Source organism: Paenibacillus sp. J22P277 (assembly GCF_059383675.1).
In genome coordinates, this window is sequence record NZ_JBXENS010000005.1 from 57,672 (window position 1) to 115,342 (window position 57,671).

A 57,671-nucleotide genomic window follows, 5' to 3' on the forward strand; every position below is an offset into this window, starting at 1 on the left:
AAGCTCGGGGCGCACGACATCGAGAAGGATTATTTGCCTTGGAAATGGCAGCTCGGCGTGACGCCGCAAGGCCGCATGGTCGCGCTGCCGATCGATACCGGGCCGACCGCGCTGTTTTATCGGGCCGACCTGTTCGAGCAGGCGGGACTGCCGTCCGATCCCGAGGAAGTCCATAAGCTGATGGGCACCTGGGACGCTTATCTCGCCGCCGGCAAGAAGCTGCAGGACGCACTCGGCGACGGCGTCAAGCTGACGGACAATATCGGCACGATTTATACGCAGGTGAACGCGCAGAGCGAGAATATCTATTTCGACAAGGACGATGCGTTCATCGGGGACGATCCGTCCTCTTCGATGAAGCGGGCATGGGATCTCGCGGTCAAGGCTTCCGGTATGGGCTTGCTTGCGAACGCGAACAACGGAACGCCGGAATGGAGCGCCGCCATGAATACCGGCAAGATCGCCTCGTTCGTCGGCGCCGTCTGGAACAAGGAGATCCTCCAGCAGGCCGCTCCCGATACGGCAGGCAAATGGCGCGTCGCCCGGGCCCCGGGAGGAGACGGCAACAACGGCGGCTCGTTCCTGGCGATCATGGGTACCAGCAAGCATCCGAACGAAGCGTTCCAGCTGATCGAATGGCTGCAAAATCCGGAGAACCAAGTGAAGAGCTTCGCCGACGTCAATCTGTTTCCTTCCGCCAAGACGGCGCTGGATGCGCCGGCGTTGCGACGGAAGGAGGACTTCTTCGGCGGCCAGGCGACGGGCGAGATCTTCACGGCATCGGCGCTGCAAGTGAAGCCGTCCTACTTCGGACCGCGGTACGTGAACGTGAACGGGATCGTGAACCGTCAGCTGCAGTCGGTCTCGACCCAAGGCAAGGATCCGGACCAAGCCTGGCGCGATACCTTGGCGCGCATCGACAAGGAACTGCTCCGATAGCGGGACGGCATCGCGCGCGCAGGTCGGAATGAATGAACGAACGAGGAGGTTGCGCCCATGAATCGCAGGTTGACCACTGAAATCTGGAAGCATCGCAAGGCTTATGCGGCCATCTCGCCTTTTTTCATCGTGTTTGCGATATTCGGTTTGTTTCCGATCGCGTTCTCGATGTATTTATCCTTTCAGAAATGGGACGGCATCGGCGACATGACGTTCAACGGGCTGAACAATTACCGCTTCATGCTCGGCGATCCCGAATTCTGGCATGCGGTGGGCAACACGCTGCTCATCTGGATCTATTCCACGATTCCGATGCTCTTCTTGGCCCTCGTGCTGGCGTTTCTGCTGAACGCGTCGTTCGTCAAATGCCGAACCTTCTTCCGGATCGGGTATTTCTTGCCGAACGTCACGTCGCTCGTGGCGGTCGCCATCGTGTTCAGCACGCTGTTCTCGAGCAATTACGGCCTGCTCAACTACGTGCTCAACCTCTTCGGTCTGCAGTCCGTCGAATTTCTGCAGAAGACGTGGGGCATCCAGTTCGCCATCTCGCTCATGATCGTCTGGCGCTGGGTCGGCTATAACGCCATCATCTATCTCGCGGGGCTGCAGAGCATTCCGGCCGTCCTGTACGAAGCCGCGCGCATGGACGGCGCGACGGGCGCGCAGGCGTTCTTCCGGATCACGGTGCCGATTCTGCGCCCGATCATCCTGTTTACCGTTATCACGTCCACGATCGGCGGCATGCAGATCTTCACGGAACCGCAGGTGCTCGTCGGCAACGACGGGGGGCCGGGCGGCGGAGGATTGACCATCGTGCTCTACTTGTACCGGGAAGCCTTCATTAACAATTACTTCGGTTACGGCGCGGCCGTCGGCTGGGGAATGTTCGTGCTGATCGCGCTGTTCTCCTTGGTGAACTGGCGATTGGTCAAAGGCAGCCCGAATTGAAGCCGTTCGAAGCGAAACCACGAGAGGAGTGTGCCCGATGGCGACAAGCAAATGGAAATCGGCGGTATTGCATGCGGTATTGATTGCGGGGTTCCTGCTGTCGATCTTCCCCTTTTATTGGCTCACGGTCATGGCCACGCGCAAGACGGGGGAGATCTACAGCTACCCGCCCAAATTAGGGTTCGGCACGCAGCTCCTGGGCAATATCGAGCGCGTCTTCTCCACGATCGATTTTTTCGGGGCGTTCGGCAACTCGCTGCTCGTGTCCGGCTCCGTCGCGCTGCTCGTGCTGTTCTTCGACTCGCTGGCCGGCGTGACGTTCGCGAAGTACGAATTTCCGGGGAAGAAGTGGCTGTTCGTGCTGCTGCTGGCCACGATGATGGCGCCGGCGCAGCTGTCGCTCGTGCCCTCCTTCGTCATCATGGCGAAATTCGGCTGGGTCGGCTCGTTCAAGGCGCTCATTATTCCGGGCATGGTCAATGCCTTCGGGATCTTCTGGATCCGCCAATATGCCGAGGAATCCATTCCGAACGAGTTGATCGAGGCCGGCCGAATCGACGGCTGCGGGTTCTTTCGCATCTATTGGAGCCTCATGCTGCCGATTCTGCGGCCGGCGCTTTCCTTCCTCGGGGCGTTCACGTTCATCGGGGTATGGAACGATTACCTGTGGCCGCTCATTATTTTGAACAACGAACGGAAATTCACGCTGCAGGTCGCCTTGTCGTCCTTGAACGGCATCTATGTGACGGATTACGCCATGGTCATCGCGGGGACGCTGCTGGCGGTTCTGCCGCTCGTGATCTTGTTCCTCTTCGTCAGCCGGCAGTTTATCTCGGACATCGCGGCCGGCGCGATCAAGAGCTGAAGCAACGGCGCCGGGAAGCGGCTCGTCTTTTTTTGAAGTAACCGGCAGGATAGTTTGCTCAAGCCGCGAATATGTCGACTAAGAAGCAGTCCGATACACCTGATTGCGGGCAGGAATCACGAGTAACCAACAATGATCAAGGAAGGTGAATTGGACCATGCAGAAAGCCATCGTTGTCTATTATGCCGGCAAGAAAAATAATCTCGACGAATTAAATGCGCTGCTAGAAGCCGGCTGGAAAGTAATCAATCAAAGTTCGATGGGTGGAGAATGCGGTTCCGCCGTGTATTCCTTAGTCATTTTAGAGCAGGCAGACATCCGCGAACATCAGTAAGCGCCGCGGAATGGAAGCTATGGATGAACGAGGTGTGGAAGAAGCTGCCTTCTGCCAAAAGGGGATTGGTTCACGAGATCGGCTGGAATCATTGGATGAACGACGGCCTTTTCGCCAATCGGCTGAATTTGGCGGATACGCTCAATGTGCTGCTAAAGCAACAAGCCTGGCGGTTGTCGATGCAAACCCGATTGTACGGAGGTAACCCCGCGCATGGAGCGCTGTCGGGGGCCTGACGCGGAAGACGATAACTATGGAAAGAGTCGCCTGCGGGCGGCTCTTTTGCCGTTATATTCACTTTACGGGTTGGCGGAGAGGGCGTCCGTTATGCTCGTTCCATCCGCGGTCAATCGATACAGACCGAATATAACAGGATTAACTTGCACTAATCCTAGGCCGACCAAATCTTTAAGCGACTGATTAATGCGGGATAGGTTTCCCCATTCTTTGGGAAGACGCTCCGATAGCTGAAGGGGTGACAGCCACTCCGTGGTTAATGCCAGTAACAGGGTTTGTTGATTTGTTGTCAAGCTCATGCTTGCTTCCTCCCGTCGGTGGTAGGTTGAATCGTAATCACATCGTCGAACCGCATTATTTCAGCACGAATCGCTCGCCGGGGGCTAGTATGTGATACCTATTGTCCGCACGGGTGATATACGGAGAAAGCTCGTTCGGATCACCATTGAAAGGCGGCATCTCAGGCTCGTGATAGGTTCCGTAGTGGTGCGTGATTATAGCTGCATGCTCCAGGCGGTTCGCTAGTTTAACGGCATTCTCCTTGCCGAAATGATAGGGATCGTCCGATACGTCGAGCAGCAGGACGTCGACCTCGCTCATTTGCATATGCTCGTCAAGCAGTCGGGTGTCCCCGGTGCACCATATCTTCCCGTCCGGGGTGCCGATGAGGAAGCCGCAGCAGTCCTCCGGACCGTAAGGATTCTGGCTTGGCCAAGCATGATCGGCTCGCGTCAGCGTGATTTCAATCGTCCCTATTCGGAACCGCTCGCCGATACGGAAGGCCCGGGCCTGACGTGAAGGAACTCCTAGCCGTTCCAGTTCTTGCACGACAATAGCCGGCCCCCCGTACATTCCCCCCGTCTTGATCAAAGCCGAAGCCGTGACCGGAGCCAAGTGATCATCATCCAAATGCGTGTAGAGAATCGCATCTAATCGCGGGACGTCTGCCGCCAAGATCGGTAACGGCACCAACAATCGATGTCCGATTTCGCAAATCTCGTCGGAGCCGGCTTGCATGGAAATAACGGGATCGATCATAAGCAAGGTTCCGCGGGAATTGATTAGGAATCCTGCGCTTGAGAGCCACCAAATGGACGTGTTGTCCGAGGATTCGAAATCCTCGGCCGTAATCGGCTTTGTATGCGGCGCTCGGACTTGGATAGCGGATGTCTCTTTCGCCATGAATAATTTCAGCTCCTTTGCGAGATAGGCTGACTGAAGCACGTCTCAATCTTACTCCGCCTTGTGCGCATCGCACAAGCAGCGGCAGGAGCGGGAGCGACGGCGGGCGCGCGTTAAGCCGGCTATCCGGTTGGCAGATCCCGATAAGAGGACACCAGCCTAAAGCGCGTATTTCCAAATCAACCAACTGATCAGAGCGGAAGCCCAAGAAGCGAAACCGAATGCCAGGACGATCTTATTCTCGCTCCAGCCGTACTTCAAACTGAAATGGTAATGAAGCGGAGCCATTTTAAATAGGCGCAATTTCGTGCGCTTGTAGAACCAGACTTGCAGGATGACCGAACATTGTTCGGCCAGATACACGGAAAAGAGAATCGGGATCAATACTTCGATCTTCTCGATGACCGCCAAAATGGAAAGCGAACCTCCGATGGCCAGCGATCCGGTATCTCCCATGAATGCCCTGGCGGGATAAATATTATAGAAAAACAAGCCGAGCAGGCAACCGATCATGACGAGCGAGAAGAGTTGCACTTCCGGCTTGTCCGATATGAGAAAGAAGAAAAAATAAGTCGGAATGGCGGCATTGATCAATAGACCGTCCAAACCATCCGTGAAATTGATCGCGTTCGCCGAGCCGACTACAAAAAGCAACATGATCGCTACGTACGCATAAACGGGCAAATGCAGCTGATAGCCATTGAACAGCGATATCTCGCTCGTCAGCGAAAACGAACGGAGCAAGGCGATGAGCAGGATACCCGTAAATGCGAATTGAAACACCAGTTTTGTCCGTCCGGAGATGCCCGACGGGTCCTGTCGCGTTGCCTTTTTGAAATCGTCCATAAAGCCGACCGAACCGAATAAGAGAAACGAGGCGCATAAAAAAATCATCCAGGGCGCAGGTTGAAACCGCAGGGAAGTCGCGACGCCGGTCAGCAAAACGAGTCCCGCCATCAAAGGCGTCCCTTTCTTGGCTTGATGGTCGGGGGGCAGCTCCGAGCGAATGGGCTGGGTTAGCTTCAGGTAACGCAGCCCGCGAATGAGCAGGGGGGTAAGAAACGCCACAAGCAAAAAAGAAAGACCGGCTATTCCGAATATATCGAGCATTGCGCAAATCTCCTTTCCCAATCACAACATGAAAAAACCTGCAAGATTCGGTTAAGCCAGTATCATGACTTTACCTAAAGTTTTTCGTCCGTAAAAGTGAAGGTTTGCCTGCCTTTTTTTCATATTTTCGGTAAAACTCCCTAAACGAACGGACATAAGCGCGCATCGTTCAACGACGATTCGGCTGCCCTTGGGAGGTATTCCGATCGCGATGATCGAAGTGGTTGTTGGATATGTCTATCGTACATGGAGGAAGAGGTGACGCGATGCGAAAACTTGCAACATGCTTAACGATTGTCGGCCTATGCCTCGCAATCATTGTTTCCTATGTATTTTATCGTCAACTAACCTACGATTTTCGCTACACGCAAGGCACGCCCTTCGATTCGCCTATCGAGTCGCCGAACGGGGCGTACAGCGCCCAGGCCTTTTATCGCAATTATGGCGGCGCGGCCGGCGGGGTGATGCTGTTCGTCAATATCACGGACCATCAACACGATGATGCCGTACGCACGGTTTATTACGAACGCACGCGACATACGCCGACGATCACCTGGCAGGATAATCGCCTGTTGGCGATCAAGAATCCTGCGGACTACGGAAATTACGATGCCGTATTGAACGTGACAACCGACGTGTACGACGCGACCGGGAGAGCCTGCCGTGCTTATAAAATCAAGAAAAACTACAATTGCGTAACCAAGAGTCGCGAATAAATAGTTGGTTAGAGGGGTTCCCGTAAAGGAAGGGGATACCTTGAAGCCTTTCTCCGGGCGCCTATATGAATTTCTGCGACCGGATCGACACGCGAAATTATTTGAGCCAGGATCGTCATGTCATCATCGCCAAGGCAGGGAATGCGGCAATCGCTCAGGCCGTGTTGAACTACCGGTTTATTCCGATGCCGGAATGGCCTGAAGAGGCGGTAGAGTAAGGAGAGAACATGATCCCGTCGGGGGGAAGCGCCGCCTCGAAGGAGAACGTTCGAATAAGTCAAGAAGATAAGCGACGCTCGGAGGAGGCGCAAGGCGATGGACCATGCGAAGCAAACAAGGATACGAGAGCTTCAAAACAAGCTGCATGCCGGGTTGGACGGAGGCATCCTGCATCTCTTGAACGGCCAGGCCATGCAGGCGGCGTTCGGCGCGAACGGGCTCATGCGGGAAGGCGACGACTATGCGCCTTTCAACGAGGCGATGTGCTCCGGCGAGGCGGCCGAACCTATTTTCGGCGAGGCGTTTAACCGGTTGCGCGCCGAAGGGCACGGAGTATCGCCGCAGGAATACGCGCGTATTACCCTGACGCCGCTAAAACCGCTGATCGAGCACCGGCATTCCGGCATCGCGTTATGGTTCGGCGACGACATGTTCTGCCAGATGAATTTGCTCACCGCGCTGGCGTATTTAAATCAAACGGGTTATGAAGGAAAGCTGTTCTTCCATATGGCGAAAGAGGCGGAAAATCGGGACGAAATCGAAGCCGTCGATATTCCTCCCGCCGACTATCGTGCCGTCTACGGGCAGGTCCTGATCGAACGCCGCTTCCCTGCGGGGACGCCCCTGATGCCGGCCATGGCCCGGGGCATCGGGCTCTTCCTCGAATACCGCAAGCCCGAGAATGAAATTACCGCCTTCATCCGGGAGAATCAATCGAAATCCCGGGACGAGCTGTTAAAGCGGCTGTTCGGCGCATTTTCCCATTATGGCCTGGGCGACGTGCAGTATTTGGCCATCATGGAGGCCATGAAAGCCTGAGGCTGCGCTTCAGCGGGCAAGGCAGGCAAGCCCGGCAAGCAGTAGGAGCAAGCCATGCGGGCAAGCCGGGCGAGCAGCTAGATAGGCAAGCCAATGCAAAAACCGGACCCGCCATGGCGAGTCCGGTTTTTGCGTGCCGACTTAAGAGCATGCGCGCGATAAAGGGTTAGAACCCCTGTACGGGATGGGGGACGTAAGCTTCTTCGAGCTCGCGGATTTCCTCCGGCGAGAGGGCAAGCGCCACCGCCGCGGCCGCATCGTCCAGATGCTGGGGCTTCGTCGCGCCGATAATCGGCGAAGTCACGACGGATTTGCCGAGCAGCCAGGCCAGGGCGACTTGGGCTTGGTTCACGCCCCGCGCGGCCGCGATCCGGGCGACGCGTTCCACGATCGCGCGATTGGAATCGACGGCGGACGCGTACAGCGTTTTGCCGAAGAGGTCGGTCTCGGACCGCTCGCTGATCTCGTCCCAGCTCCGGGTCAAGCGGCCGCGGGCCAGCGGACTCCAAGGAATGACGCCGACGCCGATCTCCTCGCATAACGGCAGCATCTCCCGTTCTTCCTCCCGGTAGAGCAGGTTCAAGTGATTCTGCATGCTGACGAATTTGGTCCAGCCATGCTTCTCGGCCGTATATTGCGCCTTTAGGAACTGCCATGCAAACATGGAGGAAGCGCCGATATAACGGGCTTTGCCGGATTTGACGACCTCATGCAGCGCTTCCATCGTTTCCTCGATCGGCGTTTTCGGGTCCCAGCGGTGAATCTGGTACAGATCGACGTAATCGGTGCCGAGCCGGCGCAGACTGTCGTCCACCTCGCTCAGGATCGCTTTGCGGGACAAGCCCGCGCCGTTCGGTCCCGGACGCATGCGCCCGTGCACTTTGGTCGCGATCACGACCTCTTCCCGACGGGCAAAATCCGCGAGCGCGCGGCCGACGATCTCCTCGCTTGTCCCGTCCGAGTAGACGTTCGCGGTATCGAAGAAGTTGATGCCGAGCTCCAAGGCCTTGCGGATGAACGGACGGCTCTTCTCTTCGTCCAGCGTCCAGGTATGCGATCCTCGCGTCGGAATGCCGTAGCTCATGCAGCCCAGGCAAATTCTGGATACTTCCAGGCCGGTTTGGCCCAATCGCGTATACTCCATTTCTCGATTCCTCCCTTGTTTCGGCTGTTAGTGGCAACATCAGGGCGACTCCTTCTATCATAACGGATTCGGCGGGCGGATGCCTAATGACGATCAGCCTAATTTGTTCGGCGCTCGCCCCGCGCGGGCAGGAGCGGACAGGGAACGCGCCGAATCTGAAGAATTGAACGCCATTCGACCGCCGGAGGAGATGGGCAAGTGAAGGAGAAGGTCATCCAGGCTTACGAGAAGCTGGCAAAGGATTACGAGCTGCACGTAGACGCGCGAAGCGGGCATAACGCGTATTACGAACGGCCGGCCATGATCAAGCTGCTGCCGGCGGACATGGAGGGGCTGACGGTGCTGGACGCCGGCTGCGCGGCAGGGTGGTATACGGAGCAATTCGCGAAGCGGGGCGCGCAAACGATCGCGATCGACATCAGTCCCGCGATGGTCGAAGCCTGCAAACGGCGCGTCGGCGGCAAGGCGAACGTCCTCGCGTGCGATCTCGCGGAGTCCCTTCCGTTCGAACGGGCGTCGTTCGACTTGATCGTAAGCTCCTTGACCCTGCATTACCTCGCGGATTGGGGACCCGTCTTTCGCGAATTCAGGCGGATCTTGAAGCCGGGGGGCGGCTTGATTTTTTCCGTGCATCATCCCTTCATGGATTATCGGCATTTTGATCGGCCGGATTACTTCGCCCATGAGCTGCTGACGGAAACATGGAACAAGCAGGAGTCCGGTCCGGTGGAGGTCAGCTTCTACCGAAGATCGCTGCAAGACATATTGAACGCCACCGCGGAGCGGTTCACGATCGAGCGCGTCGTCGAGCCGCAGCCGGCCGCCGAGTTCAAGGATGCGCCGGGAGCGGCGGCATGGTACGCCAAATGGTTCGACCGACTTGCCACGCAGCCGCATTTTCTGATCCGAAGACGACGTTGAATAGGGCATAACGAGAACGGAAGGAGAGAGGGAAATGGAGAACATCAAGGCGGTATTGTTCGACCTGGACAACACGATTTTGGATCGCACGCGGATGTTCGGCGGGTTCGCGGCGCAATTTTTCGATACGTATTTCGGGCATGTCGCGGACCGGCGGGCGATGCTCGAGCGCGTCGTCGAGCTCGACCAGGACGGCTACAAGCCGCGGGAGACGCTGTTTGCCGAGCTGCTCGAGGAGCTGCCATGGGAGCGGAAGCCCGCGCCGGGCGAGCTGGCGGAGTTCTACCCCGGGGCATACCTGCGCCACGCGGTGCTGATGGAGGGAGCGAGGGAGGTACTGGCGCATGCGCGGGCGAAATACCGGACCGGCCTTATCACGAACGGCAGGACGGCGGTCCAATACGGCAAAATCGACCTGCTGGGCATCCGGGGCGAGTTCGATCTGATCCTCGTCTCCGAGGAAGCGGGCATCAAGAAGCCGGACCCCCGGATCTTCGAACTGGCGGCGGGCAAGCTGGGGCTGCGCGCGGAGGAATGCCTGTTCGTCGGGGATCATCCCGTGAACGATATCGAGGGAGCGGGGCGGATCGGCATGCCGACCGTCTGGATGCGGGCGAACCATCCGTGGCCGGAGGGCAGCGAAGCGAAGCCGCTGCATACCATTACGGCACTGAGCGAGCTGCTCGCGTTGCTGTAGCGCGAACGGAAAAAGGGCTCGGGCAGATCATGCTGCCTTGAGCCCTTTTAATATGTTCCCGCTTTGCCGATCCCGCGCTACGGCGTCACTCTAAGCGAATCGAGCAGCATGTAAGGTGCCCGATTTCTTCACGGCCTTGAGCGTGTGGGTTCCGCTGGACAAGCCCGTCGCTTTATAGACGACCTGATTGGCCAACCGCGTCGGGCTCGACGTGTTCACCGTCGTCTGCAGCACGTTATCCAGGTAAATGTCGACGTTGCCTTGGCCGGCTTCCTTCCCCGTGATCAATTCCGCGCCCGTGCCGGCGAAGGAGAACTGGAAATAGTCGTTGTTCGTCTGGGTGAAATGCACGTCGTTGTTATAATCCCCGAAGCCCCGGTTCCGGCAACCCGCGCGCCGGTGCGGGCAGCGCCGTACCGGCGTCCGCAGGCAAGCGCGGAAATCGGACGAACAGGGAGATATTTCCCTTGCATTGGGAACGCACATTCGGTATATAATAAGAACATACGAACATATATTCGTGTATCGAGGGAGGGTTCATAGATGTCGAGGCATATTTTCCTGATCGACGGACAGTCCTTCTACGCTTCCGTGGAGAAGGCCGCTCATCCGGAGTACAGCGATAAACCGGTTGCCGTCGGCGACCCTTCCAGAATGAACGGCATCGTGCTCGCGGCATGCCCTATCGCCAAGAAGCGCGGCGTCACGACGGCGTCGCGCGTCGGGGAGGCGCTGGCGAGATGTCCGGACCTCGTCGTCATCCGGCCGCGGATGGGGACGTACATTCAAGTCTCCTTATTGATTACCCGCATCTTCGAATCCTACACGGAGCTCGTGGAGCCGTACAGCATCGACGAGCAGTTTCTGGACGTGACGGGTTCCCTGGCTTACTTCGGCGAGTCCCCGCAGGAGCTGGCCGCGCGCATTCAGATGCACGTGAAGCACTCGACGGGCGTCTGGTCGCGGGTCGGCATCGGGCCGACGAAGATTCTCGCCAAGATGGCGACCGACAACTACGCGAAGAAGACCGACGAGGGCGTCTTCGAGCTTTCTTACGACAAATTGGAGTCCACGCTCTGGGAACTTCCCGTGCATCAGATGTTCATGGTCGCCTCCGCCATGACCCGGCATTTCACCCGCATGGGCTTGTCGAGCATCGGCGACATCGCCCGCATGGACTTCGGCGAATTCAAGCGGCGCATGCGGCGCGAGATGGGCAAGCAGAGCGACATCCAGGCCGGCTACTACTGGCAGACCGCGCGGGGCATCGATCCGAGTCCCGTGGAGCCCGGCATCCGGCATCAGCTCAAGTCCGTCAGCCATGGCAAGGCGTTGCGCTGGAATCTGTACCGCGAGCTGAAGGACATCGAGGTCGTGCTGCTGGAGCTGGTCGTGGAGGTGTGCCAGCGCACGCGGCGCAACCGGTTCATGGGCTCGGTCGTGTCGGTGTCCGCGGCGGAAACCGACGGCGTCCGTTCCTGCTGGTTCAGCCGGCAGACGACTCTGCCGCAGCCGACGTCCTTGACCCACGAGGTGGCGGCGGCCGCGCTCAAGCTGTTCAGGGAGCATTGGAACGGATTGCCGATCAGCCGGCTCAGCATTGCCTTGGGGCAATTGTCGGACGACAGCGTCATTCAGCTGACGCTGTTCGAGGACCGTTCCCGCGCTTACAGCAAGGAGCGGGCCATCGACGCCATCAAGGAGCGCTACGGAAGCACGGCCATCATGCGCGCCTCGTCGCTGCTGGAATCCGGCGTGGCGCGGGAAAGGGCGGAGCAAATTGGAGGACACTACAAATGAGCAAGCTGGACGGCAATGAACGCTGGAAATCCAAAATGTTATTGACCGAGCACGTGGAGCGGTACGACGAGCATCATGCGGAAGGGGGCGCGCAGAGCGCCGCGGCCGCTGCGCATGCGCGCCCGCCAAAGGGCAACCTCATTACGACGGAGGAGCGGGCGATGCTGCGCGACTACATCCTGCTGCCGCATATCGTGAAGATCGTGGAGCGGAGCATTGCCGACGTGGAGAACACGACGACGGTGCTGAAGCGCGCGTTTCTGATGGCGGGACAGAAGATTCTGGATCGGGTCGCGCAGGATCTGCACGGGCTGCGGCGGGACCTGAAACAGCGGAATATCCGGATCCTGAACGAGGAGCAGTCGGATCTGGTCGTGTACCACCGCTACTACTGCCGGGGCTACGAGGACCGATTCGGCATGACGCGCGACGTGATGCGTTCCGAGATCAGCATGAAGCTGGCTCGGTACACGTCGGAGCTGGCGGTGCTGCTCAAGGAAGGCACGATGAGGCCGAAGTGAACGGATACGGACTGGCAACGGGAGACGGGGGAAGGAAAAGGCGTAAGCAAACGACGGAACCGCGCATGGAAACAACGGGATGAAGCAAGAACCAACGGAATGGCGCAAGGAAACAACGGAACCGCGCAAGGAAACAACGGAACGGGGCACGGAAAGCCAACGGAAGGCCAAACGAGTGCAAGACCAAAAACGAGCAAGGCCCGTCCGCGGGTTTACAGCGACTATTATTTGCGTGTAGAATAAAGGCAACAATCATTCATACCGCGTTACTGGAGGAGCCTGTCACTGACGGGCTCTTTTTGTCTTTTTTTGGGCACGCCAAGCAAGGGGCAGCCGTAAAACCAACAAGGGAGGGCGTTATGGAACAACAAGCCATTTGGGCCATCGGAATTTTTCTGGCCGCATACGCACTTATGATTTCGGAGAAGATCAACCGGACGATCGTGGCGATGATCGGCGGACTGCTCGTCATCGCGCTCGGCATCGTGGATCAAGAGACGGCGCTGCAGCACATTGATTTCAACACGTTGGGCCTCTTGATCGGCATGATGATCATCGTCTCGGTCACGGCCGATACGGGCGTGTTCGCGTTCGCGGCGGCATGGACCGCGAAGCGGGCGAAGGGCGAGCCCGTCCGCATCTTGGTCGCGCTTGCGCTGATCACGGCGGTCGCCTCGGCTTTCCTGGACAACGTGACGACGATACTGCTGATGGTCCCTGTCACGTTCAGCATCACGAGGCGGCTAGGCCTCTCTCCGATTCCGTTCCTGGTCACGCAAGTCATCGCCTCCAATGTCGGCGGCACGGCCACGCTGATCGGCGACCCGCCCAACATCATGATCGGCAGCGCGGTGAAGGAGCTGACGTTCGGCGCGTTCATCGTTAATCTGGCCCCGATTGCGGCGATCATCATGGCGGTCTACGTACCGCTGTTCGTCCTGCTCTACCGCAAGCAGATCCGGACGACGCCGGAACGGAAGAGAAGTCTCATGGAGCTGGACCCGTCCGGGCTGATCACCGACGTTCGGCTGCTGGTCAAGAGCCTGAGCGTCATGGGGCTGACGATCCTGGCTTTCTTCCTGCACCAGGCGCTGCACCTGGAATCCGCGGCCGTCGCGCTCGCGGGCGCGTTCGTCCTGCTGCTGCTGGCGGGCGAGCATCGCATGGAAGAGGCGTTCAAGAAAGTGGAATGGCCGACGATTTTTTTCTTCGCCGGGTTGTTCGTGCTCGTGTCGGGGCTGGTCGAGACCGGAGTCATGGCCGAGCTCGCCGCCAAGGCGATCGACCTCACGGGCGGAAACGTCGCGGCGGCTTCCATGCTGATCCTGTGGCTCAGCGCGATCGCCTCCGCGTTCTTGGACAACATTCCGTTCGTGGCCACGATGATTCCGCTGATCCAAGAGATGGGCGCGCGCGGCGTCGATCATATGGAGCCGCTGTGGTGGAGTCTCGCGCTCGGCGCCTGCCTGGGCGGCAACGGCACCTTGATCGGAGCGAGCGCCAATCTGGTCGCGGCCGGGCTGGCGGCGAAGGAAGGCCATCCGATCCGGTTCGTCGCTTACATGAAGGTCGCGTTCCCGCTCATGCTCCTGTCGGTCGCGCTGGCCAGCGGGTATATCTACGTACGGTACCTCCTTTGAAGCGAAAGGGCTTTTTTCACTCATTTGGAAGAAAATGAAACTTTACGGTGCTTTCGGCGTCGAATAGACGAGGGGGGATGTACATGTGCAAGGCGATTGCGGCCGTGCTTCTGGCGGCGGTCCTGCTGACGGGCTGCCGGTCATCGGACGCAGGCGATACGAAAGCCGCCGCCGCTGCCGGATTTCCGAAGCCGACGATACCGTATACGTCGGAGCAGGCGGTCGAGAACGGCGACGTCGTGAACGTGCATGGCCGTTACGTCAATCTGAAGCGTTGGAAGACGTTCATGAACCATGTCCAGTCGGCCAAGCCCGGGTACGCGCAGGTCCGGGTTACCGCGTTTACGATCGAAGGAGGCCCGATCGTAAGCGAACTGACCTACGACGGGAAGCAGATCCGCTTCACGTACGATAACGCCATGGACGCGTACGGCAGCGACTTGGGCAGGCCGAGCTCGCTATGCACCGGCATCGGGAAGAAACCGGGATTCGACGGCGCCGACAATTACGTGTTGACGGGCTGCGACGGCGAGGCCGGCCAATATTTTCGATTCCCGGTCGTTCCGCAGAAATAAGATTGAACCGGACGCCGCCGCCATGTAAGATGAAGCACATACCGCAGCAAGAGGAAAGGCGCAACTCATGTGGACATATACCCTGCATCTGGTACGTGATTTATCCCCCGGCGTGAAACGGTTCATCGCGACGGAAAGCTTGTTCGGCATCGCGGCGGGCATCTTCGGCCTCATCCTGAACCTGCATCTCTTGGACCTCGGCTTCTCCAAAGGCGACATCGGCCGGATCACGTCGCTGGGCGCGCTCACGATGGGATTGATGAGCCTTCCGGCAGGCTTCGTCGTCAGGCGGGTCGGACGCAAGCCGATGCTCGTAACGGGCATGCTGCTGGCGTTCCTGGCGCTCGCGCTGTTCGGCTTTGCCACGACCTTGGCCGCGGTCACCGCGGCCCAGCTGATCTGGTCGCTCGGCATCGCGGCGGTCGTCAACTCCGAGATTCAGCTCATCTTCCAATACTGCCGCACCAAGAAGGAAGAGACGAGCGCTTATTCGCTGCTGTTCGCCATGTTCACGCTCTTTACCGGCGTCGGCACGTGGCTCGGCGGTTATCTGCCGGATTGGCTGCCGGGGCACACCACCATCTATCAATACGCCTTCTTCGTTGCAGGCGGCTGCCTGGCGCTGTCCGGTATACTGCGCGGCGTGCTGCTGCCTTCCACGCACGCAAGGGCGGAGAATGCGGCGACGACGGCGGGCGGGGACGCGAAGTCCGGCGAACCTGCGCCCAAGCCGAAGCACCGGCACGCGATGGGCTTTCTGCTGCTGCTGTCGCTGTTGATCTTCAGTTCCGGGTTCGCGTTCGGGCTGCTCAGTCCCTTTCTGAACGTGATCCTGAAATTCAGGTTCGAGATGGGAGACGGCGGCATATCCGGTCTGCTCGCGTTGTCCGGGTTCTGCTTCTTCGTCGGCTCGATGGCGATGCCGTACATCGTGGAACGGTGGGGCAGCCGCAGGACGTTCGCGTTTCTGTTTCTTTATAACGCGCTCGTCGTGGCGCTGATGGCGGTCGCGATGCCGGCTTCGGCGTTCGCCGTGCTGCTGCTGCTGCGCGGAACGGGCTTTACGATGCTGAACAATTTGACGGACAGCGAGTGCATGTCGGCGGTGGCCGAGGAAGACCGCAACCTGTTCGCGGGCATGCGGACGGTCTCGCGCAGCATCGGCAATACGATCGCCTCGTATTGGGCCGGGTATATCTTGGCGGGCAGTCATTATTCGCTGCCCTTCCTGCTGACGGCCGCCGCCGTGCTGGCCGGGTATGCCGTGTATGCGTGGTTCGTGCAGGGCAAGCTGGATCGCAGGCTGCAAGCGCAGACCTAACACGGCCGCGAATTTTCCATTCGCAAGGAGAGTGATCGCATGGACCGCAAGGTTCCGCAGAAAATCACGCGCAAGGCTTTCCTCGGCACGACCGCGAAGATCGCGATCGGCGCCGCCGCCATCTTGGCCGGGAGCACCGGCTTGTTCTATTACGGTGCCGTCACGCACCGGAAAGTCGGCAGCCCGCCGCCGCCGGGCAACATCGTGAAGCTCGGCGAAGTCGCGGATCTGAAGCTGCTGCAGGGCGTCGCGAAAATCGACTACGAAGCGGAATACGTCGACGCATGGTATACGAAGCCGGTGTCGGGGTTCGTGTACGTCGCGATCGGCGGGGCGGGGGAGCTGCTGATCATGTCGCCCGCCTGCTCGCATCTGGGCTGCACGATCGTGCCCGCGACGGAAGCGCAGCGGGCCGACCGCCCGGACACGTATTTCTGGTGTCCCTGCCACGGCGCGGAGTTCGACGGCACGGGAGGCGCGACCTTCGTCGTCACGCGGGGGCTGGATACGTTCGAACCGATCATCGCGGGCGGCAGCGTCTATTTCGACCTGATGAAGCCGATTCCGGGAACGGAAGCCTAACCGCCCGCCGGCGTTGATCGCCGCTACGCGCCGCAACAGGCGAGCCGCCATGCGCCGAGAAAGCCGAGCCGCGCGAAGTACGGAAAGCAGACCCTGTCCGGGAAAATTCGGGCAGGGTTTTTCATGTCGCGCCCCGCAGGTGTATAATGGCAGTATTAGGAACGCGCAAGCTCAGCAGAATCGGACTGGCAAAACGAACGACAAGGGAGCGTGTTTGACATGAACAGCAAGCTGCGATTTTCCGACCGGGTGGACACCTATGTGAAGTACCGCCCAAGCTATCCGAAGGAGGCCATCGATCATCTGTACGATGCCATCGGTTTTAACACCGCTTCGGTGATCGCGGATATCGGCGCGGGGACGGGCATTTTCTCGCGGCTTCTCCTGGAACGGGGAAGCCGCGTCATCGCGGTGGAGCCCAATAACGAGATGCGGACGGCCGCGATGGAAACGCTGGCGCAGGAGCCGCAGTTTCTGGCGGTGTGCGGCTCGGCCGAGGAGACGACGCTGACGGATGATTCCGTGGATTACATCGTGTGCGCGCAGTCGTTCCACTGGTTCGACCGAGCGGCGGCGCGGGCGGAGTTCGGCCGCATCCTGAAGCCGGACGGGAAGGCGGCGCTGATCTGGAATTCGCGCATGACGCAGGGCGCGCCGTTCAGGGAAGGCTACGATCTGCTGCTGAAAAATTACGCCACCGACTACGAGCAGATGACGCACAAGAACATTTCGTCCGCCGATCTGGCGTCCTTCTTCAAGGAAGGAACGATGCGGGAAGCGCGGTTCACGATGAGCCAGGCGTTCGACTACGAAGGGTTGAAGGGCCGGCTGTTGTCCTCATCCTACAGTCCGATGCCGGGCCACCCCAATCATGAACCGATGATCGCGGGGCTGCGGCAGCTGTTCGACGAGACGAGCGAGGACGGCAAAATCGCGTTCGACTACGAGACGGAAGTGTACTGGGGCGAAGTATAAGCACAGCCCGAGAGGGCTCGGCGAACAGCGGGGGCCGAGGCATCCGTGCCGGCAGCAGCCGGGGCAAGCAATTGCCCGCGGCTGCTGTTTGGTTTGCGGCTGCGCGAAGCAGCCGGCAGCGGCAATTTCCCGGCTTCGCGATGGACCAAGACCGCAGCCCGCCCGGCCGCCGGGCAGGATCACCGAGCCGTCCCCGGAAGCGGATGCTCGGCATGGCAACAATTATTCGCTCGAGAGGGGGCGGCCGTTCATGCCGCAAATTTGGTTCGACCCGGGCGCCCTCGCGGTCAGCTGCGGGCCGGTTACCGTGACGCTGCTCGCCAAGGAGTACGCGCTGCTCAAGTTTTTGTACGACCGCCGCGGACAGGTTTTCGCGCGCGCCCAGCTGCTGGATCATGTCTGGCCGTCGCATTATCCGGACGAGCGGACGGTGGACGACCACGTGTACCGCATCCGCCGGAAGCTCGTCCGGCTGCCGCAGCTCGCCGTCGTGACGGTCCGGGGCTACGGCTACAGCCTGCGCATGACGGGGGGAACCGAGATGCCGAACCCGTCCGTGCAGGACGAAGAGACGCGGGCTTCCGTTCAAGGCTTGTTCCGCAAATACCATCTCTTCGGACAGGGGCGGTCGATTCTGACGCTGGCCGCGCAGCAGGATGCCCTTGGGATCGAAGTGGATGCCTTCTACGCCGTGTACATGCGCTTCATCCAGGGCGATTTGGCATGGCTGCTGGATACCGATGAAGCGCCGCCCGCGGACAGATTGTATTGGGTGCTGCTGCTCTATGCGTACGCGGCGGGGCCGCAACCCGGCTTGGCGATGTTCGAGCGGACGCTGGCATTGGATGTGGTGACGCCGGAGCAGAAGCGCGAGCTGTATATCTTGAATATCATCGATCTATATGCCGATACCGGTCAGTTCGAACGGGCGGAGGAACGGCTGTCCATCGCCCGCGAAGTCGTGGATCGGGACGATCTGACGGGATTCCCGGTTGCCGTCGCGACCGCGGAGTTCTACGTCCGCGTCGCCAAGGGCGATCTGGCCGCGGCGGAACGAAGCATGGGCGAGCTGGAGGCGATGCTGCGGGATGCCCCGTATTTGCGGGAAATCGGCCGGTACCATCTGGTGCGGGCGATGTTCCTGCTGCGGTCCGGGAAGCCGAAGGAAGCGTCGCAAGCCGTCGAGTCCGGACTGCAGGTCGTCCGGCAGTCGCAGAACGTGCCGCTCCTGCTCGTCTCGCTTAAGCAGCTGCGCCTTTGCTTGAACCGAGTTCGTTCCGCCGGGCGGGATGCCGGGAGGGGAGCGCTCGAGCGGAAGCTGGACGGGCTTGAGGACGAGCTGGAGCGGGAGCATGCCTTCAATCGGCGATTGGCGGATATGGAGGCAATGCTCGACCGGTATTTGAGATGACCTTCCGCCCGCCGTTTGCATGTCCGCGTTCCTCGCCTCCGTTATTCGCATTGTCCAGCCTTCTTATAATCGCGGGGTCCTCCTCTGACAATCCTCTGACAATCCTCTGACAAAGCTCGCTTATCCTGAAGCCATCCTGCGCATAAGCGGAATCAGAGGGGGAAGGCATTATGGAACAAACGACGGGGGCGGCAGGGAACCTGTGGGCAAACCGCGCATTCGCGCGCATGTTCGCCGCTTACGCGGGGGCGGCGATGGGCGAATGGTTCGACGCCATCGCGATTCAAGTGCTGATCGTGTACCGCTGGGGCGCGGGACCGATGACGCTGGCCTGGATTCCGGTCGTCATGGCGCTGCCGGGACTGCTGCTCGGCACGCTCGCGGGCGTCGCGGCCGACCGTCTGCCGCGGATCAAGCTGATGCTGCTGTGCGATTTGCTCACGGCCGCCATTACCGCGGCGCTTCTCGCCGCGCCGAACGTCTACGCGCTCATGCCGCTGCTTGCGCTCCGCGCGGGGGCGGCCGCGTTCATCTCGCCGGCCCAGCAGGCCATTACGCGGCAGATCGTGCCGACCGACCGGCTGCTTCAGGCGACGACCTATAACGGCATGGTGCAGCAGGGCGCCAAGATCGCCGGTCCGCTCGCGGGCGCGCTCGTTCTGGCGGCCTTGTCGCCGAGCGCCTGCATTCTCGTGCATGCGGCGTCCAGGCTGCTCTCGGCGGGGCTGCTCTGGACGGTCCGGTCGGCCGAAACGCCGGTCCCGTCCCAGCCGGCAGCGGCGACACGCATGTCGGGGGCGATCGAGGCAGCGAATTCGGCAGTGGCGACGGACCCATCGGGGGCGGTCGTGACAACGCAGTCGGCAGCGGAGGCGATGCGCCCGTCGGCAGCCGATGAATGGCGCGAAGGCATGCGGTTCATCATGCGCGCCAAGCCCGTGCGGCATACGCTGCTCTTCGGCTTCGTCGGGCTGACCGCGATCCTTATGGTGGACTACCAATTCTCCACGCTCCTGCGGGAGCTCTCGCCCGGCGAACCCTCCTTGCTCGGCTGGCTCGTGGCGGCAATCGGAGCCGGTTCGGTCGCGGTCATGCTGGTTTTGAACAAGCGGAGCCGGCTGTCGTACGGCTGGGGCTTGGGCGGCGGCTACGTATGGCTCGGGGCGGCGATCGCGGGGCTTGGCATGCTGCGTCCGGGCGCGCCGATCGGCTGGGTGCTCGCGCTCGGACTATTGCTCGGCATCGGGAACGGGGCGTTCATCACGACGAAAATCTACCTGCTGCAGCGGGAGATGCCGCCCGCGATGATCGGCCGGGTATTCGGCGTCGAGCAGACGCTGACGAGCCTTGTCATGCTCGGCGCGCCGCTTGCCGGCGGATGGATGATCGTAGCGGCTGGCGCAGGTCCGGTCTTTACGGGGTTCGGCTGGGCGACGGCGGCCATCGGGCTGCTCGGCTTGCTTTTCGCGCCGGCGCTGTGGGGGAGAATGGCTGCGGCCGAAGGCGACCGCCGAAAGGCATCACATACGATGTGAGATTAAGAGGGAGGGGCGGCGGCTCCTCCCTTTTCGCGCGGGCTTTTAGGCCGATTTGTTTCTTCCATACGCGAATATTTTATTCCATAGACTAATAACAATGGGGTAAGACTTTTCGCGTAAAGGAAGTGTGGCCATGGGGAGATATAGATGGGTGAAATGGCGGAAATTCCTCCTCTGGCTGCTCGTGATCGGTCTCCTGGTCTGGTACGTGGCGACCGGCGGACCGACGGTGCTGGCGGTGGCGCTGAGCATTATCAGCCTGCTGCTGCAGCTGCTCTTTGCCATGATGTTCATGATCGTGCAGTTCGTCGCGCTTTTCTGGTTTCTGGCGAGGGGACGAACGTATTGGGTGCTGCCCGGCGAGACGGGCGCGACCTGGGACGATTACCGGGGCAATCCCGAGATCGTGGACAACGCGAAGCGGATCGTGCTGCTGCTCGGCGGAGTCAAGGACTTCAAGGAAATGGGCGGCGAGGCGATCCGGGGGTTCCTGCTCTGCGGTCCGCCGGGAACCGGGAAATCCTATCTGGCGCAGGTCATCGCCAACGAAGCGAAGGTGCCGTTCGCGTACGCGTCCGCCCCGAGCTTCCAGAACATGTTCTTCGGCGTCGGCAACATGAAGGTCATGCGGCTGTACAAGAAGGCGCGCAATCTGGCGAAGGTCTACGGCGCCTGCATTATCTTCATCGACGAGATCGACGCGATCGGGATGAAACGGCAGGGCAGCGGCGGCGGCATGATGGGGATGATGGGCATGGGGGGCGGCTCCGGCCTGCTCAACGAGCTGCTGCTGCAGATGGATCCGCCGAACCTCGACAACGGCAAAATCGCGAAGCTGCTTCGCTCGCTCGGCCTGCGGCGCAAGAAGGCGGAGCGCCCGGCGGTGCTGACCATCGCGGCGACGAACCTGCCCGACGTGCTGGACTCGGCGCTGCTGCGTCCCGGCCGGTTCGACCGGCAGCTGTGGGTCGATACGCCCGACTACGACGGCCGGATCGATATTTTCCAATACTACCTCAAGAAAGTAAAACGCGATGAAACGCTGACGCCGGAGAAAGCCGCGCTCGATACGATCGGCTATAGCCCGGCGCAGATCAAGCATATCGTCAACGAATCCGTCATCATCGCGCATCAACGCGGCGCGCAGCTGGCCAGCTACCTGGATTTCCGCGTCGCCATGGAGACGTATGAATGGGGCCTTAAGCAGCCGCTGCGTTCCATGAGCGAGGACGAGAAACGCAACGTCGCCTATCACGAAGCGGGGCACGCGGTCGCCCAGTATTTGCTCAAGCCGCACGAGCGCGTGTGGAAGGTGACGATCATCCGGCGCGGCAGCGCGCTCGGCCTGGCCGCGACGAAGCCGACGCACGAACGGTACAACCGGAGCGACAGCGAGATTTTGGCCGGGATCCAAGTCTGCCTGGCCGCCCGCGCGGTCGAGGAGGAGTTTCTCGGGAAGAAGCTGAACGGGGTGACCTCCGATCTGCAGCAGGCGACCTCGATGGCGGGCGCATATCTCGGCATGGTCGGGATGGGCGACGAGCTGTTCAGTTTCCTTGCGACGGGCTCGCACGCGGAGGCGCTGAAGGCGCTCCGGCCGAAAATCAACGAGCTGCTGAAGGATCAGATGCAGCAGGTCAAGAAGCTCGTGAAGGACCATGCCGAATTCGTGCATGTGATCGCCGGGGAACTGCTCAAGCAAGGCGATCTGACGGGCGAGGAGATCGAGGGCATCTATCTCTCCCTGTACGGCCGTACCCGGCCGGAGCCGCCGAAGGTGACGACGCTTCCCGCGAAGCTGGAAGCGCCAGATGAAGCGAAGCGGACGCAGCAGGCGCAGGAGCAGGAGCAAGAGCAGGAGGAGCCGGAATCGGAACCGTCCGAGGAGGATGCGATCGGGAACGAAGATCCGGAGGGCGGAAAGGAACCGGACTGATCCGCTGCGAGCGGCGCGAAGCCGCAAGCCGCGAATCGGACATGAAGAACCGCGCTGGCCGCCGATCGCGAATGGAATATCGCAAACGCAAGAAACCCGCCGTATCGGCGGGTTTCTTGCGTTTCGACCGACGCACGGACACGGTCGATGTTTAAGTCGAACGGGGTGGCCGCAGCCACTCTCGCGGACGGCGATGCGGCCGCAAGCCGCGCATCGACGGCGAAAAACCTCCGAACGCGCCGGCGGACCGGACGCGGCGGAGGTTTTTCCGGATGGCATGCAAGGTTCGCATTCCGTGAATGCAAGGCTCACGTCTCGTGCAAAATGTCGCCCGTCCGCGACAGGTCGTAGCCGGCGATGGCCTCAAGCTCGCCCTTGAACGCCTCGGAGCGGATGATGCGCAGCAGATCGGGCATCCACGCCAATGATGCGGCATTCTTCATCACGACAAGGTCGTACTGCTCCCGGATAAGCGGGATGAAATCGATGCCGCCGACGAGCGAGGCGGCTTTCTCGCTTCCGACGCCGACGTCGGCATGGCCGGAGGCGACCTGGGCTGCGACGCCGAGATGGTTGGTCTGCTCCCGGTCGTAGCCGAGCAGCCCGCCGGTCGCGATGCCATGCAGCCGAAGCTGCTCGTCCAGCAGCACGCGCGCGCCGGAGCCGCGCTCGCGATTGGCGAACCGCAGCCCTGGCCGGCCGAGGTCGGCCCAGCCCAGCAGCTCCAGCGGGTTGCCGCGTCGGACGTAGAGCCCGGCATTGCGGGAGAGCAGGTTAACGACCATGTACGACGCGCCTACGAGCAGCCTCCGGATATAGGGGAGGTTGTACGCGCCGGTCTCGCCGTCGAGCAGATGCGTGCTGACGATATCGGCTTCGCCCCTGTACATCGCGATCAAGCTGTCCATGCTGCCGACATGCGCGCGAAGCGGACGCGTGCCGGGCAACTGCTTCTCCATGTGCTTCGCCAGTATATCCAAGCTGACGTCCTGCCCGGTAATGACGATGGGCCGCAGGCCGTTTGCCGGCGCGGCGGCCGGGATGCCGAGCGGCGGCTGCTCCGCGAAAGAAGCAGCCGGCCGCTCCGAAGCGGAGAGGCTCTTGGCACGCTGCTTGTAAGCCTCGAGATCGTCGGCGTCGATGCGCATCTGTTTGCCGACGCGGTAAGAGGCGAGCTCGCCTTTCTTGATGAGGTCGTAGACGGTCAACTTGGAGATTTTGAGCAGCTTGGCGATTTCTTCGGTCGTATAGGAAATGTCGCTGGACATGACGGGGGCCTCCTGCGGTTAAGATGGGGTACGGGATATCGGCTGAGGTCATTGTACCATAGGATGTACGCGATGCGGCGGTTGGAGGCAAATGCGCAAGGTATCGTTCGGACGGCGATTCATGATAAAATGTGGGAAAACGAATCGAAGGTGGACTGGCGTACGATGACCGACTATTCCAAAATCATGGGGATCCCGGTTCCCAAGCTGACCATGCCGGAAACCGTGGCCCGGATTCAAGGCGTCCTTGCGGAGAAGAAGCGCAAGCTGTTTCACGTCGTGACGCTCAATCCGGAAATCGCGATGTCCTGCCAGCAGGACGCGGAGCTTCGCGGCATCGTCGACGGGGCGGATCTGCTCACGGCGGACGGCATCGGGATCGTGCTGGTCTCCCGCATGCGGCGCGATCCGCTGCCCGAGCGGGTGACGGGCTGCGATTTGCTCTTCGAACTGCTGGAAGCCGGCAACCGCAGCGGATGGTCGTTCTATCTGCTGGGCGCGGACGAAGCGACGAACCGGCGCGCGGCCGACGTGATCCGGCAGCGGTACCCCGGCGTATCCGTGGTCGGCAGGCAGCACGGCTATTTCGATCCGTCGGAGGACGAGCGGGTCGCGGCGGATATTGCCGCGAAGCGGCCCGACGTGCTCGTCGTCGCCTTGGGCGCCCCGAAAGCGGAGCGCTGGATTCATGCGCGCAAGGACAGGCTGCGGGCGCGCGTCGCCGTCGGCGTCGGCGGGAGCCTCGATATCGTGGCCGGTACCGTCAAGCGCGCGCCGGCGGTATGGCAGCGGCTCCACGCGGAGTGGCTGTTCCGGCTGCTCAATCAGCCGTCGCGGTGGCGGAGGCAGCTGATTTTGCCGCGGTTCGCGCTGAGAGCGATATTGTATAAGGAGCGCGCGCCGGCGCGGCAATCCTAACGCAAGCGTCGTACCGCAACAGAGGCAACTCCAAACGCGCGAAGCCGAAAAGGGCGGCAGCGGGAGCAGATCGTTCTGCTTCGCTGCCGCCCTTTTCGAGACTGCGGGAGTTATGAGATTCGCGTTAATCCGTTATGCGCACATAGACCCGATCGCCGTGCTTTTCCACCGCCACGGGCGACTCGAAGAAGGCGCTGAGCCCGTCGGTCGTGAGCACGTCCTCCGTTCGCCCGCTGCGCACGATCTCGCCGCCGCGGATGAGCAGCGCATGCGTGAACGCCGGCAAAATCTCCTCCGTGTGGTGGGTGACGTAGATCAGCGTCGGCGCGTCCTCGCGCTCGGTCAAGTCCTTGATGCTGGCGAGCAGCCGCTCCCGGGAGAAGAGATCGAGGCCGTTGCACGGCTCGTCCAGGATCAGGATGCGCGGCTTCGCCATGAGCGCCCGGGCGATGAGCAGCTTCTGCTTCTCGCCCTGCGAGCAGGTGCGGAATTCGCGGTCCCACAGGTGGGCGCATCCCAGCGTCTCCATAAGCGAGCGGGCGAGGTCCAGATCTTCCTCCGAAACGCGGTCGTACAAGCCGATCGTCGCGTGTTTGCCGCTGATGACGATGTTCTGCGTCCGGTCGGTGGCGTACAGCTTCTCCTGCAGCGACGTGCTGACCCAGCCGATTTCTTTGCGAAGCTGGCGCAGGTCCACCTCGCCGTAACGGTGGCCGAGCACGCTGACGGAGCCTTCGGACGGCCAGAAATAACCGTTGACCAGATTCAGCAGCGTCGTCTTGCCGGAGCCGTTCAGCCCCAGCAAAGCCCAGTGTTCGCCCGGCGCGACCTGCCAGCTTACGTCCTTCAGCAGCGTCAGCTGCTCCCGCCGCCAAGTGACATGTTCGATATCGATAATCATGGGACTCCGGAAAACTCCTTTCGTGATGCCTTTCGTTAATGCCTATCGTGATGCCTTTCGTGCCCTGCGTGCTGACAGGGGAACCATGGTTCCTATTGTACGCCCGTCGGCGCGTATCATCAATCGTTCATGCCGCCTCCGAGCTTCGCATCAGCTTGGATTCGCGCGGCAGCAGGAAGGCGCAGACGCCGAGCAGCGGCAGGAAGGAGCAGAGCCGGATGACGAATTCGGCGCTCGTCGTGTCCATCAGCCAGCCGAGCAGCACGGAGCCGAGGCCCGCCATGCCGAAGGCCAGTCCGAAGAACAAGCCGGACACCGTGCCGACGTGCCGCGGCAGCAATTCCTGCGCATAGACGATGATGACGGAAAAGCCGGACATGAGAATCAGGCCGATCGCGCAGCAGAGCAGCATGGCGGCCGCCGGACTCGCGTAGGGCAGCAGCAGCGAGAACGGCGCCGTGCCGGCGATGGAGATCCAGATCATCGTTTTGCGGCCGAATCGGTCGGCGAGCGGCCCGCCGAGCAGCGTGCCGACCATGCCGGCAAACTGCAGCGCGAACAGGCAAATTTGCGCGCGGGACAAGGGCAGATGGTAATGATCCATGAAATAGAACGAATAGAAGCCCGTCATGCCGGCGATATAGACGAATTTGGAGAACAGCAGGGCGATCAGCAGCGCCATCGTGCCGACGATGAACAGCTTGGCATGCGGCGCCGGATCGCGCTCGTCCGAAGCGGAGACGGCCGCCGTCTTTGCCGGCGCGGCGGCCAGACGTTCCGCGTACCAGCGGCTGATGACGAGCTGCACCGCGATGCCGACGACGGCCGCGGTCGTGAACCAAAGGAAGCCGAGCTGCCCGAGCGGCATCAGCACGAACGCGACGAGCAGCGGCGCCAGCGCCTGGCCGGTGTTTCCGCCGACCTGGAAGACCGACTGCGCCATGCCGCGCCCGCGGCCGGCGGCCATCCGCGCGACGCGCGACGATTCCGGATGCAGCACGGACGAACCGACGCCGATGAACACGGCGGCCGCGAGCAGCATCCACAGCGAGTTCGCGCAGGCGAAGCCGAGCACGCCGACGAGCGAGAAGACCATGCCGAGCGGCAGCAGATTCGGCATCGGCCTGCGGTCGGACAGGAAGCCGATGAACGGCTGCAGGAGGGAGGCGGTAATATTGAGCATGAACGCGACCCAGCCGATCCGGGTGAACGTCAGGTGCATCGAGGATTGGAACAGCGGGAAAGCGGAAGGCACGGCCGTCTGCATCGCGTCGTTGAGCAGATGGGCGAAGCTGACGCCGAGCAGCATCCAAACGGCGGGATTGCGCGTTGCCGTCATGGCGGCGGATTGGGTCATGGGTCATAACCCCTTTCGTTGTTTTCTAAATTGTAGCGGACGCGCGGGGCGTGGTCGTTAGCGAAAAGTGCTGCGAGCGGAGCAATTTTTGCTATAATGGGTGCAGGTGAAGACAGATGGAGATGAAAGCAAGGACGGAATGGATCGAACTATGGCAGGGGAGCGAGGACTTCAAGAACGTTCCGCACGCGCACGATCAATGGATGCAGGTCACGCTGCCGGTCCAAGGCACCTGCCACTTTACGCAGGAAAACCGCGGCTACGCGCTGCAGCAAGGCAGCGGGCTGATACAGCCGCCGGGCACGAACCATCATTTTCATATCGGGGAGCGGACGTCGGTTATTATCCTCAAGGTCCGCGAGCGCGGAAGCGGCGGCATGGAAGCCGTTCGGCCGCGCTTCGAGGCCGGCGCCCGCCACGATATCCGGCAATGGTTCGACGCCGGGGACGTGCTCGGCCGTTTCCGCCATTGGATGCTTGCGCTGATGCAAGGTCAGGCCTTGGCGGATCCGCTTGCCGCGCAGGAAGTGGAGCACGACGTCCTGGCCTATATCGGCGGACTCGTCGGAGCGGGCTCGCGGGACGCGCCGCGGACGGCGCCGCCCAAGGGCTTGACCGATCCCCATCTCAAGCGGGCGCTGGCCTACATGCACGATTGCTACGAGCATCCGCTGAGCATCGACGAACTGGCGGGCATCGCGCTGCAAAGCCGCTATCATTTCATCCGTTCCTTCCGCGAAGCGACCGGCAAGACGCCGTACCAATATTTGCTGAAGCTGCGCATGGAAGAGGCGATGAACCGGCTGCGCCGCTCGGAGGCGACCGTCGCCCGGATCGGCGAGGAGCTCGGCTTCTCCAGCGCGAGCCAGTTCCACCGGGCGTTCCTGAAAACGACGGGCATGACGCCGCAGGCGTTCCGGCTGCAATGACGTTATCGGGCAAACGAACGACGAACAACCCGGGATCCTGGAGATCCCGGGTTGTTCGCGTACAAGCGCCGGCCGATTGCCTTCAGGCTGCTTGCCGTCCGGCGAAAGAATGCCGCGCTGGCGGAGAACATCGTAACAGGCTCCGAACGACGATCAGCTCCCGGGGGATCCCCCGGGAGCTGACGCGTACGGCAGCATGCGGATTCATTACGGATTGGCGGGCAGTCCGTTCGCTTGGCGCACGAGCGCGAAATACTGATCGGCCCGGACGGCGGCGAAATCCTTGTCCAGGGAGCCGTTCAGCGAGACGACGTCCGTCGGCGTCATGCTCCAGGCGAGCAGGCCGAGCGATACGAAGAGCGGGGACTTCCCGTCCCAGTTCGCCTTGGCTTCGTCCAGGATGCGCTTGCCGTCCTGCACGGTGCTGATGCCTTGGATCGTCGATACCGGCAGCTTGCCGCCTTCGATCGAGATGCCGTGGCGGTCTTCCCAGCTGAGAAACACGCCCGGCGCGTGATATTCGTTCGCGTAAGCGGCGACCTTGGCCGCGCTAAGCGGCACGTTCTGGCCGTCGACGCGGTTCAGCACGTACGGAATCGTCATGCCGGTTTTCTTCAGATACGAATAGGTTTGCTTCAGGTAAGGCGCGAAGCTGCTGTCCGGCCAAGCGTTCGGATAGAAGTAGCCGGCGCCGGAAGGACCGGCGATCAATTGGTCGTTCGGCGTCGCGGTGCTCAAGAAATGGTCGAGCATGACCGGGGCGCCGTCGTACAAGAGCGGGCTGGACGTCCAGTTGATCGGCACCTTGCCGCGGTTCGGATCATCCCATAGCACGCGCAGGCGGTGTTCGTTGTATTGGAAATTATCGCCTTCGCTGAAGGTGTAGGTGACGTAGATTTTATTTTCCAGCTTCGGCGCTTTGGCCGGAGCCGGGAGCTTCGCTTTCATGGACGTGCCCGAGAACACGGTCATGTTGCTGAACCAGTCGGCGGCCAGCACGTATACGCCGTGCTGCGAGGTGATCTCGACCGAGTTGAACTCGCCCTGGACGTCGTTGCTGAACCAGCCCAGGTACGGCGTGCCCGGCTTGACGTCCGAGAGGATGCGCTCGAACAGCGCGCGCTGCTCCGGCACGTTCGCGTCGAGCCAGAACACCATCGCTTTATTGGCGACCGCGTAATCCCGCAGGTAGCCGTAAGGCTCCTTCTGCTCGGAGGACGGCGGCTGCTCGTTGCCGGCGGAAACCTTGTATTGGTTCCACATGTCGACGGAAGCGGTCAACTGCTTCGTGCCGGCGGGCGCGGCGAATTTGTAGACGAAGTAACGGCCGTTGTCGGCGAACCGGTGACCGCCGCTGCCCGTGGACACCTGCGAGCTTTGGGCGTCGTACAGGAACGGTTTCTCCTCCGGCGTGCCCGCCACGAAATGGGCGATCTCCTGGCCGTCCGCCTTGACGGTCACTTCGTGAACGGCGGAGCCCCAGCCGTCCTGCGTGAAGGCGTCGTCGAACCGCAGGTAGACGGCGTCCTTGCCGAGGAACGGCGTCAGGTCCAGATCGTAGACCTTGCGGTTCTTGGCGTCGCGCTCCTGCGTCGTATCCGCGGCGAGCGTCTTGAAGGAAGCGGGGAAGCCGTCCGGGATGCGGATGGACGTATCCGGGCTCAGGCCGACCAGCATGCGGTGCGTCGTTTGCTTCCACAGATTCTCGTACTGCCAGGTATAGGCGTCGAGCCGATCCTTGAACTTGCCGCGCAGATCGTCCAGCACCTTCAGGTTATATGGCGCGGCGGCCAGCTTTTGCGCCAGCTCGGGGCTTGCCACGACGGCGTCCTTCAACCCCGCCAGCGTGGTGGCCACGTTGATGGAATCGGGCAGGGCCGGATCGTAGACGATCACGCCTTTGATTTCGTTTTTGAACGTCTTGACGATATCCCAGTAGTTGTCGCGGACCTTGTACGGGACGTCGAGGTCGTTCAGCCACGTGAATTTGCCTTCTTCTTTGCTTTCCAGCACGTACATGCGGGGCTCCTTGCGGTTGACGATTCCCTGCAGCGTGGTCAGCATGATCTTGTCGTCGCCCGGCGCGTCGTAGATATCCGCGACCTCGAGCGTTTTGACTTTGGCGAAGCTCGGCAGCGCCTGATTGGCCGGCCACGATATGGAACCGCCGCCGCCTTTGTCGGCAGATTGCGCGGCCGTCGTTTCCGCCGAAGCGCCTATCGTAAAGGATAACGTGCATGCCAGTGCGAGTCCTGCGGTCGCAAGCTTTCGAATCATGAAATGGAACACCTCGTCCTCGTATGATTTGATCAAGCCGTCGTTCGCGTTTCCGATTGCGCTTTCGTTTTGCGTTCAACCGCGTTAGCATTCGTGTTCGAATCGTTGCCCGGATTGCATGCGTCAACGCCTGCGAGGGTTGTTGCGTGGATTCACCTCCTGAAATTTGATCGGATACCTACCTATTTCGGCGTGACGATATATATTTAATATATTATATATAGTGTTACAATACTTTCGACAAAAGTTCTTACGATTTTCCTGCAAATCAGTCTCTCCCTTAGGCCGTAAGGCGCGGATTTGCGCGGAAGAAAGGGCATCTGGGAGCAAGGAATCATGCTTGCATAGCCGCTGGCAAAAATATATTATATATACTAAATCTAATACCGAAAATTGGTGATGTAGAATGAGCACGGCTGACCGGATACCGCTTTACCAGAAAATCCAGGATTACATTCGCGACTTGATCGAATCGGAAGGCCTGAAGGAAGGCGACCGCATTCCGACGGAGAAAGAGCTGATGGGCAAATTCAACGTCAGCAAGATCACGGTCGTAAACGCGCTTTCAGGGCTCGCGAACGAGAAGTTCATTACCCGCGTCCCGGGGCGTGGCAGCTTCGTCAGCGGCAGGGGGAAGGACATCCCTGCTGAATCGCACGCGGGCTCGGCGGGAACCGGGCTCGCGGTCGCCGAATTCGGCGAAACGGGAAGGCGGACCGGCGTGATCGGTCTCGTCATGCCTTCCATCTACGATTTCTTCGCGATCCGGCTCGTCGAGGGGATCCGCAGAACGCTGGAGGAGCGGGGCTGCCGCTGCATCATCCTGTTGTCCGGCGGCGAGCTGCAGAAAGAAATCGAGGCGATCACGACGTTCAAGGATATCGGGGTCGAGGGCATGCTGATCTTCCCGGTCGACGAAGAACGCTATAACGAAGAGATCCTCGCCATGAAGTTTTCGGGATTCCCGTTCGTGCTGATCGACCGGTTCCTGCCCGGCGTCGAGACGAGCTACATCGCCGCGGACGGCAGGATGGGCGCGGAAATCGCGGTCGATCACCTGTGGGAGCTGGGGCATCGGGAGATTGCCATCTGCTCCGATTCGCCCCTGCAGACCGTCACGGTGCAGGAACGGATCGAAGGCTACATGAACGCGCTCAAGAACAAGGGGGCGCTGATCAACCCCGCGCACATGATCACGGATTTTCGCATGGACGGCGAGGAACGGCCGGAGAGTCACCCGTTGTACCGCTATATCCGCAACCGGATGGCGACGGCGTATATCACGCTGAACGGGAGGCTCGGCGTGGAAATCTATCAGATGGCGCGCCAGGCCGGCCTTAGCGTGCCGGGCGATCTGTCCATCGTCAGCTTCGACGATCCGACGTCCATGGTGGAGGATTTCAGCATCTTCACGCACGTGAAGCAGTTCGAGCACGACATGGGCTGCCGCGCGGCGGAAATGCTGCTCCAGATCATCCAGCGCGGGCACGGCAAGGACGGCAAATACATGAAGACGCTCATCGAGCCCGAGCTCGTCGTGCGCCAGACGTCCGGACCTCCGCATACGGCATAACGCCGCCGCGATATGGCAACCGGCTTCCCGTTCAACGGGAAGCCGGTTTTTTGCGTTAAAGGAAGGCCGCGTCTTCCGCGATTGGGGATCGATCGCTTGAGATGTAAAAATTTTCATCCTAAAGATTATTAAAAACATATTGAATATATATAATATTTAATATATATTATTGGTGAGATGAAGGAAGGATATGGATGCTGCAGCTCGGCTGGCATCGGAGTAGCCATTCTTTAACTTTCCGAAAGGGGAAATACGACATGACTTCATCGCTATTATGGAAACGCATTTGGCGGCACAAATTGTTTTATTTGTTCATGCTGCCCGGTATCGTCTGGTTTTTTCTTTTCTCCTACGTGCCGCTTTACGGCATTCAAGTCGCGTTCCGGGATTTTCAATTTTCCGGCGGCTTCAGCGGCAGCCCTTGGGCGGGCCTGAAGTATTTCCACCAATTCTTCGACTACTACCAATCGAACAGGCTGATTCGCAATACCATCCTCATCAGCGCCTTGAAGCTGCTCATCGGGTTCATGATGCCGATTATTCTGGCCGTCCTGCTCAACGAGGTCCGGAACGTCAAATTCAAGAAAACTGTGCAAACGCTTTCGTACCTGCCGTACTTCGTCTCCTGGGTCGTTGTCGTGACACTGATGCAGCGGCTGCTCGCCCAATACGGTGGCCCGGTCAACAATATGCTGGAGTCGATCGGCATGGTGAAAGACCCGATCCAATTCCTGAACAACACGAGCTGGTTCTACCAAATGATTCTGGGATCGGATATCTGGAAGAACATCGGATGGAACTCCATCATTTATATCGCCGCCATCGCCGGCATCGACCAGCAGCAGTACGAAGCCGCGAAGATCGACGGCGCCGGCCGGTTCAAGCAGATCTGGCATGTCACGCTCCCCGGCATCCGCAATATCGCCGTTATCCTGTTCATCCTCGCGACGGGCAGCCTGATGAGCGCGGGCTACGAGCAGCTGCTCCTGCTCAGCGGACCGGCGACGGCCTCGATCGACAGCGTGCTCGACGTACATGTCATCAACGCGGGCCTCAATGAAGGCAGGCTGAGCTACGCGGCCGCGGTAGGCTTGTTCCAAAGCGTCATCGCGCTCGTCTTGATTTTGACGGTCAACCGCGTTGCCCGGAAAGTCAGCGACGTATCGCTTTTCTAACCGCCAAGCAGGAAGTTTGGCCTTGATTAACAGGAAGGAGCGAACCAGCATGAAGAAGCGGCGTTTCTCGCCATTCGATATTTTGAATTACTTGATTCTGGCCATACTCGGGTTTTCGATGATTTACCCGTTCATTTACATCCTGGTGTACTCGTTTAACGACGGGAAGGATTCCATGTTAGGCGCGCTTTATTTCTACCCCCGCAAATTCACGTTCGATAACTACGCGCAGGTGTTCGATAATCCTAAAATTTGGCAGGCTTACAAGATCACGCTCTTTCGGACGCTGCTCGGCACGTTTCTCTCGGTATTCCTCAGCACGCTGATGGCTTACGCGCTTTCGAAGAAATCGTTGCCCGGCCGAACGTTCTTCACCTTCTATATTTTTCTGCCGACCATCTTCAGCGCCGGCTTCATTCCGTACTTCATTACGCTGCAGAAGCTTCATCTCATTAATACGTTTTGGGTTTTCGTCATTCCGGCTTTGTTCAGCTTCCTGCATATCGTCATCATCCGGACGTTTCTCCAAGGCATACCGGAGGAGCTCGAGGAGTCGGCGCGAATCGACGGCTACGGCGATTTTCAGATCTTCGCCCGCATCATCCTTCCGTTATCGGGTCCGGTGCTCGCCACGATTTCGCTTTTCGTCGGGGTCGCGCATTGGAATGACTGGTTTACCGGGGCGTACTACGTCTCGGACAAGAATCTCATTCCCGTCCAGACGCTGCTGCAGCAGATGCTGACGGAAGCGGAAGCGCTGTCGAATTCGATGCAGCAGGCATCCCAGAACGGCGGGCAGACGATCAACGCCAACGTGGCGGGTTCGACGCCGGAGTCGCTGCGCATGGCTTTGCTCGTCATCGCCGTCTTCCCGATCCTGTGCGTCTATCCGTTCCTGCAGCGCTTCTTCGTCAAAGGCACCATGATCGGCTCGGTCAAAGGCTGAGCGTCACGTTCACGTTCGGATAAACGTTTCGCGAGAAACTTTATCATAGACCATTATTCGAATATTGGAGGGGTTCGTATGTGGAATAAGAGGGGAACTCTGGTGTCATCGGCACTGGCCGTGACGCTGCTCGGCGGGCTGTTGGCCGGCTGCAGCAACAACGGAAACGGCGGCAATGGCGGAGATACCGGCAATACCGGCAACACCGGCAATGCGGAAGCGAACGGGGACAACGCCGCAAGCAGCAACAAACCCGTCACGGTCAAAATCCTGCACAACTGGAACGGTTCGTCCGCCGGCGACGTCGACATGACGCCGATCGCGGAAGCCATCAAAGAGAAAACCGGCGTAACGGTGCAGTTCGATTACACGAAAGGCAGCGAGGTCGAGAAGGTCAACACGATCTTCGCCACGCAGGACCTGCCCGACATCTACACCGGACCGGCATGGGGCGGCGAGCTGGACGGCATCGTGAAAGCGGCGAAGGAAGACCAATTGGTCGACCTGGCCCCGTACCTCGATAAATACCCGAACCTCGCCAAGGAAGTCGCCAAGGAGAACGTGCCGCCGGCCCTCTACGACAAAGCGATCGGCGCCTTCGGCGACAAAAAATATTTGCTCTACCAGAACCAGCCGGCAAGCGACAAGGACGCGCTCGATTGGCTGTACGGCTTCTACGTCCGCAAGGACATCGCGGCTAAAATCGGCGTCGACCCGCAGTCGGTCAAGACGAAGGACGACCTGTACAACTTCCTGAAGAAAATCAAGGACGCGGGACTGCAGGAGAACGGACTCCCGGTCATCCCGCTCGGCGGTTTCCATGCCGGCTGGGCCGTCACGATCGGCAGCTCGATGTTTTACGGCGCCGAATACGTCGACAAGGGCGACGGCACGCTGGAGCAGGCGTTCATGTCGAAGCAGTACGAGGATTACACGCTCTACTACCGCAAGCTGATTTCCGAAGGGCTGCTCGATCAAGAAGCGTTCACGCAGACCGATCCGATCGCCAACGAGAAAATCAAACAGGGCCGCATCGCCGTGCTGGCCGCGCACTATCCGGCCATTCTGGACGCGTCCAAGGATTACGTGAAAGCGCATCCGGGCAGCGACTACGTGCCCGTCGGCCCGCTGGAGCGCGCAGGAGCGGAAGCAGACCGCCCGGCCGATCTCGCCATCCAAGGAAATAACGTGACGATCATTACGAAGAAGAACAAAAACGTGGATGCCTCTCTGAAACTGCTCGACTTCCTGGCTTCCGACGAAGGCTTCAAGCTCGTCCATTACGGCATCGAAGGCGTCCACTACGATATGGTCGACGGCAAACCGGTCGCGAAGAAAGACATGTTCGACAAGTTCATCGCCGACACGACGGGCAAAGCGAAGAAGAACGAAGGCTTCGGCATCGGCTTCGAATCGATGTCCGGGTTGGACCGCACCGTGACGCTCGGCGGCGATATCTGGGCCGACCAAGACCGCATCGCGGCCATGGACAACGCGCGCAAGGTTCTCCGTCCGAACGGCATCAAGGTCATCTCGGCCTATGCGCCGGGCGACGTGCTGGCGAAATCGCCGCAATACGAATCGCTCAAGCCGTCCATGGATCAAATTACCGCCGTCTGGCAGCAGGCCATCTTCACCAAGTCCGATGCCGCGGCGCTCAAGGTCATCAACGAGCTGCGCGAGCAAATGAACAAAACCGGCTATCCGGACGCGATCAAGTACGTCAACGAGAACCTCAAAGGCAAGGAAGTCGTCAAGCTGCAAATGGCGAACTAACGCAATTTCATCCATCCCTATCAACCGCGCCGGCGCAAGCCGGCCGGCTTTTTTTAAGGAGGCGGCAGACATGAGCCGAAAACCGAAAACGAGCCCCGAATGGACCGGGTTTCAGGAATCCCGTCCGTACGGGCCGAATTACGATCTGCGCACGGATTTCGTCATGGTGTACGGGATCGGCAACGATTTGCCCGCGCGCATCGAAGGCTGGAAGAACGCCGGTTATACGATCCATCTGATGACGGGCGTATCCTGGGGCGAATACCAGGATTACTTGTACAGCCGGTTCGACGGCCGCGATCATTGGGACGAAGCGCAGACGATGCAGGACGGCAAGCATATGCTGCACGGCAAGGACGTTCCGTACATGGTGCCGACGATCTCGTTCGCGGAGTATCTGGCGACGTACATCAAGAAGGCGATCGATTACGGCGTCGAAGCGATCCATATGGAGGAGCCGGAATTTTGGGCGCAGACGGGCTACGAAGAAGCGTTCAAGCGCGAATGGCTCAATTATTACGGGGAGGACTGGATTCCGCCGCATGCTTCCCCCGACGCGCAATACCGGGCGTCGAAGCTGAAGGCCGCCATGTATTACCGGGCGCTGGACCGGATCTGCAGCCAGATGAAGGAATACGCGCTCGTGACTCACGGACGGACGGTCCGGTTCTACGTGCCGACGCACAGCTTGATCAATTATACGCAGTGGCGGATCGTCAGCCCGGAAGCGCTGCTCGTCTCGATGCCCGCGTGCGACGGCTTCATCGCGCAGATCTGGACGGGGACGGCGCGGACGCCGAACGTGTACAAGGGGGTTCGCCGCGAGCGGACCTTCGAGACGGCGTATCTCGAATACGGGATCATGCAGGAATTGACCCGCGGCACCGGGCGGGAGATGTGGTTCCTGCACGATCCGATCGAGGATAATCCGCGTTATACGTGGAGCGACTACCGGTTCAACTACCGGCAGACCGTCGTCGCGTCTCTGCTTCATCCCGGCGTGAGTCAATATGAAGTGTGCCCATGGCCGCGCCGCGTGTTCGAAGGGAAATACCCGACCGAGGACGGCGCGGGCAAGGAAGGCATTCCCGGCGAGTATGCCACTGTGCTGCTGACGGTCATGAGCGTGCTGCGGGACATGCATCGTCACGAGGAGGAGGCGGGAGGCGAGCTCTACACGCGGGGCATCGGCCTGTGCCTGGCCAATTCGGCGATGTATCAGCGCGGGGACGTGATCGGCGAGGACGACAGCCGCGAAGCGTTCAAGTACGACGGCACCGATTCGGCGGACAAACTGACGGCGGAGCAGCGCGACCTGCTGGATTGGTCGGCTTTCTACGGCTTGGCGCTGCCGCTCGTGAAGAAAGGCGTTCCGCTGCGTCCGATTCAGCTGGACAACATCCTGACGTTCCCGGGTTACCTGGAAGGCTACCGCGTCCTGCTGCTCAGCTACGAATTCATGAAGCCGGAGCATCCCGGCATCCATCAGGCGCTCGGGCAATGGGTGCGGGAGGGCGGCGTGCTGATCTACGCCGGCGACGGCTCCGACCCGTTCCACGGGGTGCGGGAATGGTGGAACCGCGGCGCCGGAAGCCGGACGTACGAACGGCCCGAAGAGCATTTGTTCGAGGCGATGGGCCTCGGACGCAACCCGGAGGAAGGCGAGCATGCGGTGGGCGACGGAGCGGTTATCTATCTGAAGGTAAACCCGGCGGCGCTGTCGCAGTCGGGAAAGGGCGCGGAGCTGGTCACGGGCAGCGTGCGCCGCGCGCTCGGCATTCGCGGCGAAGCGCGCGAGTACGTCGAGAGCGGCAATTTGCGGATTCAACGCGGTCCGTACGTCATCGCGCAGGCGCTCGACGAGACGGATTCGGCGGAAGGCTTCGCGATCCATGGCCGCTTCATCGATCTGTTCGAGGACGACCTGCCGATACGCGAACGCGTGGAGCTGCGGCCGGGAGAGAACTGCCTGCTCTATGACCTGGACTACGAACCGGCGGTCGGAGCGGCGAATGCCGCGGCCGAGGGAAGCGCAAGCCGGAGCGCCGGGGAACCGGCGATCTTGATCAGCTCGTCGCGCATCCGCGACGAGCGGCACGAGGCGGGACGGTTTACGTTCGTATCGGAATCGCCGGCGAACATGACCGTCAGCACGCGCATCCGGCTTGCCGATGCGCCGAAGCGGGTGACGGCGGACGGGAAAGAGGCCGAGTATCGGCATGATCGGGCTTCGGGGACGCTGCTCGTCCGTCATCAGGGCCAACCGGCCGGCGCGGCGCTCGCGATCGTCTATTGAGTCGGCCGGCCGGACCGCAAGCATTCGTCGGCGCGCGGGGATTCGGCGGTTGCCGAGAGGCCGTTGCCGCGTGGCGGTGACCGTTCGCGAAGGATCGCAACGCTAGGGCAGCTTCCGAGCCGTGAGGGCCTCGGGGGCTGCCCTTTTTTCGTCGACAGGCCGGCCGAGTCCATCGGCCGGCCTTTTCCCGCTGCCGCTTGGCGGCGCGTCCCGCCGCAAACGCAGTGGAATTGTGCACCTTTTCAGTGCCACAGTGCACCTGTTTTATGAAAGCGTTTGCTATACTGTTCGTATCCAACCGGCAACGCTCCGGCAAGCGAGAAGGAGGAAGCAAAATTGGCCCAATCAATTCCCGGACCGGGCGCATCCCGGCGGCCGGCCGCGGCGATCGCGGCTCCGGCGAAACGCAGCCTGTGGCAGCGGATCGCGGAGCACCGCATCCTGTATCTGATGTTCTTGCCCGTCATCGCGTATTACGTTATTTTCCGGTACTGGCCGATCGTCCTGGCATGGATCGTGGCCTTCAAGGACCTGCAGCTGGGCTCGGGCGTGTTCAGCAGCGAATGGGTCGGCTTCGCGAATTTCCGCGTGCTGTTCCAGGACCCGGAGATCGTCAACGTCCTGCGCAATACGGTCGAGATCAGCGTGCTCCGCATCGTGGTCGGCTTCTTTCCGCCGATCGTCCTGGCGATCATGTTCCACGATCTCGCGTCGAGGCGACTGAAGAAATGGCTGCAAAGCGCCGTGTACATCCCGCATTTCTTCTCGTGGGTCATCGTCTACGGCATCGTGTTCGCATTCTTCTCCACGGGCACCGGTTTCGTCAATAACGTCCTGGAATGGCTCGGCTACGCCAGGTTCGAATTTTTCCTCTCGGAATCGTGGTTCCGCCCGCTCCTGCTCGGCTCGGCGCTGTGGAAGGAAATCGGCTGGAGCACGATCATCTACCTCGCGGCGCTGACGACCGTGGACCCGCAGCTGTACGAGGCGGCGACGATGGACGGCGCGGGACCGATCAGAAGAATCGCGGCGATCACGCTGCCGAGCATCCTGCCGGTCATCACGTTCGTGCTCTGCATCAACCTCGGCAGCATCCTGTTCGCGGGCGGCGAGCAGATCCTGCTCTTCTACAACAAGGCGGTGCTGGATTCCGCCGACGTCATCGAGACGTGGGTGTACCGCGAAGGGCTCAGCCGGCTGCAGTTCAGCATCGGGACGGCCGTGGGCGTCTTCCAGTCCATCATCGGCATGATTTTCATCCTGGGCAGCAATTTCCTTGCCAAAAAATTCACCGGCCGCGGCATCTGGTAAGAAGGAGGGCCACTATGATCTACAAATCGCGAAGCGAAATCATCTATCAGACGATCATCCACGTCATCGTCATTCTCGTGGCGCTCACCGCCGTCTTCCCGCTGGTCTACGTGCTCGGCATGTCGTTTACGACCAAGGCGGAAATGATCCAGCGCAATTATTTCGTCATCATCCCGCAGGAGCCGACGCTGGAAGCGTACAAGCGGATCATGGCTTCCTCCGTCGTCTGGCATTCGTTCCTGATCTCCGTCTTCCGCAGCACGGTCGGGCCCTTGCTCGCCCTCATGCTGACGACGGTAGGCGCATTCGTCCTGGCGCAGCGGACGCTGCCGGGCAGAAAGCTGTTCCTGCTGTTCGTGCTCGCGACGATCCTGCTGAACGGCGGCATGATCCCGACGTACCTGGTCATCAAGCAGCTCGGCCTCATCAACTCGCTGTGGTCGATGGTGCTGCCGCTAATGGTCGACAGCTTCGGGCTGCTGGTCATCAAGATCTTCATCGAGAATCTCCCGGACGGACTGGTCGAATCCGCCAAGATCGACGGCGCGGGGGAGTGGAGCACCTTGACGCGGATCGTCGTGCCGCTCGCCGCGCCGGCGCTCGCCGCCATCGGGCTGTTCAATCTCGTGGCCCACTGGAACAGCTGGTTCGACGCGCTGCTGTACCTGAACGACAAGTCGCTTTATCCGCTGCAGATGGTGCTCAAGAACATGCTGACCGTCGACTCCATCAGCGGCGACAACATGAACGGGATGCTGAAATCGACGCAGGCCGTCAGCACCGAGACGATCAAGATGGCGACGGTCGTGATCGGGCTCGTTCCGATCCTGTGCGTCTACCCGTTCCTGCAGAAGCATTTCGTCAAGGGCATGTATTTGGGCGCCGTGAAAGGCTGATGCGGCATCAATCAGGTGTCAAGAAGCCGTCCGGAGGCGCTTCTTTACATAAATCGTTGCATTTCAGAAAGGGGATAGAGACGCATGAGGAAGAAAATGGCTTTTGCCGCGATGGCGGTCATGCTGGCTTCCGTGACGGCGATGAGCGCCTGCTCCGACAACTCGGCCAATAACGCCAATGGCAACGCCGGCAGCGGAGGCGGCAATGCGGCGGCAGCCGGCAATGGAAACGATAACGGCGGAGGAAATGCCGCGAACGCCGGAAACGCCGGAAACGCCGGAAACGGAACGGCGGAGGCGCCGGTGAAGGAGCTGAATTTCCCGGATGCTTTTCCGCAGGTTCCGAAGGCCGTCGACAAGTCCGGCTATGCCTACGACGACATGAGCAAGTCCTACGATCTGGACGTTATGCTGGCCGGTTCGTTCAACCAGCCGGTGCCCGAAGACAAGGTCAAGGAATACCTGGAGCAGAAATTCAACGTGAAGCTCAAATTCACCAGCATGAACGGGGACGATCTGAAAAATTCCGTCAGCGTGCGCTACGCGTCCGGAGACGAGCCGGACATGGTCATGATGCCGGACAAGAACGTCGCCCTGTCGCTCTACAACGCGGGCCAGCTGCTCGACGGCAAGGAAGTGCTGCCTTACATGCCGCAGGCGATGGAATACGTGACGAAGGATTTCGCGAAATGGGCGACCACGAAGGACGATCAGCTGATCGGCGTGCCGCGCTACGGCGTGTTCCCGGACAATTGGGCGTATTTCATCCGGCAGGATTGGCTGAAGGAATTCGGCATGAGCGTGCCGACGACCGAGGATGAGCTGTTCGCTTACGCGAAAGCGGTCGTCGAACAGGATCCGAACAAGAACGGCAAGGCCGACACCTGGCTGATGGGGGCCGCCGGCGCGGGCAACGCGTGGTCGATGATGGACGCGCTGAAGACGATGTACGGCCATCCGAGCTGGAACGTCCAGGACGGCAAGCTCAACCACCCGATGCTCGACGGCACGACGGAAAATTTCCTCAAATTCGTCAAGAAGCTCTATGACAACAAGCTGCTCGCGCCGGATTGGTACACGATCGGCTGGGAGCCGTTCAAGGCGTACACGCTGAACGATCAGATCGGGCTCGTCTGGTATCCCGGCTGGAACATCGTGCAGGAGCAGTACGACGCCAAGAAGAAGGACGCGGCGGCGGCGGCGCTGTGGGAACCGCTCGATCCGCTGAAGTCGAACGACGGCAAGGGCGGCATGTACGGACCGGGCGGCAGTCCGGGCGGGATGTTCATCTTCTCCAAGAAGCTGAAGGACGACCCGGGCAAAATGATGCGGCTCGCCCATATGCTCGATACGATGATCTATCCGAACGAGAACTACTGGGCGGTGTCCCAGGGCGGCGGACCGGAGATCTTCCCGGACGATTCCACGGTGAAGCTGAACGACGACGGCACGAACGTGTTCTTCATCAAGGATTCGCATATCCAGAAGGCGAAGCCGGAATACCAGTCGCTCGCGGACTGGCAGTTCTTCGGGTACACCTTGATCTGGCAGGTCTACGACGACGAGCCTGTCGGCGTGACGGGCAGCAAGTTCAACCAGCAGATCATCGCCATGCCGCGTTACAAAAACTTCGATATGAACCTGACGCTGGACGGTCCGACGAGCCAGAAGCTGTCGGATTTCCAGAACAAGAACGAGATTTCGTTCGTGCTCGGCAAACGTTCCTTTGACGATTGGGACGCGTATGTGGAAGAATGGAAGAAAGCGGGCGGACAGAAGCTCATCGACGCCGCCGCGGCCCAGCTAGGCGCGGCCAAACCATAAGAATTCCAGCTCGTCCCGGTATACTCATGAATGCGCTTCCATGCGTTCATGGGTATACTTGTCTATTCGCGGGACATTGCCGCCGAGGAAGGGTGCATCCGGATTGAAACGCCGCATGAAGCTTGGTTCCCGCGCCAAACTGATTTTGCTCTTGTTCATACCGAGCACGCTGTTCGTCTTCTTCGTCGTGCAGATCGCCAAGGACTACACGCTCGGGTTCCTGCGGGAAACGCAGAACGAAGCGCTCGCCGGCATGTCCAGCCAAGTGACGCATCTGATCACGATCTATAACAACGAGATCACCTATAACATGCTGGAAATGGAGCAGACGATCAAGCAGGAGGGCGGCGCCGGCGAAAGCCTGGGCAGCGCCATGCACACGGCTGCGCAAATCCGCTCCGACTTCGTCCGGGGCATCGTCTACATCCGCAAGGACGGGGCCATCACGGGCTATCCGCAGAACTTCTGGGGCAACTTCTCGGAGAAGGAAGAACAGCTCGTGCGGAAGCAGGCGCAGGCGAGCAGCGGCGTGTTCGAATGGTCGAACACGATCCGCTCCGATATCGGCCGCTCGGGCGCCTACGGCCCGACAAGCCTGGTGACGAAGACGGTATTCGACGAAGCGGGGAGCCCGTCCGGCTATCTCGCGTTTCTCGTCGACTTGTCGGCGTTCCTGGAGCGGAGCGCCGCCTTCGCCGGCAGCTACGACACGCAGACGCTGCTCTACGACAGCGACGATAAGCTGATCGATTACATCTGGGCCAGCCCGTCCGGCGGCGCGAAGGAATTCATCGCGGAGAAGAACGCGGAGACGCTGGGCCAGGCGCTGAAGTACTTCAAGCAGGCCGGCATCTACCATTCCGTCTCGTACATGAAGACCAACCTGCGATGGAAGGTCATCGTCGTCGGCGACGTCAACAAGCTGGAGAGCCGGTTCAAGCCGCTCGGCCAGATTGCCTGGTCGCTGCTGCTGTTCGGATTGATCGGGTTTCTGGGCATATACGTCACCGTCTCTTGGTGGTTCACGAGGCCGATTCTCGCGCTGACCAAGGGCATCCGCAAGGTCGCGAGAGGCGACCTTGCGGCGAAGGTGCGCGTGAAGCAGCGGGATGAGCTCGGCGAACTGGCGAACCAATTCAACCAAATGACCCTTAAAATCTCCGATCTCGTCGCGGGCCTCCAGCGCACGGAGGAGGCGAAGCGCCAATCCGACATGCAGGTGCTGCTGTCGCAGATCAACCCCCATTTTCTGTACAATACGCTGAACACGATCGACATCATGGTCGACGTCGGCACCAAGCGGGAGCTGCACGACATGATGGGGGTGCTGTGCCGCCTGCTCAAGTACAGCCTGGACGACAACCAACAGCCGCCGCTCGCGGAAGAGCTCCGTTACGCGGCCGATTATTTGCATATTCAATCCGTGCGCTACGGCAGCCGGTTCCGGTTCCGGATTGAAGACCCGCCGCCGGAGATTGCGCGGATTCCGGTCATGAAGCTGGTGCTGCAGCCGATCGTGGAGAACGCGGTATTCCACGGGCTGCATGCGCTCGAAGGCCGCGCCGGCGAACTGGACGTTGCGGTTCGGTCGGAGGAACGAGGCATGGTGATCTACGTGCGCGACAACGGCGTCGGCATTCCGGAGGAGCGGCTGGCCGTGCTGCGCCAAGCGCTGCGGGAAGACGCGGCGCCGGGCGGCGGGCGCGGCATCGGCGTCTTGAACGTGCATCGGCGCATCCGTCTGCACTTCGGGGAGCGGTACGGGTTATCCGTCCGCAGCGAACCCGGCGAAGGCACGACGATCGCCATCGTATTGCCCCGTCTGGAAGCCGCAGGAAGGAGGTTAGCCAATGAATGAACGATTCTTTCGCCTGCTTGTCGTCGACGACGAACCTCTTGCCAGGATGCGCATTCGTTCGTTCGGCTTGGAGGCGCGCGGATACGAGATCGCCGGGGAAGCGGAGAACGGCGAGCAGGCTTGGCGCATGATCGGGGAACGGCAGCCGGATATCGTCATCGCCGATATCGGCATGCCGGTGCTGGACGGACTCGGCTTGTTGGAGCGGATCCGCGGCATGGCGGCGCCTCCCGCGGTCATCCTGCTGACCTGCTTCGAAGATTTCGATAAGGCGCAGCATGCCATGCGGTTCGGCGCGGCCGATTACCTGACGAAGCTGCTGCTTAGCGAGACGGAGTTCATCGCCTGCCTGGATCGGGCGGTCGCGGACATTCGCAAGACCCGCCTGCAGAAGCGTTGGACGATGCGGCAGCTGCTGCAGGACCGCTTGCTGTCGGGGACGGCGACGGCATCCGGGGAGGAATTGCGGCGCGAGACGGCGGCCTTCCGGCAATTCAGGCTCGGCGCCTTGCGCTTTCCCGGCGATGCCAAGCTCGATGCCGCGCATTTGATCGGCGCTTACGAGACGGAAGCCGCGCCTTACGCGTCCTTCGTCATTCGGCTGACGGAGTCGGACTGGGCGGTGCTGTTCGCCTCGGCCGAGCTGAACGGCTGCGCGGATTTCAATGCTTGGACCGCGGGAGCCCTGCGCGGCGGATATGAGGCATGCGCCAAGCTCGGCTTGGAGCCGCTTCAAGCGCTGTCGGGCGCGAGATTCAAGCCGGACCAGCTGCCCGCCGCGTTGGAGGATTGCCGGAGGCTGCTGGAACGCGCGTTTTACGAACCGAAAGGGATCGTCTTGTCCGGCGACGGTCAGGTTGCGGCTGCTCCGGGTTCGGCGGAAAACGCCGGGTTGAGGGTCCTTCATGCAAGCATCAAGCTGGCGGCGGAAGAGCTAGACGAAAGCGCCGTCGAGGAGCTGCTGCGCGCGTGGCGGGACGAGATCGTGCTTCGGACGAAGCCGGGCGCCGAGCAGCTGAAGCATGCCGTCTTCGAGCTTGGCGACTGCTTCCGGGAAGACCTGCTGCCGGAGACGGACGAGGGCGCGGCATCGGTGCGCGAATGGATATTGGACGAGATCGAGCGCTGCGGCCATGCCGGCGGATTAACGGCGATGATCGAACGGTTGATCGACCGCTTGAAGCGCGGAACGCGGCCGCTCGCATGCCGCAGGCAGGAAATCCGCGACGCGATCGGTTATATCCGCGCGCATTATCGGGAAGATATCGATGCGGCGACCGTCGCCCGCCGCGTCAATCTGAGCCCGAGCTGGTTCGGGACGCTGTTTCGCAACGAAACCGGACGCAGCTTCCTTGATTATCTGCAGGATTACAGACTCGAGCAGGCAAAGTCGATGATGGCGCGGTCCGATCTCAAGATATACGAGATATCCTCGATGGTCGGCATCGCGAATCCCCGGTATTTCTCGCGCTTGTTCAGCGATAAATACCGGATCAGCCCGCAGGATTACCGGAGCCAAGCAAAGGGCAAGCTGTACGGATGAACGCGACGGCGTTTCGGCAGGCCCTCATGGGTCTTGGCCGATACGCCGTTTTTCATGCCAGCGGAAGGGAAGCGGGCGAATACGGCGAATCTTGCAGGTGAAGAATAGTTTCACGCGAAGAATAGATTCATGGCAGCGATTCGGAGGGATGCGGCAATGAAGCATAAAGCTAAGGCGGTCATACTGGGCTCCAACTATTTTATCGGACTGAGCGTCATCCGCTGCCTCGGCGCGAACGGCGTCTATACGGTGGCGATGGATTACGCCAAGGAAAATACATACGCATCGAAGTCGAAATATTTAAAGGAACAGCGCATCATGCCGCATTACCGGGACGAGGAGGAAGCGGCGCTGCGCGAGCTGATCGACTACGCCAAGCGGCAGGAGGCGAAGCCGGTCTTGTTTCCGTGCGGCGATCCGTACGTCGAGTTCGTCGATCGGCATTTGGATGTGCTGCGCGGCTATTATCTCCTCAACATGACGGAGCAGGGCTTCTGGAGCAGCGTCATGGATAAAGCTTTCCTGCATCAGCTCGCGGTCCGTCACGGGGTGCGGGTGCCGGAGACGGCGCATCCGTCGGAGCCGGATTTCGAAGCGAAGGTCGCGAATCGAATCGGATTCCCTTGCATCGTGAAGCCTGCGGACTCCGCGTCGTTCGTGTCGATGTTCCGGGTCAAGATGTTTAAATGCTTCGATCTCGGCGAGCTCCGCGCGAGCATCGCGAAGGCCGAGGAGGCGGGCATGGACGTGGTGGCGCAGCGGATCGTTCCGGGCTTCGACGATCATATGTACACGTACGACGCCTACGTGAACCAATCGGGCAAGGTCACGCATTGGATGACCTGCCGGAAGCTGCGCCAGTATCCCATCAACTTCGGGGCTTCGACGTTTACCCGCCAGCAATACGAACCGGAGTTGAACGCCATCGGCGCGCCTTTCTTGGAAGCGATCGGCTATCGGGGCTTCGCCGAGATCGAATTCAAGCGGGACGCGGAGAACGGGCGGTTCTACTTGATCGAGGTGAACGCCAGGACGACGACGCTGAACGTGCTGCTGCAGAAATGCGGCATCAATTTCCCCATGCTGGCGTACGCGGAGCTGACGGGCGGCGAGATCGGGACGAAAGCGGTGACGCGGGACACCGGCATCGTATTCAACTATCTGTACGAGGATATCCTGTCGGCCAGGGCTTATATCCGTGCGAAGCAGCTGAGCCGCGGACAGGTGCTGCGCTCGTACTTCGTCCGTCAGGCGCCGGCGATATGGAGCGTGCGCGATCCGGCGCCGGGCTTGCATTTTCTGCTGATGCTGCTAAGGAAAGCGAAACGCAAGCTGACCGGCTAGGTGAATGCCAAAGCGGACGACGCGTATGAAGCAGAACAGGGGAAGAAGGCGTTCATTCACATAAATAGATTATGTAAACAATGGAAAATTTTGATGGTATCATTATGGATACTTGAACACTTTGATGTGCCTTCTTCCCAAGGATGCAAAAACAGATCATAATGAGAAAGTCTTAAATTTAAACCAAACCGAAGGGAAGTTATAAAGAAAATGGCAACTGTACTGTACATCACTGCCCACCCGCATGATCACCAAGCTTCGTTCAGCATGGCTGTAGGTAAAGAATTCATCGACGCATACCGCGAATCGCACCCGGCTGACGAAGTCGTTCACCTAGATCTGTTCAAAGAAGACATCCCGCAAATCGATGCCGACGTATTCGCAGGCTGGGGCAAACTGCAATCCGGTTCCGGATTCGACCAACTGTCCGACGCCGAGAAAGCGAAAGTCGCTCGCCTGGGCCAACTCGTCGATCAATTCGTCGCTGCCGACAAATACGTATTCGTATCGCCAATGTGGAACTTCTCGTTCCCGCCGGTTCTGAAAGCATACGTCGATTCGATCGCCGTAGCCGGCAAAACGTTCAAATACACGTCCGAAGGTCCAGTCGGCTTGCTGACGGAGAAAAAAGGCCTGCACATTCAAGCCAGCGGCGGCGTTTACTCCGAAGGTCCTGCAGCAGCATTCGAAAGCGGCCACAGCTACCTGAAAAAAATCGCCATGTTCTTCGGCATTCCTTCCTTCGAACCGCTGTTCGTAGAAGGCGTAGCCGCTAACGCTGCCGCAGCGCCGCAAATCAAAGCCGACGCTATCGTGAAAGCGAAAGAAATCGCAAAAACGTTCTAATCCATTCCATTATTCGCATCGCGGGCTTCAGCCGCATGCATAGATCGGGCAAGAGGGGCAAGGCCCCCTCTTGCCCGATTTTTTTGTCTTTCAAAACTGTAAGGTAGCTGAAAGCCGAATCAATAGGAGAAACGGAGGAGCCGGATTACACTCGGAATAGGCCGTTCTCGCAGAAGGCCGAAACAAAGGAGTGGTTACCATGGATAAAATAACGCTGGGCGTACTGTTCGGCGGCGCTTCGACGGAGCATGAAGTATCGCTTTCGTCCGCATCGGCCGTCCTTGCGCATTTGGATACCGATAAGTACGACGTCGTCATGATTGGCATCACGAGAGAGGGGCACTGGTTCCGTTACGGCGGAGGCGTCGAGGACATCAAGGCGGACCGCTGGCTGGCGCATCCCAGCTGCGTGCCGGTATTCCTGTCGCCGAACCGGGCGGCGAAAGGCTTGTTCGAGCTGGCCGGCACGGAGTACCGGTTCACGCCGCTCGACGTCGTTTTTCCCGTTCTTCACGGCAAGAACGGCGAAGACGGCACGCTCCAAGGGCTCCTCGAACTGGCGGACATGCCGTTCGTGGGCTGCGGCTCGTTGTCCTCGGCCGTCTGCATGGACAAGACGGTCGCGAAAACCCTCGTGGAGGCGGCAGGCATCCTGGTTCCGCCTTCCCTGACGCTGATGCGGGAAGAGTGGGAAGCCGGGAAGAGAAGCGGCTTGGACGCGTTGGCCTACCCGCTCTACGTCAAGCCCGCGAGGTCCGGTTCCTCCATCGGCATCACGAAGGCGCATGATGAGGCGGAGCTGGAATCGGGCATCGCGACGGCGCTGCTGCACGACGACAAAATCATCATCGAAACGCATATCGACGGCTTCGAAATCGGCTGTGCGGTGCTGGGCGGCTCCAAGCCCGTGACCGGCGCGCTCGACGAAATCGAGCTGGCCGGCGGCTTCTTCGACTTGGACGAGAAATATTCGCTGCGTACCTCCGCCATCCATCTTCCGGCCCGGATCGACGAGGTCCAAGCCTTGGAAGCGCGGGAAACGGCGCTGCGCATCTACCGCGTGCTCGGCTGCGCGGGCTTCGCGCGGGTCGACTTGTTCCTGTCGCGGGACGGCGGTCTCTTCTTCAACGAGGTGAACACGATCCCGGGCTTTACGGCGGCGAGCCGTTATCCCAACATGATGCGGGAGGCGGGCATCGCTTTCCCCGAACTGCTGGACCGGCTGATCGCGGAAGCGCTCCTGCCATGATTACCTTACGACGTTGTAAGGGAGTTGAAAGCCGGATCAATAGGAGAAACGGGCTGAAGCGGCTACACTCGGCTTAAGGTTAAACAAGCTGGAGCGAGGAGTGTCGCATATGAAATCGATAACGAGAAACCCTATAGATGCGCCGGCATGGACGCTGCGGCGCGGATTGCCGCAAGCGGGCAAGTATGCGGCTTCGTGCTTAAGCAAGGACGAGCTGCACGACGGCTCGCTGATCCTGGTCAACAAAGCGCATCCCGTCACGACGTATACGCTGCGGCTCGAGGCCGTGCCGAACGGCATTTTGCAGGCGGCCGGTCGAGAGGAGCCCCGGATTAGGTTGGATGCGGAATGTCTCGCGCAGCTGTCCGCTTTGTTGGATGCCTGCGAGGGCAGGGACACGATCGCCGTCGTGAGCGGGTACCGCTCGAAGGAAACGCAGCAGAACATCTACATGGACACGCTGCGGGAACGCGGACGGGCATATACGGAAAGCTACGTGGCGCTCCCGGGCGCAAGCGAGCATCAGACCGGCCTTGCCGTCGATGTCGGCCTGGCCGGCCGCGGCCTGGACTATATCGCGCCTTCCTTCCCCGAGGACGAAGGGGCAAGCGCGGCATTCCGTCGCCTGGCGCCGCAGTACGGCTTCGTTCAGCGCTATCAGGAGAGCAAGACGGAGATTACGGGGATTGCCTGCGAGCCCTGGCATTATCGCTACGTAGGCCGCCCGCATGCGGCGATCATGACGCGCGAGAACCTGTGCCTCGAAGAATACACGGCTTACCTGAAGCAGTATGCTTTCGGGAAAGAGCATCTGCTGTTCGGGAACGGCGTTCGTACGTACGAGATCTACTACGTCGCCGCGCTTCCCGGCGGGACGGCCGTCCCGGTACCGGGCGCCGGCGAATCCGCGGGATGGGAGCTGTCCGGCAACAACGCGGACGGTTTCGTCGTCGCGGCCGCCTACGAGAAGGGGACGATTCGTCATGTCCGCTAACCGAAGCTACGGCAGCCTGGATCTGATCAAGCTATTCGCGGCCATGCTCGTGATCGCGAATCATACGGGGCCGCTCTCTTCTTTGAGTCCCGCAGCCGATTTCGCGCTTACGGATATTATTTCCCGCCTTACCGTTCCGTATTTCTTCATGACCTCCGGTTTCTTTTTCTTCCGTCCCAAGCGGGACGGAGGGGCGGGCAAACCGCCCGTCAAGCGATTCCTGAGCCGCATCGGGACGCTTTACGGGGTCGGCATCCTGCTGTACCTGCCGGTAAATCTTTATAACGGCCACTTCGGCAGCGAGTCGACGGCCGCTTCGATCGCGAAGGATATGTTCTTCGGCGGTACGTTCTATCACTTGTGGTATCTTCCGGCGCTCATCATCGGCACCTTGATCGTGTACGGGCTCCGTGCTAGGCTGCCGAATCGGCTCGTGCTGGCCGCAGCCGGCGCGCTGTATGCCGTCGGGCTGTTCGGGGACAGCTATTACGGGGTAACCATGCATAGCGCCCCGATCGCCGGTCTCTACGGCCAGCTGTTCGATGCGTTCGGACAGACGCGCAACGGGCTCTTCTTCGCGCCGCTCTACATCGCGCTCGGCGCGGCGTTCGGTTCGGCGGCGGCGGGCGATTCGCGCATTGCGGCATCGCTCGGCGGCATGAAGCGCTACGCTGCCTTGTTCGCCGTCTCGCTCTGCGCGCTGCTCGCGGAAGGCATCTTGCTGCACCGATATGCGTTGCCGCTGCACGACGCCATGTACCTCGCGGCCGTTCCGGCGGAGCTCGCGCTGTTCGCGCTGCTCCTGGCCGTCGGCGGAAAGTCGCGTCCCCGAGTTCGATACGCCAGCACGGCGGTGTATCTGATCCATCCCTTGGTGATCATCTTGGTCCGCGGGTTCGCGAAACTCACCGGACTCCAATCGATCTTGGTCGGCAACAGCATCGTATTCTACGCGGCCGTTACCGTCTTGTCGTTGCTGTTCGCCTCCGCGATTGCTATACTCGCGTTACGCAAATCATCGCCGAAGGCCGGCGGGCAGCGGGCATGGGTGGATATCAACCTGGCGCATTTGGATCACAATGCCGCGGCTTTGCAAAGCGCGCTGCCTGCGGGGACAAGCCTGATGGCGGTCGTCAAGGCGAACGCGTACGGCCACGGCAGCGTGCAGATCGCCAAGCGCTTGTACGGTTCGGGCATTCGCCATTTCGCGGTCGCGGAGATCGGGGAAGGCATCGAGCTGCGGAAGCGCGGCGTGAAGGGAGACATTCTCGTTCTCGGCTACACGCCGACGGACCGGCTGGCCGAGCTCGTCCGATGGAAGCTGACGCAAACGGTCATCCATGCCGACGATGCCCGGCGCCTGCAAGCGCACGGCGGCAAATTCAAGGTGCACGTCAAGATCGATACCGGCATGAACCGGCTGGGCGAGCAAAGCGATCACGACGACGAGATTTTGTCGATGTACAGGCACAGCCGGCTGCAGGTGACGGGAACGTTCAGCCATTTGGCGGAATCGGACAGCCTGGATCCGCACGATATCGCGTTCAGCCGGAAACAGATCGACCGTTTTCAGCATGTCGTGTCGCTCGTATGGGGGGCCGGACTTCACCCGGGCATGCTTCATCTGCAGAGCAGCTACGGCATTCTGAACTTCCCGGAGCTTGCGATGGACCTGGCTCGTCCCGGCATCGCGCTGTACGGGCTGCTGTCCTCGGAAAGCGACGCGACGCGGACGAAGATCGAGCTGCGGCCGGTGCTGTCGCTTCGGGCGAGCGTATCGCGCGTGCATGTCGTGGAGGCCGGAGAGTCCGTGGGCTATGGCCGCAGCTTCACGGCTTCCGCGGATACGCGGATCGCGACCGTCGCCATCGGCTATGCCGACGGGATTCCGAGGGAGCTGTCGGAGCGCGGCGGGAGCGTGTTGATCCACGGGAAGCGGGCGCCGATCGTGGGCCGCATCTGCATGGATCAGCTGACGGTGGACGTCAGCGGCATCGACCGCGTGCGGCAGGGAGACACGGTGACCATCATCGGAGAAGACGGCGGCGAGCGGATCACCGCCGGGGAGATGGCCAAGCGCACCGGCACGATCACGAACGAGATCGTCTGCGCGCTCGGAACGCGGGCTTCCAAGCAGTACCAGGCCGAGCAGCGAAAGCAGCCGGGAAAGAAACTCGTCCCCGGGATTCATGCCTCACGGTAAAGGAGTGAACGGATGTACGACATCATGATCGTGGAAGACGACGGCAAGATCGCCGCGATGCTGCAGTCCCATATTCAAAAATACGGCTACAACGGCGTGATCGTCGAGGATTTCGAGCGCGTGCTGGACCGGTTCAAGGAGATCGAGCCCCATATGGTGCTGCTCGACATCAATTTGCCCAGTTACGACGGTTATTATTGGTGCCGCCAAATCCGGTCCTTCTCCACATGCCCGATCATCGTCATCTCGGCCCGCAGCGGCAAAATGGACCAGCTGATGGCCCTCGAGAACGGCGCGGACGATTACATGACCAAGCCGTTTCATTACGAGATCGTCATGGCCAAGATCCGCAACCAGCTGCGCCGCGCGTACGGCGATTTCGCGGCCAAGTCGGAGGAACGCGTGGTCAGCCAATCGGGGCTGCTGCTTTATCCGGAACGCATGGAGCTTCACCTGCACGACAAATCGGTTGCGCTCAGCAGGAAGGAGACCGTGCTGATGGAGACGCTGATCGAGCGTTGCCCCCGCGTCGTCAGCCGGGAGACGATTCTGGACAAGCTGTGGGACGATGCTTTCGTCGACGACAACACGCTCAGCGTCAACATCACGCGCATCCGCAAACGGCTGGCCGAGCTCGGGATCGAGCACGCCCTCGAGACCGTGCGGGGCTCCGGATACCGTCTGAACCTGGTATGGAAGGATGAGTCCGCACGATGAAGCTGTTCATGCGCGAGCATTTGCCGCTCGCATTCTGGTCGGTCCTGCAGTGGGCGATCGTGCTGCTCGTATACCGGCTGGACGGATTCGACCGCGCGTCGACCGCAAGCTATGCCGTCTTCTTGAGCGCGGTGCTGTTCAGCTGTTATCTGCTCATCCGCTACGTGACGCATCGGGGCTTCTATGCCCGGTTGACGAACCGGCTGGCTTCGCTCGGCCACTCCGTGGAACGCAGGGAGACCGCGCCGCTTCCGGCCGCGCTCGGGAGTCTGCTGGAAGTCCAGTACAGCCATTACCGCAACGAAATTCAGGCTTGGGAGCGCAGGCAGAACGACCATCTCACGTTCATTAACCAATGGGCGCATCAGATGAAGACGCCGCTGTCGGTCATCGAGATGATCACGCAGGACGAGGAGGACGAGCGCTTCAAGAGCATCTCGGAGGAGCTCGACCGGATGCGGCACAGCATCGAGATGGTCCTGTACACGGCCAGGCTCGAGACGTTCGAGCAGGATTTCAGCGTGGAGCCCGTCTCGCTGCGGCAGACGGTGAACGAAGCCGTGCACGAATACAAACGCTTGTTCATCCGCAGCCATGTCTACCCCGACGTGAAAGTGGACGAACGGCACGTCGTGCAAACCGATGCCAAATGGCTTCGGTTTATTGTCATGCAGCTGCTCTCCAACGCGATCAAATATTCGGCCGGCAGCGGGGAAACGGTATCCATCTCCGCCTTCGATCGTCCGGGCGCCGTCGTGCTCGAGATCCGCGACCGGGGCGTCGGCATTCCGAAATCTGACCTGAAGCGCGTATTCCAAGCGTTCTACACGGGCGAGAACGGCAGGTCGTTCAAGGAATCCACCGGCATGGGGCTGTACCTCGCGAGCGAGGTGGGCGCCAAGCTGGACCTGCGGCTGGAGCTGGAATCCGAGGTCGGCTCCGGCACGTCGGTACGCATCGTGTTCGGACGGCAGCTTACAACGTTGTAAGCAGGCTGAAAGGGCAATCAATAGGTTTGCCGGGGCTGCAGGGGTTACACTGATGACATCAAGCATTCAAGGGGGATAAGAGATGGATTTGTTGAGCGTCCGCAGCTTAGGCAAGATCTATACTGGCGCCGTTTCTTACGAAGCGCTCGTGAATATCGACCTTACCGTCGGCGAAGGCGAGTTCGTCGGGATCATGGGGCCGTCCGGGAGCGGGAAAACGACGCTGCTCAACATGGTGTCCACGATCGACCGGCCGACCTCCGGCGAAGTGAGAATCGCGGGCGAAGACCCGTACAAGCTGACGTACGACCAGCTGGCGCTGTTCAGACGGCGGGAACTGGGCTTCGTATTTCAGGCGTACAACTTGCTTCAGACGCTGAGCGTCAAGGAGAACATCGTGCTGCCGCTCGTGCTCGACGGCATATCGGTCGGCGAGATGAACCGGCGCGCGGAGGAGATCGCGGAGAAGCTCGGCATCGCGCCGATCATGAACAAGCGCACGTACGAGATATCCGGCGGGCAGGCGCAGCGTACGGCGATCGCCCGGGCGCTCATCCATCGCCCCAAGCTGGTGCTGGCGGATGAACCGACCGGCAACCTGGATTCGCGCGCCGCGCGCGACGTGATGGAGATCCTGGAGAAGCGCAACAACGAAGACCGCACGACCATGCTGCTCGTGACGCATGATCCGGCGGCGGCCAGCTACTGCGACCGCGTGATCTTCATCAAGGACGGCCGCTTGTACAACGAGATTCACTGCGGGGACAGCCGCGCCGCGTTCTATCAGCGAATCATCGATCTGCTGTCGATGATGGGAGGGATGGACCATGAATTTTCGCCAGTTCGCCGTTCATAACGTCCTGCGCAACAAGCGGATCTACATGGCGCATTTCCTCAGCAGCGCGTTCTCGGTCATGATTTTCTTCACGTATGCGCTGCTCCTCTTCCATCCCGATCTGCAAGGGCAGCTGGTATCCTCGAGCGGAACGCTCAGCAGGCTGGGCACGATCGGCATGCAGGTGTCGGAGGTCATCATCTTCTTCTTCTCGTTCTTCTTCCTGCTGTATTCGGTCGGCGCGTTCCTGAAGCTGCGCAAGCGGGAATTCGGCATCCTGATCCTGCTCGGCATGTCGCGGAACCAGCTGAACCGGATGCTCTTCGTCGAGAACGCATGGATCGGGTTCGCCGCGCTCGCGTTCGGCATCGGCATCGGCCTGATCTTCTCGAAGTTGATCCTGCTGGCCAGCGCGCAGCTGCTCTCGATCCAGGACGGCCTCCGCTTCTACGTGCCGCTGAAGGCCGTGCTGCTGACGGCGATCGCGTTCGGCGTGCTCTTCCTGCTGATCGCGTCGCTCACCTCCGTCATGGCGGGCAAGGAAAGAGTCGCCGAGCTTATACGCTCGGAAGACAAACCGAAGCCGGAACCGGCTGCATCGGCATGGTTGTCCGTGCTCGCGCTGCTGCTGCTCGCCGCCGGTTACGTCATCGTGTTCGATTTCGCGATCAACCGGCGGCATACCTCGTTCCAGCAGCTGCTCGGCGGCGTCGTCCTGGCGATCGCTGGGACGTATTTCCTTTTTACGCAAACCAGCGTTTACCTGCTTCGTTCGCTTAGGGGGAGCAAGCTGTTCCTCCGCAGAACGAACTTGCTGACGATCTCGGAGCTGACCTATCGGATGAAGGACAACGCGGCGACGTTCTTCATCGTCGCGGTCGTATCCGCGGTCGCGTTTACCGGCATCGGCACGACGCTCGCGCTGGGGGATCCCGGGCTTGCGTCCATGGTCAATCCTTACGCCTACAGCTATTCCACCGGCCCGGACGATTCGTTCGGCGCGCAGCAGGTCAAGACAATCGGCGACAAGCTGACCGAAGCTGGCTATTCGTACAAGGCGCATGCGATGCTTCCGTTGAGCACCGAAGGCGGTTATACGGTGGTGCGATTGAGCGAATACAATCAATTGGCGGCCGACCTCGGCTATCGCGCGGAGACGCTGAGCAGCGACGACGAGATGTTTCTTACGCCTTCCTACGTCTGGCAGAAGGAGGATATGGACCAGACCGGATATCCTCCGGGACCCGTGGAGTTGACCGTCGGCAATCAGAAGGCGAGTCCGCACTTTGTCAAATACGCGCCCCGTATCGTGCTGCCGGACATCGGCTACGCGGGAACGGCGGTCATCACGGATCGCTTGTTCGATAAATTGAAGCAGGGTTATGCCGATCCGTTTTATAAGACCTATCTGTTCACCGTGCCCGATTGGCATAAGGCCGTCGGAGTATCGAGGGAGCTGATGGACAGCATCAACAACGGCGGGCAGGACGGCGATTACCTGCGCGCCCTGTCGCTCGAATGGCTCTCGTCCAAGCAAGAGAACGGCATGCTGTTTATCGTCAGCGGCCTGGTCGGCATCGTCTTCTTCACGTTCGCCGCCAGCACCATCTATTTCCGGCTCTACGCGGATATGGACCGCGACGAGAAGCAATACGGCATGATCGCCAAAGTCGGGCTGAGCGGCAAGGAGCTGAGCCGGATCATGACGCGGCAGCTGTTCCTGATGTTCTTCGTCCCGTTAGCGATGGCGTTCGTTCACAGCACGGTGGCCTTCCTTGCGCTGCATCGGCTGGTCGGCTATTCGATACTGGCCAACTCGCTTAAAATCTTCGGCGCGTTCGCGGCCATTCAATTGGCGTATTTCCTGCTTGCCCGTTGGAGGACGGTCGAGCATTTGAAGCGGAAGATCAGCTGAGCGCGGCGGCGGACGTTAGCGGCCATGCATCTGTTTCCCCCGGATTTCGAGGGATTTTTTTATGGGCTCCTTCGATTCGCGGCCGGGAAGCTGCCATTTGAGGCCGTCCCGTTCCCGCCGCGCCGGCCGATTTCCGCCTAAGCGGAACGTTTTCTGTGGTATGATGGATGAGTCATTTTACAACATTTATGAAACATGGTGGAAATTACGGCGTACAATTCATTACATCGTTACTGGAGGTATCGAATATGGGATTAATGGATTGGATCAGGGAAGGCATCACCGGTCAGAAGATCTGCCCGATCGAGCATTTGGAAGCTTACAAGCGCCTGGGCGAGCAAGTCTACTCGCTGCATGTCGAATTCGCCGGCAACAACTCGCCCCGGGCGCTTGCTTTCGTGCAGGCGGCGAGAAGCCTGCAAACCATGGCCGACGCGTTGATCGGCGATGCCTTCGACGAAGGGGAACCGAAGCCGGTGCCGATCGTCACGCATGATCAAGCGGACGAATGGTACGGGGCCCTTCCGAACATCATGGTGGCCGCGAGGCAAGAGGCGGCCTTTGCCAACTCCGCGAAGCTGGAGCTGCCCGTGACGCTCGGCCAGCAGATCGAGGGACCGAAGCCTTGCCCGGAGCAGCATCTGGCCGGACTTCGCCGGGCCGCCGGAGACATGGAGGAGCTGCTGAAGCTCGACGTCGATCTCGCGCGGAACGAAGGGGACCGCTACAAGGAAGCGATCCTGCTGTATGAAGAAGCGCGCACCCGCAGGCAGTCGGGCGACGCCATCGTCGGCACGATCTCGAACGGCCGCCGCGTCTCCCCGGAGAGTCACGAGGAAGCGGAAGAGCAATACTGGATCGCGCTGTCCAACTTCATCCTGATCGCGCAGGGGCTGAAGGATCCCGAGCTGTTGAAGCGGATCCCGGCCAATTTTAACCGGAGCGGCGCGGCATTCAAAGCCTGCAAGCTCGATTCCAAGGATATCTGGAAGGTCACCTCGGAGCTCGCGATCCGCGACATCAACCGTTCCGGCGAACGCGCGCAGGCGATCGAGGACTTGAACGAGCACTGGGAGCTGTTCGTGGAAACGCCGGTCGAGCGGGAGTACGAGACGACGGTCGAGCAGCTGGCGGCGCAAGGCATGATCAAGGAAGATTCGTATTGGTACTGCTGTCCGTTCCCGTCGGTGTACCGGGTGGTTGCCCCGTACGTCAACGTGCTGGACAAACAAATCCCGCGGGGCCACGTGTTCGTCTTCGAATACGGCGACGATGGCGAACCGGGCAGGTTCATCACGCAA

The 57,671-nt window shown here is 60.5% G+C and carries 50 protein-coding genes (2 of these 50 cut by a window edge); 41 read left to right on the forward strand and 9 right to left on the reverse strand.

Going from position 1 to position 57,671, the window contains the following annotated elements; translation table 11 throughout:
* The 5 genes from AC50YL_RS17450 to AC50YL_RS17470 form a co-directional block, all read left to right on the forward strand.
* Nucleotides 1-939, forward strand: partial view of an ABC transporter substrate-binding protein gene (locus AC50YL_RS17450; protein ID WP_494833475.1) — the 3' portion only. It extends 327 nt beyond the left edge of the window; the window shows 939 of its 1,266 coding nt (coding positions 328-1,266); its start codon lies beyond the left edge, outside the window; it ends in the stop codon at nucleotides 937-939.
* Between the two features lie 57 nt (nucleotides 940-996).
* Nucleotides 997-1,887: a carbohydrate ABC transporter permease gene (locus tag AC50YL_RS17455; RefSeq protein ID WP_494833476.1), complete on the forward strand. Its 891-nt coding sequence runs from the start codon at nucleotides 997-999 to the stop codon at nucleotides 1,885-1,887.
* A 37-nt stretch (nucleotides 1,888-1,924) separates the two neighbouring features.
* Nucleotides 1,925-2,752, forward strand: coding sequence for a carbohydrate ABC transporter permease (locus AC50YL_RS17460; protein WP_494833477.1), 828 nt, complete (start codon nucleotides 1,925-1,927; stop codon nucleotides 2,750-2,752).
* Nucleotides 2,753-2,909: 157 nt separating this feature from the next.
* Nucleotides 2,910-3,086: a hypothetical protein gene (locus AC50YL_RS17465; RefSeq protein WP_494833478.1), complete on the forward strand. Its 177-nt coding sequence runs from the start codon at nucleotides 2,910-2,912 to the stop codon at nucleotides 3,084-3,086.
* Between the two features lie 23 nt (nucleotides 3,087-3,109).
* Nucleotides 3,110-3,322 (forward strand): hypothetical protein, encoded by a 213-nt coding sequence (locus AC50YL_RS17470; protein WP_494833479.1) that lies wholly within the window; start codon nucleotides 3,110-3,112, stop codon nucleotides 3,320-3,322.
* 63 nt (nucleotides 3,323-3,385) lie between these two features.
* Here AC50YL_RS17470 and AC50YL_RS17475 read toward each other — a convergent pair whose 3' ends face one another.
* The 3 genes from AC50YL_RS17475 to mraY form a co-directional block, all read right to left on the reverse strand.
* Nucleotides 3,386-3,622 (reverse strand): hypothetical protein, encoded by a 237-nt coding sequence (locus AC50YL_RS17475; RefSeq protein WP_494833480.1) that lies wholly within the window; start codon nucleotides 3,620-3,622, stop codon nucleotides 3,386-3,388.
* 55 nt (nucleotides 3,623-3,677) lie between these two features.
* Nucleotides 3,678-4,505 carry an MBL fold metallo-hydrolase gene (locus tag AC50YL_RS17480; RefSeq protein WP_494833481.1) on the reverse strand — a complete coding sequence of 276 codons (828 nt, stop codon included), beginning with the start codon at nucleotides 4,503-4,505 and terminating at the stop codon, nucleotides 3,678-3,680.
* A gap of 159 nt (nucleotides 4,506-4,664) precedes the next feature.
* Entirely contained in the window at nucleotides 4,665-5,615 is a 951-nt protein-coding gene (gene mraY, locus AC50YL_RS17485; RefSeq protein WP_494833483.1) for a phospho-N-acetylmuramoyl-pentapeptide-transferase, read from the reverse strand.
* Between the two features lie 266 nt (nucleotides 5,616-5,881).
* On the opposite strand from mraY, the gene AC50YL_RS17490 reads away from it, so the two are divergent.
* On the forward strand, nucleotides 5,882-6,331 hold the full coding sequence (locus AC50YL_RS17490) for a DUF5412 family protein (protein ID WP_494833485.1): 450 nt from the start codon (nucleotides 5,882-5,884) through the stop codon (nucleotides 6,329-6,331).
* A gap of 315 nt (nucleotides 6,332-6,646) precedes the next feature.
* The gene (locus AC50YL_RS17495) at nucleotides 6,647-7,369 is read left to right on the forward strand and encodes an AraC family transcriptional regulator (RefSeq protein WP_494833487.1); all 723 of its coding nucleotides are present in this window, start codon (nucleotides 6,647-6,649) and stop codon (nucleotides 7,367-7,369) included.
* Nucleotides 7,370-7,535: 166 nt separating this feature from the next.
* Here the strand turns inward: AC50YL_RS17495 and AC50YL_RS17500 are convergent, their stop codons facing one another.
* Complete coding sequence (locus AC50YL_RS17500; RefSeq protein ID WP_494833488.1) at nucleotides 7,536-8,513, reverse strand: aldo/keto reductase; 978 nt, start codon at nucleotides 8,511-8,513, stop codon at nucleotides 7,536-7,538.
* Nucleotides 8,514-8,711: 198 nt separating this feature from the next.
* Here AC50YL_RS17500 and AC50YL_RS17505 point away from each other — a divergent pair, with 198 nt between their 5' ends.
* Nucleotides 8,712-9,434 (forward strand): class I SAM-dependent methyltransferase, encoded by a 723-nt coding sequence (locus tag AC50YL_RS17505; RefSeq protein ID WP_494833489.1) that lies wholly within the window; start codon nucleotides 8,712-8,714, stop codon nucleotides 9,432-9,434.
* Between the two features lie 34 nt (nucleotides 9,435-9,468).
* The gene (locus AC50YL_RS17510) at nucleotides 9,469-10,131 is read left to right on the forward strand and encodes an HAD family hydrolase (RefSeq protein WP_494833491.1); all 663 of its coding nucleotides are present in this window, start codon (nucleotides 9,469-9,471) and stop codon (nucleotides 10,129-10,131) included.
* A 90-nt stretch (nucleotides 10,132-10,221) separates the two neighbouring features.
* Here AC50YL_RS17510 and AC50YL_RS17515 read toward each other — a convergent pair whose 3' ends face one another.
* Complete coding sequence (locus tag AC50YL_RS17515) at nucleotides 10,222-10,482, reverse strand: hypothetical protein (RefSeq protein ID WP_494833493.1); 261 nt, start codon at nucleotides 10,480-10,482, stop codon at nucleotides 10,222-10,224.
* A gap of 192 nt (nucleotides 10,483-10,674) precedes the next feature.
* Here AC50YL_RS17515 and AC50YL_RS17520 point away from each other — a divergent pair, with 192 nt between their 5' ends.
* The 10 genes from AC50YL_RS17520 to AC50YL_RS17565 all read left to right on the forward strand — a co-directional run bounded on the left by AC50YL_RS17520 (nucleotide 10,675) and on the right by AC50YL_RS17565 (nucleotide 22,430).
* Nucleotides 10,675-11,931 carry a DNA polymerase IV gene (locus tag AC50YL_RS17520; RefSeq protein ID WP_494833494.1) on the forward strand — a complete coding sequence of 419 codons (1,257 nt, stop codon included), beginning with the start codon at nucleotides 10,675-10,677 and terminating at the stop codon, nucleotides 11,929-11,931.
* Entirely contained in the window at nucleotides 11,928-12,452 is a 525-nt protein-coding gene (locus AC50YL_RS17525; protein ID WP_494833496.1) for a YhjD family protein, read from the forward strand. Before AC50YL_RS17520 ends, AC50YL_RS17525 begins: the two co-directional genes overlap by 4 nt.
* A gap of 359 nt (nucleotides 12,453-12,811) precedes the next feature.
* Nucleotides 12,812-14,092, forward strand: coding sequence for an ArsB/NhaD family transporter (locus tag AC50YL_RS17530; protein ID WP_494833498.1), 1,281 nt, complete (start codon nucleotides 12,812-12,814; stop codon nucleotides 14,090-14,092).
* 83 nt (nucleotides 14,093-14,175) lie between these two features.
* Nucleotides 14,176-14,667: a DUF4362 domain-containing protein gene (locus AC50YL_RS17535; protein WP_494833500.1), complete on the forward strand. Its 492-nt coding sequence runs from the start codon at nucleotides 14,176-14,178 to the stop codon at nucleotides 14,665-14,667.
* A gap of 67 nt (nucleotides 14,668-14,734) precedes the next feature.
* Nucleotides 14,735-15,988, forward strand: coding sequence for an MFS transporter (locus tag AC50YL_RS17540; RefSeq protein WP_494833501.1), 1,254 nt, complete (start codon nucleotides 14,735-14,737; stop codon nucleotides 15,986-15,988).
* Nucleotides 15,989-16,027: 39 nt separating this feature from the next.
* Nucleotides 16,028-16,570: a QcrA and Rieske domain-containing protein gene (locus tag AC50YL_RS17545; RefSeq protein WP_494833502.1), complete on the forward strand. Its 543-nt coding sequence runs from the start codon at nucleotides 16,028-16,030 to the stop codon at nucleotides 16,568-16,570.
* A gap of 219 nt (nucleotides 16,571-16,789) precedes the next feature.
* Nucleotides 16,790-17,545, forward strand: coding sequence for a class I SAM-dependent methyltransferase (locus AC50YL_RS17550; RefSeq protein ID WP_494833504.1), 756 nt, complete (start codon nucleotides 16,790-16,792; stop codon nucleotides 17,543-17,545).
* 250 nt (nucleotides 17,546-17,795) lie between these two features.
* Nucleotides 17,796-18,956 (forward strand): winged helix-turn-helix domain-containing protein, encoded by a 1,161-nt coding sequence (locus tag AC50YL_RS17555; protein ID WP_494833506.1) that lies wholly within the window; start codon nucleotides 17,796-17,798, stop codon nucleotides 18,954-18,956.
* A gap of 170 nt (nucleotides 18,957-19,126) precedes the next feature.
* Nucleotides 19,127-20,491 carry an MFS transporter gene (locus AC50YL_RS17560; protein ID WP_494833508.1) on the forward strand — a complete coding sequence of 455 codons (1,365 nt, stop codon included), beginning with the start codon at nucleotides 19,127-19,129 and terminating at the stop codon, nucleotides 20,489-20,491.
* Between the two features lie 136 nt (nucleotides 20,492-20,627).
* The gene (locus tag AC50YL_RS17565) at nucleotides 20,628-22,430 is read left to right on the forward strand and encodes an AAA family ATPase (RefSeq protein ID WP_494833510.1); all 1,803 of its coding nucleotides are present in this window, start codon (nucleotides 20,628-20,630) and stop codon (nucleotides 22,428-22,430) included.
* A gap of 308 nt (nucleotides 22,431-22,738) precedes the next feature.
* Here the strand turns inward: AC50YL_RS17565 and AC50YL_RS17570 are convergent, their stop codons facing one another.
* A complete protein-coding gene (locus AC50YL_RS17570) occupies nucleotides 22,739-23,698 on the reverse strand; it encodes a substrate-binding domain-containing protein (protein ID WP_494833511.1) in 960 nt (319 codons plus the stop codon).
* Between the two features lie 72 nt (nucleotides 23,699-23,770).
* Between AC50YL_RS17570 and AC50YL_RS17575 the strand changes: the two genes are divergently transcribed.
* Entirely contained in the window at nucleotides 23,771-24,616 is an 846-nt protein-coding gene (locus AC50YL_RS17575) for a WecB/TagA/CpsF family glycosyltransferase (protein WP_494833512.1), read from the forward strand.
* A gap of 124 nt (nucleotides 24,617-24,740) precedes the next feature.
* On the opposite strand, the gene AC50YL_RS17580 is transcribed toward AC50YL_RS17575, so the two are convergent.
* Both AC50YL_RS17580 and AC50YL_RS17585 read right to left on the reverse strand, forming a co-directional pair.
* Nucleotides 24,741-25,517 (reverse strand): ABC transporter ATP-binding protein, encoded by a 777-nt coding sequence (locus AC50YL_RS17580; RefSeq protein WP_494833513.1) that lies wholly within the window; start codon nucleotides 25,515-25,517, stop codon nucleotides 24,741-24,743.
* 127 nt (nucleotides 25,518-25,644) lie between these two features.
* Nucleotides 25,645-26,874, reverse strand: coding sequence for an MFS transporter (locus tag AC50YL_RS17585; protein ID WP_494833514.1), 1,230 nt, complete (start codon nucleotides 26,872-26,874; stop codon nucleotides 25,645-25,647).
* A 116-nt stretch (nucleotides 26,875-26,990) separates the two neighbouring features.
* Here AC50YL_RS17585 and AC50YL_RS17590 point away from each other — a divergent pair, with 116 nt between their 5' ends.
* The gene (locus AC50YL_RS17590; RefSeq protein ID WP_494833516.1) at nucleotides 26,991-27,803 is read left to right on the forward strand and encodes a helix-turn-helix domain-containing protein; all 813 of its coding nucleotides are present in this window, start codon (nucleotides 26,991-26,993) and stop codon (nucleotides 27,801-27,803) included.
* A gap of 207 nt (nucleotides 27,804-28,010) precedes the next feature.
* Here the strand turns inward: AC50YL_RS17590 and AC50YL_RS17595 are convergent, their stop codons facing one another.
* Nucleotides 28,011-30,080, reverse strand: a complete 2,070-nt coding sequence (locus AC50YL_RS17595) for a GxGYxYP domain-containing protein (protein WP_494833517.1) — start codon at nucleotides 30,078-30,080, stop codon at nucleotides 28,011-28,013.
* Between the two features lie 406 nt (nucleotides 30,081-30,486).
* Between AC50YL_RS17595 and AC50YL_RS17600 the strand changes: the two genes are divergently transcribed.
* The 20 genes from AC50YL_RS17600 to AC50YL_RS17695 all read left to right on the forward strand — a co-directional run.
* Entirely contained in the window at nucleotides 30,487-31,653 is a 1,167-nt protein-coding gene (locus tag AC50YL_RS17600; RefSeq protein WP_494833519.1) for a GntR family transcriptional regulator, read from the forward strand.
* A 257-nt stretch (nucleotides 31,654-31,910) separates the two neighbouring features.
* Nucleotides 31,911-32,828 carry an ABC transporter permease gene (locus AC50YL_RS17605; protein ID WP_494833520.1) on the forward strand — a complete coding sequence of 306 codons (918 nt, stop codon included), beginning with the start codon at nucleotides 31,911-31,913 and terminating at the stop codon, nucleotides 32,826-32,828.
* Nucleotides 32,829-32,877: 49 nt separating this feature from the next.
* Nucleotides 32,878-33,774 carry a carbohydrate ABC transporter permease gene (locus AC50YL_RS17610; protein WP_494833522.1) on the forward strand — a complete coding sequence of 299 codons (897 nt, stop codon included), beginning with the start codon at nucleotides 32,878-32,880 and terminating at the stop codon, nucleotides 33,772-33,774.
* Between the two features lie 102 nt (nucleotides 33,775-33,876).
* Nucleotides 33,877-35,550, forward strand: coding sequence for a type 2 periplasmic-binding domain-containing protein (locus AC50YL_RS17615; protein WP_494833524.1), 1,674 nt, complete (start codon nucleotides 33,877-33,879; stop codon nucleotides 35,548-35,550).
* A 70-nt stretch (nucleotides 35,551-35,620) separates the two neighbouring features.
* On the forward strand, nucleotides 35,621-37,846 hold the full coding sequence (locus AC50YL_RS17620; protein WP_494833526.1) for a hypothetical protein: 2,226 nt from the start codon (nucleotides 35,621-35,623) through the stop codon (nucleotides 37,844-37,846).
* A gap of 336 nt (nucleotides 37,847-38,182) precedes the next feature.
* On the forward strand, nucleotides 38,183-39,157 hold the full coding sequence (locus AC50YL_RS17625) for an ABC transporter permease (protein WP_494833528.1): 975 nt from the start codon (nucleotides 38,183-38,185) through the stop codon (nucleotides 39,155-39,157).
* 14 nt (nucleotides 39,158-39,171) lie between these two features.
* A complete protein-coding gene (locus AC50YL_RS17630; protein ID WP_494833529.1) occupies nucleotides 39,172-40,053 on the forward strand; it encodes a carbohydrate ABC transporter permease in 882 nt (293 codons plus the stop codon).
* Between the two features lie 84 nt (nucleotides 40,054-40,137).
* Nucleotides 40,138-41,877 carry a type 2 periplasmic-binding domain-containing protein gene (locus AC50YL_RS17635; RefSeq protein WP_494833530.1) on the forward strand — a complete coding sequence of 580 codons (1,740 nt, stop codon included), beginning with the start codon at nucleotides 40,138-40,140 and terminating at the stop codon, nucleotides 41,875-41,877.
* A 103-nt stretch (nucleotides 41,878-41,980) separates the two neighbouring features.
* The gene (locus tag AC50YL_RS17640) at nucleotides 41,981-43,735 is read left to right on the forward strand and encodes a cache domain-containing sensor histidine kinase (protein ID WP_494833531.1); all 1,755 of its coding nucleotides are present in this window, start codon (nucleotides 41,981-41,983) and stop codon (nucleotides 43,733-43,735) included.
* The gene (locus AC50YL_RS17645; protein WP_494833532.1) at nucleotides 43,728-45,278 is read left to right on the forward strand and encodes a response regulator; all 1,551 of its coding nucleotides are present in this window, start codon (nucleotides 43,728-43,730) and stop codon (nucleotides 45,276-45,278) included. The genes AC50YL_RS17640 and AC50YL_RS17645 overlap by 8 nt, the downstream gene beginning before the upstream one ends.
* A 156-nt stretch (nucleotides 45,279-45,434) precedes the next feature.
* A complete protein-coding gene (locus tag AC50YL_RS17650) occupies nucleotides 45,435-46,622 on the forward strand; it encodes a carboxylate--amine ligase (RefSeq protein WP_494833533.1) in 1,188 nt (395 codons plus the stop codon).
* A gap of 210 nt (nucleotides 46,623-46,832) precedes the next feature.
* Entirely contained in the window at nucleotides 46,833-47,468 is a 636-nt protein-coding gene (locus AC50YL_RS17655; RefSeq protein WP_494833534.1) for an FMN-dependent NADH-azoreductase, read from the forward strand.
* A 199-nt stretch (nucleotides 47,469-47,667) separates the two neighbouring features.
* The gene (gene vanG / locus AC50YL_RS17660; RefSeq protein WP_494833536.1) at nucleotides 47,668-48,717 is read left to right on the forward strand and encodes a D-alanine--D-serine ligase VanG; all 1,050 of its coding nucleotides are present in this window, start codon (nucleotides 47,668-47,670) and stop codon (nucleotides 48,715-48,717) included.
* Nucleotides 48,718-48,826: 109 nt separating this feature from the next.
* A complete protein-coding gene (locus AC50YL_RS17665; protein ID WP_494833538.1) occupies nucleotides 48,827-49,711 on the forward strand; it encodes a D-alanyl-D-alanine carboxypeptidase family protein in 885 nt (294 codons plus the stop codon).
* Nucleotides 49,701-51,914 (forward strand): serine racemase VanT catalytic subunit, encoded by a 2,214-nt coding sequence (vanT, locus tag AC50YL_RS17670; protein ID WP_494833539.1) that lies wholly within the window; start codon nucleotides 49,701-49,703, stop codon nucleotides 51,912-51,914. Before AC50YL_RS17665 ends, vanT begins: the two co-directional genes overlap by 11 nt.
* A 12-nt stretch (nucleotides 51,915-51,926) precedes the next feature.
* Nucleotides 51,927-52,631: a response regulator transcription factor gene (locus AC50YL_RS17675; protein ID WP_494833540.1), complete on the forward strand. Its 705-nt coding sequence runs from the start codon at nucleotides 51,927-51,929 to the stop codon at nucleotides 52,629-52,631.
* On the forward strand, nucleotides 52,628-53,620 hold the full coding sequence (locus AC50YL_RS17680) for a sensor histidine kinase (RefSeq protein ID WP_494833542.1): 993 nt from the start codon (nucleotides 52,628-52,630) through the stop codon (nucleotides 53,618-53,620). Before AC50YL_RS17675 ends, AC50YL_RS17680 begins: the two co-directional genes overlap by 4 nt.
* Before the next feature lie 82 nt (nucleotides 53,621-53,702).
* Nucleotides 53,703-54,476, forward strand: coding sequence for an ABC transporter ATP-binding protein (locus AC50YL_RS17685; RefSeq protein WP_494833543.1), 774 nt, complete (start codon nucleotides 53,703-53,705; stop codon nucleotides 54,474-54,476).
* On the forward strand, nucleotides 54,448-56,370 hold the full coding sequence (locus AC50YL_RS17690; protein ID WP_494833544.1) for an ABC transporter permease: 1,923 nt from the start codon (nucleotides 54,448-54,450) through the stop codon (nucleotides 56,368-56,370). Before AC50YL_RS17685 ends, AC50YL_RS17690 begins: the two co-directional genes overlap by 29 nt.
* 248 nt (nucleotides 56,371-56,618) lie before the next feature.
* Nucleotides 56,619-57,671: the 5' portion of a hypothetical protein gene (locus tag AC50YL_RS17695; RefSeq protein ID WP_494833546.1), read on the forward strand. It continues 45 nt past the right edge of the window; only the first 1,053 of its 1,098 coding nucleotides appear in the window; its start codon is at nucleotides 56,619-56,621; the stop codon falls past the right edge of the window.

Bases quoted from the DNA above. Each gene is read 5' to 3' on its own strand.
- AC50YL_RS17665 (WP_494833538.1), top strand. From the start codon at position 48,827: ATGAAATCGATAACGAGAAACCCTATAGATGCGCCGGCATGGACGCTG.
- vanG (WP_494833536.1), top strand. From the start codon at position 47,668: ATGGATAAAATAACGCTGGGCGTACTGTTCGGCGGCGCTTCGACGGAG.
- AC50YL_RS17520 (WP_494833494.1), top strand. From the start codon at position 10,675: ATGTCGAGGCATATTTTCCTGATCGACGGACAGTCCTTCTACGCTTCC.
- AC50YL_RS17630 (WP_494833529.1), top strand. From the start codon at position 39,172: ATGATCTACAAATCGCGAAGCGAAATCATCTATCAGACGATCATCCAC.
- AC50YL_RS17510 (WP_494833491.1), top strand. From the start codon at position 9,469: ATGGAGAACATCAAGGCGGTATTGTTCGACCTGGACAACACGATTTTG.
- AC50YL_RS17470 (WP_494833479.1), top strand. From the start codon at position 3,110: ATGAACGAGGTGTGGAAGAAGCTGCCTTCTGCCAAAAGGGGATTGGTT.
- AC50YL_RS17620 (WP_494833526.1), top strand. From the start codon at position 35,621: ATGAGCCGAAAACCGAAAACGAGCCCCGAATGGACCGGGTTTCAGGAA.
- AC50YL_RS17465 (WP_494833478.1), top strand. From the start codon at position 2,910: ATGCAGAAAGCCATCGTTGTCTATTATGCCGGCAAGAAAAATAATCTC.
- AC50YL_RS17540 (WP_494833501.1), top strand. From the start codon at position 14,735: ATGTGGACATATACCCTGCATCTGGTACGTGATTTATCCCCCGGCGTG.
- AC50YL_RS17595 (WP_494833517.1), bottom strand. From the start codon at position 30,080: ATGATTCGAAAGCTTGCGACCGCAGGACTCGCACTGGCATGCACGTTA.
- AC50YL_RS17675 (WP_494833540.1), top strand. From the start codon at position 51,927: ATGTACGACATCATGATCGTGGAAGACGACGGCAAGATCGCCGCGATG.
- AC50YL_RS17475 (WP_494833480.1), bottom strand. From the start codon at position 3,622: ATGAGCTTGACAACAAATCAACAAACCCTGTTACTGGCATTAACCACG.
- AC50YL_RS17590 (WP_494833516.1), top strand. From the start codon at position 26,991: ATGGAGATGAAAGCAAGGACGGAATGGATCGAACTATGGCAGGGGAGC.
- AC50YL_RS17680 (WP_494833542.1), top strand. From the start codon at position 52,628: ATGAAGCTGTTCATGCGCGAGCATTTGCCGCTCGCATTCTGGTCGGTC.
- AC50YL_RS17455 (WP_494833476.1), top strand. From the start codon at position 997: ATGAATCGCAGGTTGACCACTGAAATCTGGAAGCATCGCAAGGCTTAT.
- AC50YL_RS17490 (WP_494833485.1), top strand. From the start codon at position 5,882: ATGCGAAAACTTGCAACATGCTTAACGATTGTCGGCCTATGCCTCGCA.
- AC50YL_RS17685 (WP_494833543.1), top strand. From the start codon at position 53,703: ATGGATTTGTTGAGCGTCCGCAGCTTAGGCAAGATCTATACTGGCGCC.
- AC50YL_RS17530 (WP_494833498.1), top strand. From the start codon at position 12,812: ATGGAACAACAAGCCATTTGGGCCATCGGAATTTTTCTGGCCGCATAC.
- AC50YL_RS17645 (WP_494833532.1), top strand. From the start codon at position 43,728: ATGAATGAACGATTCTTTCGCCTGCTTGTCGTCGACGACGAACCTCTT.
- AC50YL_RS17655 (WP_494833534.1), top strand. From the start codon at position 46,833: ATGGCAACTGTACTGTACATCACTGCCCACCCGCATGATCACCAAGCT.
- vanT (WP_494833539.1), top strand. From the start codon at position 49,701: ATGTCCGCTAACCGAAGCTACGGCAGCCTGGATCTGATCAAGCTATTC.
- AC50YL_RS17560 (WP_494833508.1), top strand. From the start codon at position 19,127: ATGGAACAAACGACGGGGGCGGCAGGGAACCTGTGGGCAAACCGCGCA.
- AC50YL_RS17575 (WP_494833512.1), top strand. From the start codon at position 23,771: ATGCGGCGGTTGGAGGCAAATGCGCAAGGTATCGTTCGGACGGCGATT.
- AC50YL_RS17525 (WP_494833496.1), top strand. From the start codon at position 11,928: ATGAGCAAGCTGGACGGCAATGAACGCTGGAAATCCAAAATGTTATTG.
- AC50YL_RS17635 (WP_494833530.1), top strand. From the start codon at position 40,138: ATGAGGAAGAAAATGGCTTTTGCCGCGATGGCGGTCATGCTGGCTTCC.
- AC50YL_RS17460 (WP_494833477.1), top strand. From the start codon at position 1,925: ATGGCGACAAGCAAATGGAAATCGGCGGTATTGCATGCGGTATTGATT.
- AC50YL_RS17550 (WP_494833504.1), top strand. From the start codon at position 16,790: ATGAACAGCAAGCTGCGATTTTCCGACCGGGTGGACACCTATGTGAAG.
- AC50YL_RS17690 (WP_494833544.1), top strand. From the start codon at position 54,448: ATGAATTTTCGCCAGTTCGCCGTTCATAACGTCCTGCGCAACAAGCGG.
- AC50YL_RS17565 (WP_494833510.1), top strand. From the start codon at position 20,628: ATGGGGAGATATAGATGGGTGAAATGGCGGAAATTCCTCCTCTGGCTG.
- AC50YL_RS17570 (WP_494833511.1), bottom strand. From the start codon at position 23,698: ATGTCCAGCGACATTTCCTATACGACCGAAGAAATCGCCAAGCTGCTC.
- mraY (WP_494833483.1), bottom strand. From the start codon at position 5,615: ATGCTCGATATATTCGGAATAGCCGGTCTTTCTTTTTTGCTTGTGGCG.
- AC50YL_RS17600 (WP_494833519.1), top strand. From the start codon at position 30,487: ATGAGCACGGCTGACCGGATACCGCTTTACCAGAAAATCCAGGATTAC.
- AC50YL_RS17580 (WP_494833513.1), bottom strand. From the start codon at position 25,517: ATGATTATCGATATCGAACATGTCACTTGGCGGCGGGAGCAGCTGACG.
- AC50YL_RS17545 (WP_494833502.1), top strand. From the start codon at position 16,028: ATGGACCGCAAGGTTCCGCAGAAAATCACGCGCAAGGCTTTCCTCGGC.
- AC50YL_RS17585 (WP_494833514.1), bottom strand. From the start codon at position 26,874: ATGACCCAATCCGCCGCCATGACGGCAACGCGCAATCCCGCCGTTTGG.
- AC50YL_RS17650 (WP_494833533.1), top strand. From the start codon at position 45,435: ATGAAGCATAAAGCTAAGGCGGTCATACTGGGCTCCAACTATTTTATC.
- AC50YL_RS17535 (WP_494833500.1), top strand. From the start codon at position 14,176: ATGTGCAAGGCGATTGCGGCCGTGCTTCTGGCGGCGGTCCTGCTGACG.
- AC50YL_RS17500 (WP_494833488.1), bottom strand. From the start codon at position 8,513: ATGGAGTATACGCGATTGGGCCAAACCGGCCTGGAAGTATCCAGAATT.
- AC50YL_RS17495 (WP_494833487.1), top strand. From the start codon at position 6,647: ATGGACCATGCGAAGCAAACAAGGATACGAGAGCTTCAAAACAAGCTG.
- AC50YL_RS17610 (WP_494833522.1), top strand. From the start codon at position 32,878: ATGAAGAAGCGGCGTTTCTCGCCATTCGATATTTTGAATTACTTGATT.
- AC50YL_RS17480 (WP_494833481.1), bottom strand. From the start codon at position 4,505: ATGGCGAAAGAGACATCCGCTATCCAAGTCCGAGCGCCGCATACAAAG.
- AC50YL_RS17605 (WP_494833520.1), top strand. From the start codon at position 31,911: ATGACTTCATCGCTATTATGGAAACGCATTTGGCGGCACAAATTGTTT.
- AC50YL_RS17555 (WP_494833506.1), top strand. From the start codon at position 17,796: ATGCCGCAAATTTGGTTCGACCCGGGCGCCCTCGCGGTCAGCTGCGGG.